Raw genomic sequence first — 54,341 nt, 5'->3', positions numbered from 1 at the left:
GCTCACGCGACCCGCCGGAGCGGGGAACCGGCGCCCCGGCCCATTCGTGACCGGCTGCCTGGACGTGGTGGTCGGCCTGCTGGTCGTCGCCCTGGAGGCGGTGATCTGCGCGGCCGTCATGTACACGCACACGCGTCCGGAGCCGGAGTGGGCCCGGCTGTCCCCCAAGGGGCCCGGGCCCGTCGAGAGCGGACCGCCCCCGATGGACTGGTCCGCCACGCTCACGCTCGCCTCGTTCACCGCGGCGGCCTGCCTGATCGGCGTGGTGCTGCTGCGCCACGGCCTGCCCCTGGCGGGCGTCGTCCAACTGCTCGCCGCGGGCGTGCTGTGCGTCCTGACGCTCATGGCGTGGCACAGCGACTACCGGCTCGCGCACCCCGCGGCCCCGGCCTCTTCGCCGGACCGGTCCGGCCACCAGCGGACCGGCGGGCGCACCCCGGGGCCCCCGGCCGCCGCGGGGCGGCCGCAGGCGACGACGACCATCGCCCCCGGCGCCCCGTGGTCACCGCGCACCGCGGCGGGCCGCGCCTGATCGTCCGGCGACGGGTTCACATGCTGCGCGGCCTTCCGGCCCAGCCGCTCGATCGGGTCCACCGACTGCGCGCAGCCCACGGTGGCGGTCAGGAGCGCACCGGCGGTCAGCAGTCCGGCCAGCAGCCGGTGCGCCCTTCTCATACGTAGTCCTCCAGGCGGGCCACGGCGTAACCCTTGTCCGTGATGACCTTCATGACGTTCCGGATCATGTCGGGCATGCTGCCCTTCCAGTCCTTCTTGCCCCGGAAGTGCGTGAGGATGATGTCGCCGGGGTGCAGGTCCTGGTCCTCCTCCCGCCACTCCATGTGGTCGGGGAACGCCTCCGCCGCCCACAGGGGCACGGCCGTGATCCCACAGGACTTGGCGATCCGCAGGGTGTCGCCGTTGTAGTTGCCGTACGGCGGCCGGAAGAGCCGGGGGCGCTCGCCGTACTGCTGCTCCATGATGTCCTGCTGGTCGCAGATCTCCCGCTTCTGCTCGTCGTGGGAGAGGCCGGGCATGTAGCGGTGGTTCAACGTGTGGTTGCCGAGGACGACACCGCGGACCTGAGCCTCCTTGAAGTACGCGTAGTTGTCGCGCACCACGTAGTCGCTGAGGAAGGCGCTGTACGGGATGTTCAGCTCCGACATCATCTTCAGCAGCTCAGGGTCCTTGTCGTCCCCGTCGTCCATCGTCAGGAAGACGATCTTCTTGTCGGTGGGGACCGTCGTGAAGACCGGCGGCAGCGAGGCGTCACCGCCCTCGACCTCGAAGCCCTCGCGGGTGGTGAGGTGCGGCTTGACGGCGGGAGGCGCCGGCGGGGTCAGCGGGGTGCTCGCCAGGCCCCACTTCTTGGCGGCCACGGCCCGCGCGGCCTGGGCGCGGCGCGCCTTCTCGGCCTGCGCCGCGACGGAACCCGCCGCCCCGGCCGCCGGGGGGCCGCCCGGCTGTCCGGCCCGCGCCGCGGCGGCGCGTCCGGGGTCGGCCGGCGCACTGCCGCCGGCCTCGGCGGCACAGCCCGAGCCTGCGGCGGCGACCAGCAGTGCGGCGAGGACCGCGTACCCCGGCCGGCGCCGCAGGTGTCCGCGCCCGCGCCCCGCCCGCTCCTGTCCGCACGACTCCGTACCCGGTCTGCGCCTCTTCATGTCGAATTCTTCCTTTTGTCGTACTGGCTGCATGGCGCCGCATCCTGCCAGCCCGCGACGGGGCATCCGGGCCGACACCACGCCCGCCCCGCACGGTCCCCCGGCTGGCGCGCAGCCGACTGGCCCACAATGGGGCGGGTGAACGCTCTCGCCCCGACCGGCCCGTCCGACGACACCCCCGGCCCGTCCGACGCCCCCGACCCCCTCGCCGACTTCCGGGCCCTGCGCACCCCCGAAGGCGCCGAGCTGCTGGCCGGGCTGCGCTCGTACGACCCCGCCACCGAACTGGCCACCGCCACCCGGCTGCGCCGCACCCACCCGGCCGCCCTCGTCTCGGCGGCCCTGGGCCAGGCCCGGCTGCGGCAGCGGGCGGTGGCGAAGTTCGGCACCGAGGACGCGCACCGGATGTTCTTCACCCCGAACGGGGTCGAGCAGGCGACCCGCACCTCGGTGGCCGGCTACCGCGCACGGCGGTTCGCGGACGCCGGGGTGCGCAGCGTCGCCGACCTCTGCTGCGGGATCGGCGGCGACGCGATCGCCCTGGCCCGGGCCGGGATCTCCGTCCTCGCCGTGGACCGCGACCCGCTGACCGCCGAGGTGGCCCGGGCCAACGCCGCCGCACTCGGCCTGGACGCGCTGATCGAGGTGCGGTGCGCCGACGTCACGGAGATCGACACCGCGCCCTACGACGCGGTCTTCGTCGACCCGGCCCGCCGCGGCGGACGCGGCCGCATCTTCGACCCGGAGGCCTACTCCCCGCCCCTGTCCTGGGCGACCGCCGCGGCGCTCAAGGCGCCCCGGGCCGCGCTGAAGATCGCCCCGGGGGTGCCGCACGAGGCGATCGGCCCGCAGGCGGAGGCCGAGTGGATCTCGGACGGCGGCGACGTGAAGGAGGCGGTGCTCTGGTTCGGTGAGGGCTTCGATGCGGGGTCCTACCGCGCGACGCTGCTCCCGTCGGGCGCCACGCTGTCCGCCCCGGCCGTGCTGCCCGCGCCGCCGGTCGGCCCGGTGGGGCGCTATCTGTACGAGCCGGACGGCGCGGTGATCCGGGCGCATCTGGTGGCCGGGATCGTGGAGCGGTGCCACGGCCGGCTGTTCGACGAGATGATCGCGTACGTCACGAGCGACGAGCTGTACGACTCCCCGTACACCGCGGGCTACGAGATCACCGATCAGCTGCCCTTCAACACGAAGCGGCTGAAAGCGCTGCTGCGGGAAAGGAGGGTCGGCGTCCTCACGGTCAAGAAGCGTGGTTCGGGGGTCGAACCGGAGGAGCTGCGGCGGAAGATGAAGCTCCAGGGCCCGAACGCGGCCACGGTCTTCCTGACCCGGGTCGCCAACGTACCGACGATGCTGATCGGCCGTCCCGTGACGGGCCCCGAGGCCGCCGCGCTGCGCTGACCGCGGGCCGGCCCGCCTCAGCGGTGGGTGCCGCCCTCCACGGAGACCAGGGGCTCGGGGACGGGTGTGCCGAGCAGGGTCCGCAGGACCCAACGCCGGTGCCAGAACGCCTTGGTGATGCCGATGAGGCCGATGAGCCAGGCGATGAACCCGAGGCCCATCACCAGGGCCATCAGGCCGTAGGTGTCATCGCCCCGGACGGCGCCGGCCGGTACCGCGAAGCAGGCGTAGAGCCCGCATGCGCAGAGCGCGAAGGAGCCGAGGAGCCACGTCAGGCTCACCCCCGGCAGCCGGTACGCGGCGTCGCTCGCGGGATCACGGTCCAAGGCGCCCCACTGCGCGAGGAGTCGGCGCAGCTGCCGGTCCCGGCGCAGGCCGATGACGACGAGGACGACGGCCGGCACCAGGCAACAGGCGCCCAGGCCCAGCATGATGACGCCGAGGAAGGCGCTGAAGACGTCGTACGACTCCTCGAAGGCGACGAAGGCGGTGCCGATCAGCGCCCAGCCGAGCGCGCCGACCGCTCCCCACGTCCACAACAGTCCGAGCCGGCCGGGACCGAGGTGCATCTTCACCAGGGCGCCCAGGATGTGGGCCCGGTCGGCGAGCAGCGCTCCCCGGTCGGGCCAGGTGCGTATCTCCACGGGCGGAGGGGGCGGCGGCAGCGCGGGGCGAGCGGACATGGGCCAGACCCTACCGAGCGCCGGTGCCGCCCCACGTCGGGGTGATCGCACGTCAGGCGTTGCGCAGGGCCTCGATGTCGAGGCGCTTCATGCCGAGCATCGCCTTCATGGCGCGGGCCGCCTTCTCCGGGTCGGGGTCGGTCAGGGCCTCGCCGAGACCGGGCGGGACGATCTGCCAGGAGACGCCGAACCTGTCCTTGAGCCAGCCGCACTGGCTCTCCTGGCCGCCGTCCGCGGTGAGCGCGTCCCACAGCCGGTCCGCCTCCTCCTGCGACTCGCACTCCACGGAGAGGGAGACGGCCTCGCTGAAGGGGAACTCGGGGCCGCCGTCGAACGCGACGTACTCGGCGCCGTCCAGCTGGAAGCGGACCGTCATCACCGCTCCCTCCTCGCCGGGCGACGCGGCCGTCCAGCGGGTCACGTCCAGGACGCGCGAGTCGCCGCCGATGACCTTGATGTAATGGTCCGCTGCCTCCTCGGCCTGGTTCTTGTCGAACCACAGGAACGTGGTGACCTTCTGCATGGTCTTCTCCTCACGCGGTGGTGCCGGTTGCCGTGCAAGGTAGACCGGTGGCGGGCCCGGAACTCATCGGCCGGCCCGGTCCAGGAGCAGGGCCCGCTCCCGCTCGTTGCGGGTCAGCTCCGCCGCCCGTACGAACTCGGCGCGTGCCTCGTCCGTACGCCCCATCCGCTCCAGCAGATCGCCGCGGACGCTCGGCAGCAAGTGGTACGCCTTGAGCGCGGGGTCGGCGGCCAGCGCGTCGACCAGGGCGAGCGCGGCGGCCGGGCCCTCGGCCATGGAGACGGCGACGGCGCGGTTGAGCTCGACGACGGGGGACGGGGTCAGGGCGGCGAGCCGGTCGTACAGCGCGGCGATGGCGGCCCAGTCGGTGTCGTCGTAGCGCGCCGCCCGGGCGTGGCAGGCGGCGATGGCCGCCTGGAGGGCGTACGGGCCCAGGGCCCGCCCCGCCGCCGCGGCCGTTTCGCTCGCCCGGAGCAGGGCCGCGTAGCCGCGGCGGATCAGCAGCCGGTCCCAGCGGGCCCGGTTCTGGACGGCGAGCAGCACCGGGGCACCGTCCGGCCCGGTCCTGGCGGCGGTGCGGGAGGCCTGGAGCTCCAGCAGGGCGGCCAGCCCGTGCACCTCGGCCTCGCCCGGCATCAGCCCGGCGAGCACCCGGGCCAGCCGCAGCGCGTCCTCGCAGAGGCCGGGGCGCAGCCAGTCGTCGCCGGCGGTCGCGGCGTATCCCTCGTTGAAGACCAGGTAGATGACTTCGAGCACCGATCCGAGCCGGGCGGCGCGCTCGGGGCCGTACGGCACCTCGAAGGGGACTCCGGCCCGGCCGAGCGCCCGTTTGGCCCGCACGATCCGCTGGGCCACGGCCGCTTCGGTGGTGAGGAAGGCGCGGGCGATCTCCTCGGTGGTGAGGCCGCCGAGAAGGCGCAGGGTGAGGGCGATCCGGGCGTCGGTGGAGAGCACCGGGTGGCACGAGGTGAAGATCAGCCGCAGCAGGTCGTCGTCGATCCGGTCCGGGTCCGCGGCACCCGGGTCCGGTTCGCCGGAGACGGTGTCCAGGTCCCGGCCCATCTCGGCCAGCTTGCGGGCGTACGTCTCGCGGCGGCGTACGAGGTCGATGGCGCGGTGCTTGGCCGTGGCCATGAGCCAGGCTCCCGGGTTGTCCGGGACGCCCGACTCCGGCCACTGCTCCAGCGCGGCGACCAGAGCGTCCTGGGCGAGCTCCTCGGCGATGCCCACGTCCCGGACGATCCGGGCGACACCGGCGATGATCCGCGCGGACTCGATCCTGAATACCGCCTCAACCGCGCTTGCTGCCGTCACGGCCACCCATCAGAGCAGCCGTCCGGGACCCGGGCAAGCGCGGCAGGCGGGTCAGCCGGTCGCTTCGTCGATGGCCCGGACCTCGGAGGTGACGCTCCAGCTCTCCGGGTGGCACTGCAGGAACCGCCTGGTCCACTCCAGCGCCTCCTCCTTGTCCTTGCACTGGAGGATGGCGTACCCGCCGACGACCTCCTTGGTCTCGGTGAAGGGCCCGTCGGTGTAGCTGAGCTTCCCACCGGCCCAGTGGACCCGGGTGGCTTGAGCGGTCGGAGTGAGGCCGGCCGTCTCCAGCATCACGCCCGCCTTGTTGATCTCCTCGAACAGGGCGCCCATGCGCTTCTCGAAGTCGGGGTCGGGCTCGAACCCGGCGGCGGCCTGCTCGTCGATGCGGATGAGTGACATGAAGCGCGGCATGGTGACTCCTCGGTCGGGAGGGCGGGGACCTCTTCCCCGCCTCTCACCCCTGCGTCGAACGGGAGACAGCCGGATCGACACTCCCTCCGGAATTCTTCTGAGAAGTTTCCGGATCGGCCACCGAGAAGTTCCGGATCGGCCACAGGGAAGGACGTGAAGGCGACAACGGGCGGCCGCCTTCAGTCGGCAGCGACTGCCTCGGAACAGCCGGCTTCGGCCGCCGCCTGTCAGGGTGCGTCCGCACGCGACGCGATCATCACCGGTCCGCCGGCCCGAGGGACTCGAACCGCCAGCGGTGCACCGGCCGGGTGACGGCCGCCGCGTCCGGCTCGGGCAGCTCCGGCAGGTCGTCGCCGTAGGAGCCCTCCCACCAGGTGATGACCAGGACGCGGTCCTGCGGGGCGCGCAGCAGTTCGCTGCGCAGCGGGGGGCGCGCCAGCTCGCCGGCGCGGGCGCGGGCCCACTCCAGCAGTTCCGCGCCCCGGCCCTCGGTGGCCCGGGCCTCCCACATCAGCGCGACGGTGGTGCCGTTCCCGCTCATGAGTACAGGTTGTCCTTGCTGACCTCGTGCACATGGTCGTGCGGGTGGCCGTGCCCGGCGCCCGGTACGTGGGTCTCGGTGACCGGCAGCGAGGAGTCGGCCGAGAGCTCCAGGTCGGAGGCGGGCCGGTTGCGGGCCACCATTTCCGCGCCCAGCGCGGCGACCATGGCCCCGTTGTCGGTGCACAGTCCGGGGCGGGGCACGCGCAGCCGGATGCCGGCCCGTTCGCACCGCTCCTGGGCGAGGGCGCGCAGCCGCGAGTTGGCCGCGACGCCGCCGCCGATCATCAGGTGGTCGACGCCCTCGTCCTTGCAGGCCCGGACGGCCTTTCGGGTGAGCACGTCCACCACGGCCTCCTGGAAGGACGCCGCCACGTCCCGTACCGGCACCTCCTCGCCCGCGGCGCGCTTCGCCTCGATCCAGCGGGCGACGGAGGTCTTCAGGCCGGAGAAGGAGAAGTCGTACGCGGGGTCGCGCGAGCCGCTCAGCCCGCGCGGGAACGCGATGGCCTTCGGGTCGCCCTCCTTCGCGAGCCGGTCGATGACCGGGCCGCCGGGGAAGCCGAGCTGCAGCACCCGGGCGATCTTGTCGAAGGCCTCCCCGGCGGCGTCGTCGATGGTCGCGCCGAGCGGCCGCACGTCGTTGGTGATGTCGGGGGCGAGCAGCAGCGAGGAGTGACCGCCGCTGACCAGCAGCGCCATCGTGGGCTCGGGCAGCGGGCCGTGCTCCAGCTGGTCGACGCAGATGTGCGAGGCGAGGTGGTTCACCCCGTACAGCGGCTTGTTCAGCGCGTACGCGTACGCCTTGGCCGCCGAGACGCCGACGAGCAGGGCGCCGGCGAGTCCGGGCCCGGCGGTGACGGAGATGCCGTCGAGGTCGCGGCCGGTGACCCCGGCCTCCTTCAGGGCGCGCTCGATGGTGGGGACCATCGCCTCCAGATGCGCGCGGGAGGCGATCTCCGGGACGACGCCTCCGAAGCGGGCGTGCGTGTCGACGCTGGACGCGACGGCGTCGGCGAGCAGCGTCGTCCCGCGGACGATGCCGACGCCGGTCTCGTCGCAGGAGGTCTCGATGCCGAGTACGAGCGGTTCGTCAGCCATCAGTCAGTCTCGTTTTCTTGAACGTGCTCTTGTACGTGTTCGTGTACGTGGAGGCGCATGACGAGTGCGTCGATGTTGCCCGGCTGGTAGTAGCCGCGGCGGAAGCCGATCGGTTCGAAGCCGAAGCGTTCGTACAGCTTCTGCGCCCGGGTGTTGTCGACCCGGACCTCCAGCAGCACCTCGGCGCACTCGAAGGCCGTGGCGTGCTTCAGCAGGTCGGTCAGGAGCTCGGAGCCGAGCCCGCCGCCCCAGTGGCCGCGGGTGACGCCGATCGTCTGTACGTCGGCGAGGTCACCGGCGGCCGCGAGGCCCGCGTATCCGACGATCCGGCCGGAGACGGGGTCCTCGGCGACCACGTAGCGGCGGGTGGCCCGCGGTCCGCGGGCGTGCGCGAGCTCGGACCAGAACATGCCGGCCGACCAGGCGTCGTCCGGGAACAGCTCGTGCTCCAGGTCGAGCACCGGATCGATGTCCCACCAGCGCATCTCGCGCAGCACTGCGGTCGTGGCGGTCACTTGGGGGTGACCACCTTGTAGTTCTTCGGTACCTGCGCGTCGGGCCTGCGCAGGTAGAGCGGCTGCGGCGGCAGCAGCGCGTCCCCCGCGGCGAGGCGTTCGGCGGCGAGGGCCGCCATGGCGCCGGCGGCGACGTGCTCGGGGCCGCGCGCGTCCGGGAACGCGTCGGGGTAGAGCACCGCGCCCGCCCCGGCGACGGGGAGGCCCGCGAGCTGCTCCGCGATGTCGGCGGGCCGGTCGACGGCGGGTTCACCGGTCCGGGTGAGGGAGTCCTCGTACCGCGCCCAGTAGACCTCCTTGCGCCGGGCGTCCGTCGCGACGGCGAACGGGCCCGCCACCCCGGCCTGCCCCGCGGCGTACGCGAGGGCGTCCAGGGTGCAGATCCCGTGCACGGGCACGGACAGTGCCGAGCCGAAGGTCGCGGCCGTCACCAGGCCGACCCGCAGTCCGGTGTACGGGCCGGGGCCGACGCCCACGACCACCTGCGTCACGGCGTCGAGTTTCACACCGGCCTCGGCGAGGACCCGGTCGACGGCGGGCAGCAGCAGCTCCCCGTGCCTGCGGGCGTCGACCTGACCGGACTCGGCGACGACGCGGGTCCCGTCGTGCAGGGCGACGGTGACGGCGGGGGTGGCGGTATCCATAGCGAGCAAGAGCACGCAAACAGCCTACGGCTCCGCCGTGGGCGGTACGGCGCCCCGTACGGCGTCCCGGTGCGGGGGTGCTCCGGTGCTACCGTCACCGGGTATACGCGGAGTACGTGTAAACGCTTGTACGACATACGACGGTCTACGGCATACGACGGCGAAAGAGGCGCACGGTGGCTAGGGGCAGCTCGGGAATCGTGGCCGCGCTCACCGCGGCGGCCGTCGCCGCGGTCGGCTTCCTGGCCTACCAGGCATCGGCGAACGTCCCCGACAACCTGAGCGCCAAGCCCAAGGCGTCGAGCAGCGCGCCGGTCACGGGCGGCAAGGCCAAGCCGAAGCCGACGAAGGACCCCCTCGCGGTTCCCGCCGCCTCCGGCTCGGGCATGCGCGTGGTGTACGCGCTGGGCGACCGCCGGGTGTGGCTGGTGGACGCGAAGAACAAGGCGACCCGGACCTTCAAGGTGATGCCGAGCGCGGTGCAGGCCAGGCCCGGCGTCTACCGGGTGACCTCGCGCTCCGGCCGCGTCACGGGCTCCGACGGGGTGCCGATCGAGCACGTGGTCCGGTTCGCGACGAACAACGACGTCGCCATCGGCTTCAGCGCCGCGCAGGACGGCTCGATGGAGAGCCCGGACCCGACGCTGAAGGCGGGTGGCGTACGGATGTCCCGTGCGGACGGCAACGCGGTGTGGACGTTCGCGACGGTGGGCGTGAAGGTCAACGTCGTCTCGTAGGCCTTGCCGGGCCCGTCCGTGAGGCCGGGCCCGTCCGTGGGGCTCAGCAGCGCTTCGGGTTCGCTCCCTTGCCCTCGCGCGGCGCGGGCGCCGTGCCGTGCGGGCGTGGGCCGGGCGGGGTGGAGACCGCGGTGGCCGCCGCTCCGGCGGCGAGCAGGTCTCTCATCGACACCGCTCGCGGCGGTGGCTGCGCTTCTCGCTCCGATGTCGGCATGAACGCCTCCTGGGGCTCTGATGGAAGGCACGGTTAGGCAGACCTAACCTGCTCTCGCCCTCCATGTCACCACGCCCGCACCACCCCGCGCAACAATTTGCCGACACCATGTCGGAAACGGGCCCGGCGGCGGCCGGTCCTCAGCGTCCGGCCGTGTCCCACGGGGCCCAGGACTCCGTCCGCAGCCCCGCCCACCGTGCGCCGAAGCCCACCAGCGTCACCGCGCGCCGCTCGTCGTCCGTGTCGCCGACCGCGCGGTCGATGAGCACCTGGAGCCGGTCGTCGGAGAGCTCCTCGACCTTGCCGTCGCCCCACTCGACGACGACCACCGAGTCCGGCAGCGACACGTCGAGGTCCAGGTCCTCCATCTCGTCGAGCCCGCCACCCAGGCGGTACGCGTCGACGTGGACCAGCGCCGGGCCGTCGCCGAGCGGCGGGTGGACGCGGGCGATCACGAAGGTGGGGGACGTGACGGCGCCGCGGACGCCCAGTCCCTCGCCGAGCCCCCGGGTCAGGGTCGTCTTGCCCGCGCCGAGCTCGCCGGTGAGCATCACCAGGTCGCCGGGGCGCAGCACGCCGGAGATCCGGCGGCCCAGGGCCTGCATCTGTTCGGGGGATTCGACGGCGAGCGTCACGGTGACGGTGTCGTGCGGGACGCCTGCGGCGGTCTCGGCCGCCGGGCTGCTGTGCGGTGCTTCCATGCCCGCCAACGTTAGAGGATTTCCGGTACGCCCCCGGCCCTCACCCGCGCGCTGCGCAGGACTCCGGTACGGACCGGGCACTCACCCGCGCGTTGTGCGGGACCCCGGTACACACCCGGCCCTCACCCGCGTGCCTCGGACGACTCCGGTACGGCGCCGGCCCGTACCAGCAGGTCCGCCAGCCGGTCCGTCACCGTCTCCGGGTGTTCCAGCATCACCAGGTGTCCGGCGTCCGGGACGATGACCAGCTCCGCGTCGGGCAGCCGGTCCGCGATCGCCTCGCTGTGCGAGCTGGGCGTCACCAGGTCCTTGTCGCCCGCCAGGATCAGCACCGGGAGGTCCCGGAACAGCGGCAGCGCCTTGCTCTTGTCGTGTGCGACGAAGGCGGGGTAGAACTCCGCGACGACGTCGATCGGCGTGGACTCGATGAGCCGCTCGGCGAACCGCTCGACCGCCGGGTCCACGTCCCGCGAGCTGAACGAGTACCGCTTGATCAGCCCGGCGAACAGATCCGCCGTCGCCCGCCTCCCGCGCTCCACCAGCTCCGCCTGCGAGCCCAGCGCCTTCAGCACGCCGGGCAGCACCCGCCGCACCGCGTTCACGCCCGCCACCGGCAGCCCGAAGCTGACCTCGCCGAGCTTCCCGCTCGACGTGCCGACGAAGGCGACGGCGGCGACCCGGTCGCGCATGAGCGCCGGGTACTGGTCGGCGAACTCCATGATCGTCATGCCGCCCATGGAGTGCCCGACCAGCACGAGGGGCCCTTCGGGGGCGGCCGCGTCGATCACGGCCTTGAGGTCGCGGCCGAGCTGGTCGAAGCGGAGGTGCACGCCCTGCGCCTGCGCCCGGCCGCGCTCGGAGCGGCCGTGGCTGCGCTGGTCCCAGTGGACGGTCCGCACGAGGCCGCGCAGGGCCGCCCGCTGGAAGTGCCAGGAGTCCTGGCTGAGGCAGTAGCCGTGGCTGAACACGACCGTCACCGGGGCGGGCGCCTTGTGGCCGAAGAGACGGCGCCGACGCGGGCCGGCGGCGGAGCCGGGGGGCGTACCGCCCGTGCCCTTGCCGCTGCCCGGGCCGACCTCGTCGATCTCGTAGTACAGCTCGGTGCCGTCGTCGGCCGTCGCCCGGCCCGGCAGCCCGCGCAGCGAGCCGTACGGCCCGGTGGCGTCCAGCGCCAGCCTGGCCCGCTTGCGCATGCCGCGGCCGACCGTCAGCCGCTCGACCGCGACCCCGGCCGCCGCGCCTGCGGCGATCACACCTATGGCGGCCCCGGCGATCCCCGCCCGGCGCCAGCCGGCCGCCGAAGCGGCCGTCGCCACCGCGTCCCCCGCGCTGATCTCGCTCACCGTGCCGCGCTCCTCGTCGGTCGTGTCGTGTCCGTCGGGCCGGTCAGGCCCGCCCGAGGTCCTGCGTTCTCGTCCGGCCGGCTCGGGACCTTCTCAGATCGTGCCTGGTCAGAGGCGCTGATCCGGTCAGGACCCGGCCGATGGGCCCTCCGGCGTTTCGTCGTCCCGGTAGACGCGCGGCACCCGGCCGCCGATCCGGGTGACGATCTCGTACGCGATCGTGTCCGCCGCCCGCGCCCAGTCCTCGGCGCTCGGCTCGCCCCGGTCCCCCGGGCCGAACAGCACGGCGTCGCTGCCCACCGCCGGCTCGTCCCCGTCGAGGTCGACGACGAACTGGTCCATGGCGACCCGGCCCGCGACCGTCCGCCGGACCCCGCCGACCAGCACCGGACCGCGGCCCGACGCATGGCGCGGAATGCCGTCCGCGTACCCGAGCGGCACCAGGCCGAGCGTGGTCTCCGCGGACGTCGTGTAGTGGTGCCCGTAACTGATGCCATGGCTGGCCGGGACCCGCTTGACCAGGGCGATCGACGCGGCCAGCGTCATCACGGGACGCAGCCCGAAGTCGGCCGGGGTGCCCAGCTCGGGGCTGGGCGAGATGCCGTACATGGCGATCCCCGTCCGCACCAGGTCGAAGTGCGACTCGGGGACCGTCAGCGTCGCCGGGGAGTTCGCGATGTGCCGCACCTCGGGGTCGACGCCGGCCTTCTCCGCGTACGCCACCATGTCGCGGAAGGTGTCGAGCTGCGCGGTGATCGAGGGGTGCCCGGGCTCGTCCGCGCAGGCGAAGTGGGACCAGAGGCCGGTGACGCGGACGGTGCCGGCCTGCTCCGCAGTGCGGGCGGCGCCGACCAGTTCGGCCCAGTCGGCGGGCTGGCAGCCGTTGCGGCCGAGGCCGGTGTCGGCCTTGAGCTGGATACGGGCGGGCCGGCCCGCCTCCGCCGCCGCGGCGGTGACCTCGTCCAGCGCCCACATGCCGCTCACGGACACGTCGATGTCGGCCTCGATCGCCTCGCGCCAGGGCCCGCCCGGCGTCCAGAGCCAGCACATCACCCGGCCGTCGATTCCGGCCGCGCGCAGGGCGAGCGCCTCGTGCGGCGTGGCGGTGCCCAGCCAGGTGGCGCCGGCTTCGAGCGCGGCGCGGGCGCAGGGCTCCGCCCCGTGCCCGTAGGCGTCGGACTTGACCACGGCCATGAGTTGCGCCCCGGACGCCCGGGCCCGCAGAACGCGCACGTTGGCGCGGAGTGCGGCGAGGTCGATCTCGGCACGGGCTCTCAAGGACGCTGTCTCGTTCATCGCGCCCAGTGTCTCACTGGCGCACGGCGAGGCCCCCGGGCGTCGGCCGCGGCAGGGCCCGGCACGCCGGTGAACGCGCACGTCAGCGGCGGTGCAGTTGGTGTTCCACATGGTCGACGAGGACCGGCACATGGCTGTGCGGGACGTCCTTGACCGCCGTGACGAGCGTCACCGGGCCGCCCTCGCGGACCAGCGCCGTCAGCTCGTCCACGGCCGCCGTGTGCACGGGGTCGGCGAGCTCGGCGCGGTAGCGGTCCACGAAGGCGTCGTACCGGTTCTCGGAACGGTCCTCGTGGTACCAGGAACGCAGTTCGTCCGACGGGGTGAGGTCCTTGAGCCACTTGTCGATCGCGGCCCGGTCCTTGGAGACGCCGCGCGGCCACAGCCGGTCGACCAGGACGCGGGTGCCGTCGCCGTCCTCCTCGGGGTCGTACACCCTGCGTACGCGCAGTTCACTGTCGCCGGTCACTGGCATTCCCCTCTCGCCGCTCCCAGCATCACTCAGGCCCGTACGTCCCGCCATGCCGCCGCGACGGCCTCGGCGACGTCCTGCGCGGCGACCGGGGAACCGTCGGAGGCGTGCCGGGCGGCGAGGCCGTGGAGGTGGGCGCCGACGGACGCGGCGTCGCGCGGGGCGAGGCCCGCGGCGAGCAGCGAACCGGTCAGCCCGGAGAGCACGTCGCCGCTGCCCGCCGTGGCCAGCCAGGAGGTGCCGGTCGGGTTGACCCGCACGGGCGTGTGCGGGGCGTCGGTGGCGATCAGGGTGGTCGAGCCCTTGAGCAGGACCGTGGCGCGGAACCGGGAGGCGAGCTCCCGTACGGCGGCGAGCCGCCCCGCCTCCACCTCCTCGCGCGGTACGCCGAGCAGCGCCGCGGCCTCCCCGGCGTGCGGGGTGAGGACGGTGGGCGCGGTGCGCGCCCGTACGACGTCGGCGTCCAGCAGCCGCAGCCCGACCGCGTCGACGAGCACCGGTACGTCCGCGGCCAGCACGTCGGAGACCGCCCCGACGGCGTCCGTGCCGTCGCCGAGCCCCGGACCGACCACCCAGGCCTGCACACGCCCGGCCTTCGACGGCGGGCCCGCGTGGACCAGGGTCTCCGGATGCTTCGCGATGACGGCGTCGCCGCCCGGCCCGACGTAGCGCACGGCCCCTGCCCCGCCGCGCAGCGCCCCGGAGACGGCGAGCACCGCGGCCCCCGGGTAGCGCGCCGAGCCGGCGACGATGCCGACGACGCCGCGCCGGTACTTGTCGCTCTCCGCGGCGGGCACGGGCAGCAGCGCGGCGACGTCCGCGTACTGGAGCGCCTCCAGATCGGGCACGTCGGGGAGTTCGGCGCCGAGCCCGATGTCGACGAGGTGCAGGGCGCCGGCCCGTTCGGCGGCCGGGTCGACGAGCAGCCCCGGTTTGTACGCGCCGAAGGTGACGGTGGCGTCGGCGCGCACGGCGGCCCCCCGCACCTCGCCGGTGTCGGCCTCGACCCCGCTCGGCAGATCGACGGCGACGACGGGCACCCCGTGGGCCGCGTAGTGCTCCACCACGGCGGCGGCGTCCGGCCGCAGTCCGCCGCGCCCGCCGATGCCGGTGATGCCGTCCACGACGAGGTCGATGTGGCCGCCCCAGTCGCGGTGCGGGCTGACCTCACCGGCGTCCATCACCCGGCCGCCGGCCGCCAGCAGGGCCGCCGTCCCGCCCTCGTGGGCCCGGCCGGGTGAGACCCGCACGGCCACGACGCCCGCGCCGCGCCGCGCCAGCCTGGCCCCCGCGTACAGCGCGTCGCCGCCGTTGTCGCCGCTGCCGACGAGGAGGACGACGCGGGAGCCGTAAACACGGCCGCCGCGCCGCAGCAGATCGGCGCAGGCGGCGGCGAGTCCGGCGGCGGCGCGCTGCATCAGGGCGCCCTCGGGGAGCCGTGCCATCAGGGCCTGTTCGGCGGCCCGTACGGTCGAGACGCTGTAAGCGGTACGCATGGCTCCAACGTACGCAAGGATCCGGCCTTCTACCCCTCCGCGATCACCACGGCGGAGGCGACGCCCGCGTCATGGCTGAGCGACACGTGCCAGTGCCGCACGCCCAGTTCCGCCGCGCGCGCGGCAACGGTGCCCCGGACCCGCAGCCGGGGCTGACCGCTCTCCTCCACGTACACCTCGGCGTCCGTCCACAGCAGCCCGGCGGGCGCGCCGAGCGCCTTGGCGAGGGCCTCCTTGGCGGCGAACCGGGCGGCCAGCGAGGCGATTCCGCGCCGCTCGCCGCCGGGAAGCAGCAACTCGCTCTCGATGAACAGGCGTTGGGCCAGTTGCGGCGTACGTTCCAGCGCCGCGTCGAACCGCTCGATCTCCGCCACATCGATCCCGACCCCGATGATCACGTACACACCCTCACTGTTCATTCCGTCTGTTCACTCCACGGTGACGGACTTCGCCAGGTTGCGCGGCTGGTCCACCTCGTTGCCGCGGGCCGTCGCCAGCTCGCAGGCGAAGACCTGCAACGGCACGGTGGCGACCAGCGGCTGAAGCAGCGTAGGCGTTGCGGGGATCCGGATGAGGTGGTCGGCGTACGGGACGACCTCCTCGTCGCCCTCCTCCGCGATGACGACGGTGAGGGCGCCGCGGGCCCGGATCTCCTGGATGTTCGACACGATCTTGCCGTGCAGCACGGAGCGCCCGGCCGGTGACGGCACCACGACGACGACCGGCAGCCCTTCCTCGATCAACGCGATCGGCCCGTGCTTGAGCTCCCCGGCGGCGAACCCTTCCGCGTGCATGTACGCGAGTTCCTTCAGCTTCAACGCGCCTTCCAGGGCGACCGGATAGCCGACGTGCCGCCCGAGGAAGAGCACCGTGTCGTGCGAGGCCAGCGACCGGGCCAGCTCGCGCACCGGCTCCATGGTCGCGAGAACCCGGTCGACGGAACCGGAGATCGCGGAGAGCTGACGGATGACGGTCCGGATCTCGTCGCCCCACTTGGTGCCCCGGACCTGGCCGAGGTAGAGCGCGACCAGGTAGCAGGCGACGAGCTGGGTCAGGAACGCCTTGGTGGAGGCGACGGCGACCTCGGGGCCGGCGTGCGTGTAGAGCACGGCGTCGGACTCGCGCGGGATGGTGGAGCCGTTGGTGTTGCAGATGGCGAGGACCTTCGCGCCCTGCTCACGGGCGTGCCGGAGCGCCATCAGGGTGTCCATCGTCTCGCCGGACTGCGAGATGGCGATGACGAGGGTGTGCGGGTCCAGGATCGGGTCGCGGTAGCGGAACTCGCTGGCGAGCTCGGTCTCGCACGGGATCCGGGTCCAGTGCTCGATGGCGTACTTGGCGATCATCCCGGCGTGGAACGCGGTCCCGCAGGCGACGATCACCACCTTGTCGACCTCGCGGAGCTCGCCCCGCGTGATCCGCACCTCGTCGAGGTGGAGCGTGCCCTCCCGGTCGATCCGGCCGAGGAGGGTGTCGGTGACCGCCTTGGGCTGCTCGGCGATCTCCTTGAGCATGAAGGAGGCGTACCCGCCCTTCTCGGCGGCGGAGGCGTCCCAGTCCACGTGGTACGCGCGCACCTCGGCGGGCTCCCCGTCGAACCCGGTGACCTGGACGCCCTCCCGCCGCAGCTCGACCACCTGGTCCTGGCCGAGCTCGATCGCGGAGCGGGTGTGGGCGATGAACGCGGCGACGTCGGAGGCCAGGAAGGCCTCGCCGTCCCCCACCCCGACGACGAGCGGCGAGTTCCGCCGGGCCCCGACCACCACGTCGGGCGCGTCCGCGAAGACGGCGACGAGCGTGAAGGCCCCTTCGAGGCGTCGGCACACCTGCCGCATCGCCTCCGCCGGGTCCGCGCTCTGCGAGAACGCCTCGGCGAGGAGGTGGGCGACGACCTCGGTGTCGGTCTCGGAGACCAGATCGTGGCCGCGCTTGCCGAGCTCGGCGCGGAGTGCGGCGAAGTTCTCGATGATCCCGTTGTGGACGACGGCGACGCGCCCGGCGTTGTCGAGGTGCGGGTGGGCGTTGGTGTCGGTGGGTCCGCCGTGGGTGGCCCACCGGGTGTGCCCGATCCCGGCGCCGCCGGCCGGGAGCGGCCGCTCGACCAGCACCTTCTCCAGGTTGACGAGCTTCCCGGCCTTCTTGGCGGCGGCCAGTCCCCCGTCGGCGAGGATCGCGAGCCCGGCGGAGTCGTACCCCCGGTACTCCAGCCGCTTGAGGCCCGCGACGACGACGTCCTGCGCCGACTGCCCACCGACGTAACCCACGATTCCGCACATAGTGGTCCTTTCCTGGTCACCAGCCCCTGTTCTTCGCATAGTCGCAGAAACAAGCTCGTCCGGCGGTTCTCATCCGGCGATTGAGGACACGGCGCCGCCGCACCTACCGTGCGCGCACGACCTCTGCCACCGCACCCCCCGCGGCCTCCGGGGCCTTCCGCTCCCCCCGCACCAGCAGGAGCACCGCCGCCCCCGCGACGACCCCCACCACTCCGGCCACCACGGCCGCCGTGTTCAGCCCCGACGCGAACGCCGCCCGCAGCGCGTGCTCCGGCACCCCCGCCGCCCGAAGGCCCGACGCACCGCCGCCCGCGAGCGCATGGGACTGCTCCTCGCCCAGCGTCTCGCCGATCCGCGAGGTCAGCACCGTCCCGAGCACGGCCACCCCGAAGGCGTACCCGAGCTGCCGGAAGGTGTTGACCGCGCCGCCCGCCATGCCCGCCCGCTCCGGCTCCACCGCAGCCAGCGCGGCGCCCGCGAGGGCCGGGGACACCAGGCCGGTGCCGATGCCCGCGACGATCAGCCCGGGCAGCAGTGCCGGCCATGAGGAACCCGCGCCGAGGACCGCCTGCCCGAGCGTGCCGACGCCGATCAGGGCGAGTCCGACGCCGATGGTCAGCCTCGGCTGCACCCCGTGCAGCAGCTTCCCGCCGACGGCCGCCACCACGAACGCCGTCGCGGCCAGCGGCAGGAGCGCCAGCCCGCCCTGGACGGGACTGAGCCCGAGCACGGTCTGCAGCCAGATCGAGGTGTACGGCAGGACGGCGAAGGCCGCCAGGTTGTACGCCAGCGCCCCGGCCATCACGCCGGTGAACGCGGACTTCCGGAACAACGACAGCTCCAGCATTGGGTGTTCGGCACGCCGCTCGACGAGTACGAAGCAGAGCAGGGCGAGCGCGGCGATCCCGAACGTGGCGAGCGTGCGCCCCGAGGTCCAGCCCACGCTCCCCGCCCGTACGACGGCGTACGTCGCCGCCGCCGCGAACACCGCGAAGCTCACGGTCCCCGCCCAGTCGATGCGCCGGCCCCGCGCCCCGTGCGACTCGGGCACGGTCCGGGCCGTCAGCCAGATGGCGGCGACGCTGACCGGAAGGTTCACGAAGAAGATCCACCGCCATCCCGGCCCCTCGGTCAGCAGCCCGCCGACCACGGGCCCGATCGCGGCGGCGCCCCCGCTCACCGCACCCCACAGCCCGAGCGCGACGGACCGGTCCCTGCCCCGGTAGACGGAGGCGAGCAACGGCAGCGTGGTCGCGAACATCGCGGCCGCGCCCACCCCTTGGACCCCGCGGGCGGCCACCAGCAGCGCGGGCGAGGAGGCGAGCCCGCAGCCCAGCGAGGCGACGGCGAAGAGCACGACGCCCGCGACATGGACCCGGCGCCGCCCGAGCAGATCGGCGGCGGCCCCGATGCCGAGCAGCAGCGCGGCGAGCGCGAGCGCGTATCCGTCGATGACCCATTGCAGGTCGGAGAGCGACGCGTCCAGCACCCGCGCCATGTCGGGCAGCGCCACGATGACGATCGTGACGTCCAGCAGCAGCATGAACGTCCCCAGACAGACCGCGGTGAGCGGCCCCCACTTGCGCATGTGTTCTCTCCCTCGTACGGCTCCACGGCTTCGGCGTGGTCGGTGACCACTCCCGTACGATCGGAGAGACGCGACCGAAACCACCGGCTGGAGACCTGAAACCGCCGGAATCCGACATGGGAGAGGCCTTCCGCCGTGGAATCCAACGCACTGGGCGACGCCCTCGATCTGCAGATCCTGCATGCGCTGGAGCTGGACGCCCGCGCCCCGTTCAGCCGGATCGCCACCGTGCTCGGTGTCTCCGACCAGACCGTGGCGCGCCGCTTCCGCCGGCTGCGGTCCGAGGCGGACCTCCGGATCGTCGGGGTCCGCTGCGCCGCCGCGGAGGACTCGCTCGACCACTGGCTGCTGCGCGTGCGCTGCGCACCCGAGGGCGCGACGGCCATCGCCGAAGCCCTGGCCAAGCGCCCGGACACGGCGTGGATCGGCCTCACTTCGGGCGGTACGGAGGTGACGTGCACGGCGAACGTCCGCTCCCGGGACGACGCCGACGACCTGCTGCTCGGCAAGCTGCCGCGTACCCCGCACATCGTCGACATCCGTGCGCACCAGTTGCTGCACCGCTTCTACGGCGGCCCGTCCGGCTGGCTCCACAAGAGCGGGGCGCTCTCCCCCGGACAGGCAGCCGCCCTCACCCCCGCCCCTCCCCCGGGCCACGCCGGCCCGGCCGTCATCACCGCCGAGGACGAACCCCTGGTCGCCGCGCTGGAGGCGGACGGCCGGGCCACGTACCCCGAACTCCAGAAGGCGACGGGACGCTCCGAGTCGGCGGTCAGGCGCCGCATGGCGCAGCTCGTGGCCTCGGGCGCGCTGTACGTGGACGTCGAGTTCGACTCCGACCCCTTCGGCTTCCGCCACCCGACCATGCTGTGCATCACCGCCGCACCCCGCGCCCTGAACGCGGTGGGCGAGGCGCTCGCGACCCACCCGGAGGTCGCCTACGCGGCGGCGACCACGGGCCCGTCCAACCTGGTGGCGGTGGTGATCACCCGCGATTCGGGCCATCTGTACCGCTATCTGAGCGAGCGCCTGGGGGCGCTGGACGGCGTCGAGCACGTGGAATCGATGCCGTTCCTGCGGCGCGTGAAGCAGCTGACGTACCGGCCGTTCCGGGGGTAGCCAAAGGTGCTGAGCAGCACAGCAGGAACGGCTCATACCGTGAACCGTTCCTGCTTCACCCCGGCGGCCCGGAATCTTCACCCCGGCGGCCGGAGTCCGAACCGCTCGCGGCGCTCAGTCCGCCGTCACCGGTCCTGAGCGAGTGCGACGAGTTCGGCGAACAGACCCCCGGCGTGGATCAGGTCGTCGTACGTACCCTCCTCGGTCACCCGCCCGTGTTCCATGACGATGATCCGGTCGGCCAGCCGCGTGTTCTCCAGCTGATGCGTCACGACGATCGTCATGCAGTCGGCGGCCAGCCGCTTGATCTCCAGAAAGATCTGGTGCTCGCCACGGGCGTCCATCTGTGAGGTCGGCTCGTCCAGGATCAGGAGTGGAGTCCGCCGGTACAGCGCACGGCCGCAGGCCAGCCGCTGCCACTGCCCGCCGGAGAGTTCCGCTCCGCCGAACAGTTCACGGGCCAGGAGGGTGTCGAGCCGGTTCGGCAGTTCCTCGACGGCCTCGCGCATGCCCACAGCGTCGACGGCCTTCCACACCAGTTCGTCGTCCCACGACTTGGGCTGACCGAGCGTGATGTTCTCGCGGGCCCGCAGCGGCCAGGTGGCGAAGTTCTGCGGTACGAGCGCGGTCCGCTTCCACACGGCTTCGGCGTCGGCCCGCGCCAGGTCGACGCCGTCCCACAGCACGCGGCCCTTGTCGGCGAGGAGGAGGCCGGTGATGAGCTTGGTGAGCGTGGACTTGCCGGAGCCGTTCTCGCCGACCACGGCCAGGATCTCGCCCCGGCGCAGGCTCAGGGAGACGCCGCTCACGGCCGGCTGTTCCTTGCCCGGGTACCGGTAGACCACCTCGTCGAGCCGGATCTCGTCCACCTGCTCCGGAATCGTCAGCTCGCCGCGCTTCGGGGCGCGCGCGTCGGCCATGTCGAGGAATGCGCGCATGTCGGCGAGATAGAGCGAGGTGTGGAACAGCGCGGCGCCCTGGATCACGAGTTGGGAGAGCGCGGCAAGGGTGGTCTGCACGGCGAGGACGGCGGTCGCCGCGACCGGCAGCGGGACGGCGCCCGTGGTGGCGAGCCGGGCGAGGAGGGCCCAGGTGCCCAGCAGGAAGACACCGCTCACGGCACTGGTGGACACGTCGATGCGCAGCTGTCGTGGTGCGGCGGTCAGGGTGCGCCGGTCGATGCGCTCGGACAGCGCCCGGTACCAGTAGAGGATGTAGCCGGTCATGCCGTTGGCGCGGACCTCGTCGCCGTACCGGGCGGAAGTGGCCCACCAGCGCGTCATGCCGCGCACGTTGCGGTCGCCGACGTTCTGGTAGTGGGTCTCGTAGTCCACCCGGGCCCGCAGGATCGCCCCGAGCCCGGCCGGGAGCACGGCGAGCAGCAGGGCGGGGAGCATCGCCCAGTGCAGGACGGTGATGACGCCGCCCGCGGCGACCATCCGGACACCGGCGGCCATGAACCGCTGCGCGTCGTTGACCAGGGTCGTGGTGCGGGTGACTCCCACCTCGGCGGCCTCCTGCCGGTCGGCGAAGCCGTCCTCCCCGTACGCCGCCACCTCGACCCGGCACACGGCGGCGACCAGCGCCACGTCCGCCTCGGTCATCAGCAGCGGCGTGACGCGACGTTCGGCGTAGGACGCGAGCGCCGTGCCGAGCCGGCCCGCGCCGGCGGCGACGGTGACCACGACGAGCGCGGGCAGGGCGCCGTGCAGACGTCCGGAGACGGGACCTGCGGCGAACAGGTACGTCATCGCCCGCGCGGTGAACGCGAGCGTGAGGGCGGCCGCGGTGCCGGTGAGGAGCTGGCAGAGCAGAAGAATCAGCACGGCGGTCCGGTCCACCGCCCAGGCGAGTCGGACCGTGTGTTTCAGGACGGCGGGCAGGCGACCGCACATGGTGCGGAAACCGGCTTCGGCCAGCGGGTTCTTGCCGTGCTTGCCCTGGAAGTCGAGGACGGCCGGGGGTGGTGGTGGCGGTGTGTCCGAGTGCGCGGTCAAGGCGTCAGTCACAGTCACCTGCGTCCCTCCTGGGACTCGGTGCCGCACCTGGATGGCTCGGCGGTGCACGGCATAACGACGCCCACGGAGAATCGAACGCGCTCGATTCCGGCCGCGTGCGACCTCAGCAACGGCAAGGGGTCGCGGGCTCTTCCCGTGCGCCGGGGCGGGCTCGGCACGGCGCACTGTGGCCGAATCGCCGACGCTTGAAACCCCTGTGACGGGTGGGTTTCCGGAGTGGACCGGCAGGGCCCGTCACGCGACGAGCGCCCGCGCCCCGGACGGCCGCGACGGTGAAATCGGAAGCGAAATGGGTGCTCCCAGCAGCTGGACAGGCCCCGGATACCACCCACATCGCTTCCAACTCGCCGATGTCCGGTGGGCCCGAGGGCGGGGCGGGGCGGGGGCCATCGGACCCGCGCGGGGAGCCACCCGTGTCACAGGGCGCCGCGCTGTCTCGTCCTCAGGGGTGTAACCACCTACGAGCACGGAGGAGCACACCATGAACGCGCGACTGAACTACTTCGCCGACCCCACCGCCGGCAAGGCCCTCAAGCACCTCATGGCCGCCGGCCAGGCGCTCAAGGAGTCGTCGCTTGCGGCCTCCACGCAGGAGCTGGTGGCACTGCGTGTGAGCCAGATCAACGGCTGCGCCGCCTGCATCGACATGCACACCAAGGAGGCGACCGCCGCCGGCGAGACCTCGGTGCGGCTGCACCTGGTGGCGGCCTGGCGCGAGGCCACGGTCTTCACCGAGGCCGAGCGTGCCGCGCTGGAACTGGCGGAGGAGGGGACGAGGATCGCGGACGCGGCCGGCGGGGTCGGCGACGAGGTGTGGGCGCGGGCCGCGAAGCACTACGACGAGGAGCAGCTCACCGCCTTGGCCTTGCTGGTCTCCTTCATGAACGCGGCGAACCGGCTGAACATCATCGCGCAGCAGCCCGCCGGCGACTACGAGGCCGGACAGTTCCACTGAGGAGCCGGGGCCGTCGACGTACCGCACAATCGCCGGAACGAGCCCCGCTCCGGCAACGCCCCCGGGGCAGACCTCAAGGAGATGCGCCGTGAACAAGGTCGGAGAGTTCGAGGAGCTGCGGCCCCTGCTGTTCTCGATCGCCTACCGGATCCTGGGCAGCGTGAGCGAGGCCGAGGACGCGGTGCAGGAGACATGGCTGCGCTTCGACGGCTCGGCGACCACTCCTGCGTCGGTCAAGGCGTTTCTGTCCACGACGGTGACGCGGATCTCGATCGACGTGCTGCGCTCCGCGCGGGTGCGGCGGGAGGAGTACGTGGGCCCGTGGTTCCCCGAGCCGCTGCTGAGCGACCCGTATCAGGACCCGGCACGCTCGGCGGAGCTGGCCGACTCGGTCTCGATGGCCGCGTTGCTGCTGCTGGAGCGCCTCAGCCCGCTGGAGCGGTCGGTGTTCGTGCTGCGGGAGGTGTTCGGCTTCGGGTTCGACGAGATCGCCTCGGCGGTGGGGCGCTCGGAGGCGGCGTGCCGGCAGCTGCTCGTACGGGCGCGGCGGCACATGGAGGCCGGACGGCCACGGTTCGACGCGGACCGTCAGGAGCGTGAGGAGCTGGCGCGGCGGTTCTTCGACGCCCTCCGCGAGGGAGACGTCGCCGGCCTGCGGGATCTGCTGGCCGCCGACGTCCAGATGGTCGGGGACGGCGGCGGCAAGGCCCCGCAGCTGGCCAGGGCCGTCGTCGGTGCCGAGAACGTGGCCCGGCTGCTGGCCTCCGTCTTCCCGCTGCTGGCCCGGATCGACGTGACGTTCGAGCCGCACGAGGTGAACGCCCAGCCCGGCGCCGTATTCCGCGACAGGGACGGCAAGGTCCTCCACACCCTGGCCCTCGACGTGCTCGACGGACAGATCCAGACGATCCGCTCGGTGATCAACCCCGACAAGCTCGGCCACCTCGGCCCGGTCGCCGACGCCTGGACCGTCAACGACGAGGTGAGGCAGGCCCGCCGGGAGATGAAGTGAGCCCGGCCCCGCCGGTGCCGGACTTCGCCGCCCTGCCGGGGATCGACGTCGGTATCCGGCCTGATCCAGCACGCCCTAGCCGTCCAACCGCTCCTCCAGACGGACGGTCACGGTGTCCCCTTCCTCCTTGCCGATGGCCTTGCGCACCTCCGCCTTCACCGGCAGCTTGTGCCTGCCGTCCCCCAGGGCCATGAAGGAACTCCGGAAGGGATGACCGTCGATACTGCCCCGGACCTTCACCAGACCGCGGGTGCCGAAGAACTCGGCCGAATCAGGCCACACGACGTAGGTCCAGCCGCCCCGGTCGGGGCTCTTCTGCAGGATCGCGGTGAACTGCTTGTCCATGACGCATACCGCCTGTTCAGGACTCGGTTGGCTTCTCCTGGCCGGTGACGTGAACCCGGGCCTCGGCCGCCTGTGCGAGGGGAGCGGTCCGGCTCGTCTCCTGCCTCCGCCTCTTTGGCGTTCACCAGGTAGGACGGCGCCCGGTGGAGAAACTCATCGCCGGCCACGGAGATCGGCTCCCTTCGTCCCGTAGCGACGGAATCCACCTCGCGTTGCATGATCATGCGAGATGATGCATAATCTTCCTATGTCTAAGGTCCTCACCTCCCTGCCCACCGGCGAGCGCGTCGGCATCGCCTTCTCGGGCGGCCTCGACACCTCGGTCGCGGTCGCGTGGATGCGCGACAAGGGCGCCGTCCCGTGCACCTACACCGCCGACATCGGCCAGTACGACGAGCCCGACATCGCCTCCGTGCCCGGCCGCGCCAAGGCCTACGGCGCCGAGCTCGCGCGTCTGGTCGACTGCCGTGCGGCGCTCGTCGAGGAGGGGCTGGCCGCGCTCACCTGCGGCGCGTTCCACATCCGGTCGGGCGGGCGGGCGTACTTCAACACCACGCCGCTCGGCCGCGCCGTCACCGGCACGCTCCTGGTGCGGGCGATGCTTGAGGACAACGTACAGATCTGGGGCGACGGCTCCACGTACAAGGGCAACGACATCGAGCGGTTCTACCGCTACGGCCTCCTCGCCAACCCGCACCTGCGGATCTACAAGCCCTGGCTCGACGCGGACTTCGTGACCGAGCTCGGCGGCCGCAAGGAGATGTCGGAGTGGCTGGTCGCCCATGACCTGCCCTACCGCGACAGCACGGAGAAGGCGTACTCCACCGACGCCAACATCTGGGGCGCCACCCACGAGGCGAAGACCCTGGAGCACCTGAACACCGGTGTGGAGACCGTCGACCCGATCATGGGCGTCAAGTTCTGGGACCCGTCGGTCGAGATCGAGACCGAGGACGTCACGATCGGCTTCGACCAGGGCCGGCCGGTCACCATCAACGGCGAGAAGTTCGACTCCGCCGTCGACCTGGTGATGAAGGCGAACACCATCGGTGGCCGTCACGGCATGGGCATGTCGGACCAGATCGAGAACCGGATCATCGAGGCCAAGAGCCGCGGCATCTACGAGGCCCCCGGCATGGCGCTGCTGCACGCCGCGTACGAGCGCCTGGTCAACGCGATCCACAACGAGGACACCCTCGCGCAGTACCACAACGAGGGCCGGCGTCTCGGCCGTCTGATGTACGAGGGGCGCTGGCTGGACCCGCAGGCGCTCATGGTCCGCGAGTCGATCCAGCGCTGGGTCGGCACCGCCGTCACCGGCGAGGTGACCCTGCGGCTGCGGCGCGGCGAGGACTACTCGATCCTCGACACCACGGGCCCGGCGTTCAGCTACCACCCGGACAAGCTGTCCATGGAGCGCACCGAGGACTCCGCGTTCGGCCCGGTCGACCGGATCGGCCAGCTCACCATGCGCAACCTCGACATCGCCGACTCCCGCGCCAAGCTGGAGCAGTACGCGGGCCTCGGCCTGATCGGCACCGCCAACCCGGCCATCGGCGCGGCCCAGGCCGCGGCGACCGGCCTGATCGGCTCCCTGCCCGAGGGCGGCGCCCAGGCCATCGCCTCCCGCGGCGAGGTCTCCGAGGCGGACGAGATGCTGGACCGTGCGGCGATGGAGTCCGGCACGGACTAGTACTCCGCAGCACGCAGCGTTCCGGGAACGCGATGAGGAGGCCGGTCCGGTGCACAGCGCGCCGAGCCGGCCTCCTCATCGCGTTCAGCCCCCGGAAAGGACCCGCGCACCATCCGAGGCCGGTGGCTGCGACGCCTCACCGGACGGGACCTCGACCTTTTCGGCCCCTTCGCGACGGATCCGCTCCACTCCCCAGGCGCCGAGCGGCCCGAGCGCCTGATTGAGCGTGTGCCCGTGCTCGGTCAGGGAGTACTCCACCTTCGGTGGCACCTCCGCATAGACCTTCCGGTGCACGAGACCGTCCACCTCCATCTCCCGCAGGTGCTGCGTCAGCATCTTCTCGCTCACACCCGGCAGTCCACGACGGAGCTCGGCGAAGCGGCGTACGCCGTGGGCATCGAGTTCCCAGAGGATCAGGCCCTTCCACTTGCCGCTCACCACGTCGAGCCCGGCGTCGATGCCGCAGATGTAGGGCCCGGATCTCGGCGACCTGGCCATCACTGATCACCCTTACTAGAAGGTAAGTACCGCAGAAAATAGTGGGTACTTCCGAGCGTAGCGACACTCTCCGAGCATGGAGGGGTGAACGAACGACAGAACGACACCACCAGGCAGGGCAACTCCGTCACCGTGATCGGGCTCGGCCCGATGGGCCGGGCGATCACCCGCGCCCTCCTCGCCGCGGGCCACCCGGTCACCGTCTGGAACCGCACCGCCGCCCGGGCCGACGGCGTCGTCGCCGACGGAGCGACACGCGCGGCGACACCCGGTGAAGCCGTCGAGGCGAGTGACCTCGTGCTCCTCAGCCTCACCGACTACCCGGCGATGTACGACATCCTCGGCAGCTCCACCGCCTCGCTCACCGACCGGACCCTGGTCAACCTCAGCTCCGACACTCCCGACCGCACCCGCGAGGCGGCGGCCTGGGCGACGGATCACGGCGCCGCGTTCCTCTCCGGAGGTGTCATGGTCCCCGCGCCGATGGTCGGCACGGAGGCGGCCCACGTCTACTACAGCGGCGGCGAAAAGGTGCTGGAGCGCCACCTGGCCGCGTTGACACTGCTCGGCACGCCGAAGTACCTGGGCGAGGATCCGGGGCTCGCCCAGATGATGTACCAAGCCCAGCTCACGGTCTTCCTCACCACTTTGTCCGCACTGATGCACGCCACCGCGATGCTGGGCACCGCAGGACTGACGGCCGCGGAGGCGCTGCCGGAGTTGCTCTCCTCCGCCGACTCGATCGGCGCCATCCTGCGAGCGGGCGAAGCGAACCCCGGCACCGCGCTGGACGCCGGCGAGCACCCCGGCGACCTCAGCACGATCACCATGATGGGCGCGACGGCCGACCACATCGTCGAGACCAGCACCTCACTCGGCCTCGACCTCGCGCTCCCGCTGGCCGTGCAGGCCCACTACCGGGGGGCAATCGAGAACGGACACGGCAGCGACAACTGGACCCGCATCATCGACGGCATCCGCCGGCCGCGCTGACCTCATCGGGCCCGTCAGGCCGGCCCGGCGCCCTGCGCGCCGGGCCGGCCTCTTCGTCGCGCGCCACCGGAGGCCCGCCACCGGCTCAGCGCACGTCGACGTAGTCGCCGGAGGACGAGGCGCTTCGCGTAAGGAAAGGTGATTCCGCCGGTCCGGGCCTCGGTGGCCGGTCGGCGGGGCGGCAGAGTACCCACGGCCCCGACCCGCACCGCAGGCCGGGTGATCATTCGACTGACCGCGATACGGGCCGGATTCAGACCCCGGCCTGAAGGCGCAGGCCCGTCAGCGTCAGCTCCAGCACGGCGAGGAACTGCTCCCTGTCGTCATGCCCGTCGAACTCGTCGGCGATGTCGCGCATGAACGGATACTCCTCGGCGTCGAGCTCACGCCACATCTTGGCGTAACGGCCGAGGAACTCGTCGCGGCCCACCGAGCCGTCCAGCACCTCCTGGGGCGGCTCCTGCCCCAGGTCGGCGGCGCTGCCGACCACCACACTGAAGACCGCCGACACGGCGTGGAACCGCTGCTGCGGGGTGAGGTCGAGCCGGAGCGTCTGCTCCCCCAGCTGCTCGTAGAGCCGCAACGCGTTGCCCCGCTCGGCGATGTTGCGCATGAAGTGCGCACCCAGCCACGGCCGGTCCACGATCGTGTCGAACAGCGTGACGGCCATCATGCGCAGGTCATCGATCGGGTCGTCGCTCCTGCCCTGCCCTTCGACGGCGGTCAGCACCCCCCCGAGCACATGGTCGATGGCGCGTTCGAGCAGCTCGTCCTTGCCCGAGACGTACCAGTAGATGCTGCCGACGCCGGTACCGAGCCGGGCCGCGAGGGCGCGCAGGGTCAGCGCCTGCTCGCCCGCCTCGTCGAGCAGCGCCACGGCCGCGGTGAGAACGGCCTCGATGGAGTGCGAGGCACGTTGACGCCCCCGGGAAGGGCGATCGGCGGGTCGTGGGCGCGGGCCTGTCATGCCACTCATCCAATCACAGCTTGCCTCATCATCGAACCATGTTCTATGGTCGAACCACGTTCCATTGTCGAACGCCGTTCGATGTTCGACAACGTTCCGAGAGGAGGCCCGCCATGACTACGACCACGTCTTCCACCGAGCCCGCCGCATCGCGTACCTACACGTCCCTGCGCGCGGCATGGATTCCCCTGGCCGCGCTCTGCCTGGCCTTCTTCGTCGAGATGGTCGACAACACCCTGCTCTCGATCGCGCTGCCCACGATCGGCCGCGACCTCGACAGCGGTACGACCTCGCTGCAGTGGGTCACCGGCGCGTACTCACTGACGTTCGGCGGGCTGCTGCTGACGGCGGGATCGATGGCCGACCGGCTCGGGCGCCGACGCGTGCTGCTGGCCGGCCTGGCGGTGTTCGGCCTGCTGAGCCTGGGCGTCGTCGCGGTCAGCACCGCAGGAGAGCTGATCACCCTGCGGGCCGGCCTCGGCATAGCCGCGGCGGCGATGGCCCCCATCACCAACTCGCTGGTCTTCCGGCTCTTCGACGACCAGGCGCTGCGGATGCGCGCAATGACCCTGATGATCATCGTCGGCATGTCCGGCTTCATCCTCGGCCCGCTGCTGGGCGGCACCGCCCTGGCCCACGTGCGGTGGCAGTGGCTCCTGATCGTCAACGCCCCGATCGCCCTGATCGCGGCCATCGGCGTCCGTCTCGGTGTCCCGGCCGACCGGCCGCAGGACCTGACCCGCGACAAGCTCGATCTGCCCGGCGCCGTACTCAGCGTCACCACCATCGGGCTCGCCTGCTACGCGCTGACCAGCGGCGTCGAGCACGGCTGGCTCTCCGCGACCACGCTCGGCTCCGTCCTCGGCGCCATCGCCGCGGGCATCGCCTTCGTGCTGCACGAGCGCCGCAGCTCCTCGCCCATGCTGGACCTCCGCCTCTTCTCCAACGGCACCGTCCGCGGCGCCGCCATCGCGCAGATCGGCACGGCCATCGCGATGGCCGCCGTGATGTTCGGGCTGATCCTCCACTTCCAGTACGCCTACGGGTGGAGCCCCGTCCGGGCCGGCCTGGCGAACCTGCCGCTCATCGTGACCATGATCGTCGCGACCCCGCTGTCCGAGTGGCTCGCGAAGCGGTTCGGCCACCGCATCGCCTGCCTGGTCGGCGCCGCCTGCCTGGCCGTCTCGCTGGCCGGCCTGTCCTGGGGCGTCGACCACGGGTACGGCGTCATCGCGGCCTGCATGGTCCTGATGACCGTCGGCCTGCGCACCGTCATGACGATCTGCGCCATCGCGCTCGTCGGCGCGATGCCGGAGAACCGCACCTCGATCGGCACGGCGCTCAACGACACCGCCCAGGAGGTCGGAAGCAGCATCGGCACCGCCGTGGTCGGCACGCTGATCGCCGCGCTGGTCACCACCCAGCTGCCCGCGGGCACCTGGAGCGACAGTCTGGTGGCGTCGTTCTTCCACGGCGAGCGGATCACCTACGCCGTACTGGCGGTCGTCGTCGGCCTGGTCACGGCAGGCGGCGCACTCACCCTCACCAACTCCCACGCAACCGAGGAGCACGCGTAGACGGTGCGGAGGCCGGGCCGGGCTCCGTCCGCCACGTGACCGAGCCCACCCCCCACCCCGTTCGAACTCCCGTCGAACTCCCGCAACAATGAACCCGTGATCACTTCGCCGACACGGAGCACGAACCGACGCGCCGAGCCCGCCGCGACGCCGTACGTCGACCTCTCCCGGGCGGAGTGGAGCGCGCTGCGCGACAAGACGCCGCTGCCGCTGTCCGCCGACGAGGTGGAGCGGCTGCGGGGGCTCGGGGACGTCATCGACCTCGACGAGGTGCGGGACGTCTACCTGCCGCTCTCACGCCTCCTGAATCTGTACGTCCAGGCCACCTCCGGCCTGCGCGGCGCACTGAACACCTTCCTCGGCGACGCGGGCAACGGGCACGGCGAACAGCGCGGGACGCCGTTCGTCATAGGGGTCGCGGGCAGTGTCGCGGTGGGCAAGTCCACCAGCGCCCGTATCCTCCAGGCGCTGCTGGCCCGCTGGCCGGAGCACCCGCGGGTGGAGCTGGTGACCACGGACGGCTTCCTGCTGCCGATGAAGGAGCTCCGCGCACGCGGCCTGATGTCACGCAAGGGCTTCCCGGAGTCGTACGACCGGCGCGCCCTGACCCGTTTCGTCGCCGACATCAAGGCGGGCAAGGACGAGGTCACCGCCCCCGTCTACTCGCACCTGATCTACGACATCGTGCCGGGCGAGCGGCTCACCGTACGGCGGCCGGACATCCTCATCGTCGAGGGGCTGAACGTGCTGCAGCCCGCCCTTCCCGGCAAGGACGGCCGGACCAGGGTCGGGCTCGCGGACTACTTCGACTTCAGTGTGTACGTGGACGCGCGGCCCGAGGACATCGAGACCTGGTACCTCAACCGCTTCCGCAAGCTGCGCGCCACGGCGTTCCAGAACCCGTCCTCGTACTTCCGCAAGTACACGCAGGTCTCCGAGGCGGAGGCGATGGAGTACGCGGCGACGATGTGGCGGACCATCAACAAACCCAATCTGGTGGAGAACGTGGCGCCGACCCGCGGCCGTGCCACGCTGGTGCTCCGCAAGGGCCCCGACCACAAGGTCCAGCGGCTGTCCCTGCGCAAGCTCTGATCCCGGAAAGGGTGCACCGTGCTGCATCTACGCCTGATCGTCCCGTCCGACCGGACGGGCGAGGTGACGGACCTGCTGGAGGGGACCGTCGGCACCGCCCACCTCGCGGTGCTGCCGGGGGTGGCGCGCGACCCGGTCGGTGACGTGGTGCTGTGCGACGTGGCGCGCGAGGCGGGCGACGAGCTGATCGGGGCGCTGCGGGAGCTCGGGGTCGCCGAGTACGGGGCGATCACCGTCGAGAAGATGGACCTGACGCTCTCCGCGCGTGCCGACCAGGCCGAGGAGGAGGCGCCTGGCGAGGGCGCGGACGCGGTGGTGTGGGAGGAACTGACGGACATCACCCACGAGGAGTCGACGTTCAGCATCACCTACGTGGCGTTCCTCGCGGTCGCGACGATGCTCGCCGCCTGCGGTGTGATGCTCGACAACGCGATCCTGATCGTGGGCGCGATGGCGGTGGGCCCGGAGTTCGGCCCGCTCGCCGGAATCTCCACGGCGCTGGTGCAGCGCGCCCCGCGCCTGGTGTGGCGGTCCCTCTGGGCGCTGATCGGCGGTTTCGCCGCGGCCATGGTGCTGACGGCCGGCTTCTCCTGGCTGATGGACGCCTTCGGACTGTTCAACGAGTCGATGATCGAGGCACCCCGGCCGAACACGGCATTCGTCTGGCAGCCGGACTGGATGTCCTTCGTGGTGGCCTTTCTCGCAGGCATCGCCGGGACGCTCTCCCTCACCTCGGCGAAGTCCGGCGCCCTCATCGGGGTCGCGATCTCGGTGACGACGGTGCCGGCCGCGGCCAACGCGGCGGTGGCGTTCAGCTACCGCGACTACGGCCAGATGACCGGATCCATTCAGCAACTGCTGGCGAACCTCGGCGGGATCATCGTGGCGGGAACCCTGACGCTGCTGGTGCAGAAGGCCCTGTGGGTGGCGGCCCTGCGGTGGTACCGGAGGCACCCGAAGCCGGCGGCGGACGCGTAGCGGGACGGGCGCGGGGCGAGGCCCGGCAATGTCGCACCCTCCGAGACTGCCGTACCCCGCACAAGCGGTCACCGCCGTACCGCTGACACGATCTCAGGCATGCCCAACGCCGGAGAAGTGATCTACCGTCCCGCCGCGCGGCGTGCCCTGTGGTGGTGCGCCGCAGTCTGCGCGCCCGGGGCGGGTGTGACCGCGGTGCTCGCCGTGTACCTGGCCGGGCTCATGGCAGCCGTGTCCCTGCTGCTCGCGCTGGTGGCTCTCGCCTGCCTGCTGGTGGCTCTCGTCTGCCTGCACGCGGCCACCGCCCGGGTGAGTGCGGACGCCTACGGTCTGCGCTCCCGGACGCTGCTGCGCCGCAGGAACCTGCCGTGGTCCGGCATCGCCGACCTGCGTACGTACATCCAGTACGGGCGGAACCAGGACATCCATCGCGTCAGCGTGCTGCTGCGCGACGGACACGCGCGGCGGCTGCCGCTGCCGCTGAGCGGGTCCTCGGCCGACCGATCGGAGTTCGACGCGAAGCTGGACGCGCTCCGCGCACTGCACCGCCGGTACGGAGACCCCGCGTCGAGCGGGCACGTCCCTGTCATCTCGTACCGCACCGCCGGGCGCGGAGCGGCCGTGACCTGGCTCCTGTGCGTACTGCTGCTCGCCGGCGCGGTCCTGGCCGCGTGGTACGTGCCGGGCCGCGCGTCGGAGAACCGGGCGTGGAAGGCGGCCGTGCCCTGCGGCGCCGCCACGCCTGCCGCGGAGCGCGGCGAGTGCCTGGACGTCCGGCACGCGGTGATTCTGCGGACGAAGGTCGGCCACAGCGAGGCCGGCAGCCGGCTGTACTTCGCCGACGGCCGGCCGCTGGAACGGCTCGGGGTCTCCCGGGAGGCCGCCGGCGCGTTCCGCCCGGGTGACAGCGTCGAACTGACCGTCTGGCGTCACCAGGTGAGGGAGGTCGCGGGAGACCGGTACGTGTGGCGCGCGCACTTCACCGGCGCCGGAGATGTCGCCGCCGTCGCGGCCGGGTGCGCCCTCGCGGCGGGCTACCCCGGAGCCCGTCTGCTGCTGCGGCGGCGCGGGCGCCGGCTGCCGGACGACGAGGTCCTTCCGTCGGCGCTGCCGTACGCGGCCGCGCTCGTCGGTACGGCCGTGTGGCTGCTGCCGTTCAGCTACCACCACCCCACGGACCCGCTCGGCTCGCCCGGAGCCGTCGTCTGGGCGGTTGGGGGTGCGGCGGCCACCCTGGGGATGATCACCTGGGCCTGGCATGCCACCCGCATCCGTACGCCCGGCAGCACCCCGGCGGGCGGGGCCGGGCCCTCCGGGGAAGCGGGGGACCTCTTCCTCGCTGCCCACTTCCTGGAGCACACCGACTACAACCCGCACGGTTTCGGCACCCACATCGTCCTCGGGGACGGTGGTCCGCCTGCGGTGACTCCCCATCCCGGCCCGGGCAGGTTCGCTGCCCGACGGATCCCTGTGGAACGGCTCACCGTCACGAACGTACGACGTGCCAGGGGCAGCGACGGCGAGAGCGTCCAGCGGAGCTGGCACATCGCCGACCTGGACGACTCGGGCAAGCCGGTCCGCCTCGCGGCCGCGCCGGACGACCTGACCCGCATCCTCGACGTGCTGGGGTGCGGCCGGCTGCCACAGAACGCCGGAAGGGCCCGACCGTGAGGCCGGGCCCTTCCGGGAATCGAGCGCAGGTCAGCCCAGCGCGGACTTCACGACGTCGGCCAGCCGGCCGGCCACCGCGCGTGCCTGCTCGATGTCGGCCGCCTCGACCATGACCCGTACCAGCGGTTCCGTACCCGACTGGCGCAGCAGCACCCGGCCGGTGGCGCCCAGCTCGCGTTCGGCCTCGGCGACGGCCGTGGCCAGCTCCGGGGAGGTGGACACCCGGGACTTGTCGACGTCCGGGACGTTGACGAGGACCTGCGGCAGGCGCTCCATCACCCCGGCGAGGTCGGCGAGCGAGCGGCCGGTGGCGGCGACGCGGGCCGCCAGCATCAGGCCGGTCAGCGTGCCGTCGCCGGTCGTGGCGTGGTCCAGGACGATGACGTGACCGGACTGCTCGCCGCCCAGGGCGTAGCCCTCGGCCTTCATCGACTCCAGGACGTAGCGGTCACCCACGGCCGTCTGGATCAGCTGGATGCCCTCGCGCTCCATGGCGATCTTGAAGCCGAGGTTCGACATCACGGTGCCGACCACGGTGTCCTTGCGCAGCTGACCGGCCTCGCGCATGGCGAGGGCCAGCACGGCCAGGATCTGGTCGCCGTCGATCTCCTCGCCCGCGGCGTCGACCGCGAGGCAGCGGTCGGCGTCACCGTCGTGCGCGATGCCGAGGTCGGCCCCGTGCTCGACGACTGCGGTGCGCAGGAGCGACAGGTGCGTGGAGCCGCAGCCGTCGTTGATGTTCAGGCCGTCCGGCTCGGCACCGATCGTGATGACCTCGGCCCCGGCCCGTGCGAACGCCTCGGGCGAGACGTGGGCGGCGGCGCCGTGCGCCTCGTCCAGGACGACCTTCAGGCCGTCGAGGCGGTTGGGGAGCACCCCGATGAGGTGGGCGACGTACCGGTCGAAGCCCTCGGCGTAGTCGCTGATGCGGCCCACTCCGGCACCGGTGGGACGGGCCCACGGCTCGCCGGTGCGGTGCTGCTCGTAGACCGTCTCGATGCGGTCCTCCAGCTCGTCGGCGAGCTTGTGACCGCCGCGGGCGAAGAACTTGACACCGTTGTCCGGCATGGCGTTGTGGCTGGCGGAGAGCATCACGCCGATATCCGCGCCCAGGGCGCCGGTGAGATAGGCCACGGCCGGGGTCGGCAGCACGCCGACGCGCAGGACGTCGACGCCCGCGCTGGCCAGCCCGGCCACGACGGCGGCTTCCAGGAACTCTCCGGAGGCGCGCGGGTCGCGGCCGACCACGGCCGTCGGCCGATGGCCCTCGAAGGTGCCCGCCTCGGCCAGTACGTGTGCCGCCGCGACCGAGAGACCGAGCGCGAGCTCGGCCGTCAGGTCCGCATTGGCGACACCGCGCACGCCGTCCGTGCCGAAGAGTCGTCCCACTGGTGTCCTCCGAAGGTGCTCCGAAACGCAAAAATTCAGACTAAGCAAGCAACAAGCCTATGAACGCCTTATGCCGTTATATGCCCGTGGCTGTCAATAAACGAACGCCCCGGCGCACGAGGTGTGCCGCCGGGGCGAACGTGTAACGCGGTTGAGCAGGCGGTTTAGCGCTTGCTGTACTGCGGGGCCTTACGGGCCTTCTTGAGACCGGCCTTCTTGCGCTCGACCGCACGGTCGTCGCGGGAGAGGAAGCCGTTCTTCTTCAGGATGGCGCGGTTGTTGTCCACGTCCGCCTCGTTCAGCGAGCGGGCCACACCGAGGCGCAGGGCGCCGGCCTGACCGGAGACACCGCCACCCGAGATGCGGGCCACGACGTCGTAGCGACCGTCGAGCTCGAGAACCTTGAAGGGCTCGTTGACTTCCTGCTGGTGCACCTTGTTGGGGAAGTAGTCCTCAAGGGTGCGACCGTTGATCTTCCACTTGCCGGTGCCCGGGATGATCCGGACGCGGGCGATGGCGTTCTTGCGACGGCCAAGGCCGGCCGCGGGCTGCGGGTCGCCGAAGCGGCCCGCGAGCGACTCGGAGGTGTACTCACCCTCGACGGGGACCTCGGACTCGAAGGTGGTCACCTCGGCGAAGGTCTCCTCGCCCTCGGTGCCCTCGATGGGGGTCTCAACAGTGGTCTCGGCCACGATGCTCCTCAGATCTTTCTTTACGTCTTTGGGGGGAGGCCGGAACTACTGCGCGACCTGGGTGATCTCGAACGGGACCGGCTGCTGCGCAGCGTGCGGGTGCTGGTCGCCCGCGTAGACCTTCAGCTTCGAGATCATCTGACGGCCCAGGGTGTTCTTGGGGATCATGCCCTTGATGGCCTTCTCGACGGCCTTCTCGGGGTTCTTCGCGAGCAGCTCGTCGTAACGAACGGAGCGAAGACCGCCCGGGAAGCCGGAGTGGCGGTACGCCATCTTCTGGGTCTTCTTGTTGCCGGACAGGTGAACCTTGTCGGCGTTGATGATGATGACGAAGTCGCCCATGTCCATGTGGGGGGCGTAGATCGCCTTGTGCTTGCCTCGGAGGAGGTTCGCAGCCGTGGTGGCCAGACGGCCGAGAACGATGTCCTCGGCGTCAATGATGTGCCACTGGCGAGTGACATCGCCGGGCTTGGGGCTGTACGTACGCACTTCGTAGCCTTCGCTTCTTCAGTGGATGGGGTCCAGACACATGGCACCTCTGAAGCGATCATGCAGCTGGGGCTCACAATGCCGGGGACGCTGCCCGTATGCGAGCCACTGGTAACTGCTCCAGAGAACCTACGTAAGGGCCCTTCGCGTGAGAACGACGAAGCCAATACGTATAACAATCCCCGACAGTACCCGCCCCGCCCCGGACGGGTCAAAACGGGGCCCTCGGCCGGGTGGGCGCGCGTGTTTCCGGGGCGCGGAGGTCCGTCCTCAATCTCCCCCATAGCCCTAAGGGTATGGGGGACCCCCTCGACGGGCTTGATCTGTGCGGGTGCCCCGCGGGGTGCGCCTTGACCCCCGGGTGGGGTCCGGTGCCCCTCCGGGGCGTCTCCTCAAACGACGAACGTTTCCAGTCCCACGCAGCGGACCCCGGTATTTGTTCGTCGTCCTGCGGGGACTCCCCTGCACGGCCCCGGACCGGCCGTCCCGCGTCTGCGACAGCAGTCCCACCGGCGTACAGACGCACGGCGGCCGGGTGGGGGCGTGCAGGGGAGTCCCCGCAGAAAATGGCGTACGACCCGGGTCGTTTGCGTACCGGGGTGCACACGCCATTTTTGAGGAGTCTCCCCGGAGGGACCCCACCCCTACCCACCGCACAGAGGCGCACCGCACCCCGCAGGGGCCCGTCACCGTGCGCGCTGGACCCGCCGCTCGTCCCACACCGGCTCCGTCGTCTCCCGTACGACCCCGTCCGAGCCGAACACCAGGTACCGGTCGAAGGACTTCGCGAACCACCGGTCGTGCGTGACCGCCATCACGGTGCCGTCGTAGACCTCCAGCCCGTCCTGAAGGGCCTCCGCCGACTCCAGGTCCAGGTTGTCGGTCGGCTCGTCCAGGAGCAGGGCCGTCGTGCCGGCCAGCTCCAGGAGCAGGATCTGGAAGCGGGCCTGCTGGCCGCCGGACAGCTTCTCGAACGGCTGGTCCCCCTGCCGCTCCAGCTCGTACCGCCGCAGTACGGACATGGCGCCGCCCCGGTCCTTGGCCTGCTCCGTCCACAGGATCTCGACGAGCGTCTTGCCCAGCAGCTCCGGATGGGCGTGGGTCTGCGCGAAGTGTCCTGGCACCACCCTCGCCCCGAGCTTCCACTCCCCCGTGTGCGCCACCGGCTCGCCCGCCAACAGCCGCAGGAAGTGCGACTTGCCGGACCCGTTGGAGCCGAGGACGGCGACCCGCTCCCCGTAGTAGATCTCCAGGTCGAACGGCTTCATCAGGCCGGTCAGCTCCAGGTTCGTGCAGGTCACCGCCCGCACCCCGGTCCGGCCGCCGCGCAGCCGCATCTTGATGTCCTGCTCGCGCGGCGGCTCCGGCGGCGGGCCGGCCTCCTCGAACTTCTTGAAGCGGGTCTGCATCGCGTGGTAGCGGTTCGCCATGTCGGGGCTGTTCGCCGCCTGCTGCCGCATCCGCAGGACGAGCGCCTTCAGCCGGGCGTGTTCCTCCTCCCAGCGGCGCAGCAGTTCCTCGAAGCGCGCGAAGCGCTCCTTGCGGGCCTGGTGGTACGTGGCGAAGCCGCCACCGTGCACCCAGACGTCGCTGCCGGCCGGGCTGGGCTCCACGCTGACGATCTTCTCGGCGGCGCGGGAGAGCAGCTCCCGGTCGTGGGAGACGAAGAGGACCGTCTTACGGGTCTCCTTCAGCTTCTCCTCCAGCCAGCGCTTGCCGGGTACGTCCAGATAGTTGTCCGGTTCGTCGAGCAGCAGCACCTCGTCGGGCCCGCGCAGCAGCGCCTCCAGCACCAGCCGCTTCTGCTCACCGCCGGACAGGGTGCGTACCTCGCGCCACTGCGCCTTCTCGTACGGGACGCCGAGCGCGGCCATGGTGCACATGTCCCAGACCGTCTCGGCCTCGTACCCGCGCGCCTCCGCCCAGTCGCTCAGTGCCTGCGCGTACGTCATCTGCGCGGCCTCGTCGTCGGTGGTGAGGATCAGCTCCTCGGCCCGGTCGACCGCCTGCGCTGCCTCCCGGATCCGGGGCTGGGCGACGGACACCAGCAGGTCCCGCACCGTGCGCTCGTCGCGCACCGAGCCGACGAACTGCTGCATCACGCCGAGCCCGCCGCTCACCGAGACCGAGCCGCCGTGCGGCTGGAGCTCCCCGGCGAGCAGCCGCAGCAGCGTGGTCTTCCCGGCGCCGTTCGCCCCGACGAGGGCGACGACGGCACCGTCCGCGACACGGAACGAGGCATCGCCGAGCAGTACCCGCCCGTCCGGTAGGTAGTACTCGAGATGGCCTGCTTCAAGATGTCCCATGCACAGCATTGTCACGGGCAGCGAAGCCCTGGCCCAACCGGATTACCTTCCGTCTAGGATTCGCGGCATGAGCTTTGGGCAAGGGGGGCCCTCCTGGGGGCCTGGGGGAACGGGTACACCGGACTGGGCGGCACTGGCCGAGGCATCGGCGGCACGCGCCAGGCGCAAGAGGTGGCTGATGATCGGCGGGGGCGCGCTGGCCACCGCCGCGGTCGCCGCGATCGTGGCGACGGCGGTCATCTCGACCAACAAGGACGGTTCCGGCGGTTCGTCCGGCAAGAACGCGAGCGAACTGCCGTCGGCGACCGATCTGCCCAGCCAGTCGACGCAGCCGGAACCGTCGTTCTCGTCCGTGGCCCCGGCGCCCCCGCCGGATCCGAAGGACTACATATCCGACGTGCGGAAGGACCGGGCGCCCGTCACCGTGGACGCCTTCTTCCCCGGCAAGAAGCTGACGATGGGCGACCGCGTCTACGCCAAGGGCGCGACGCACCGCACCACGAAGTGCGCCACGACCACCCAGGGCGCACTCGGCACGATCCTGACGAACAACGGCTGCGACCAGGTCGTCCGGGCCACGTACAGCCGCAGCGGCGTGGCCGTGACCATCGGCCTCGCGGTCTTCGAGACCGAGGCCCAGGCCAAGAAGGCCGCCCAGCAGGCCAGCGGGGGCCTGGCGTCGCTGAGCGGGGCGGGGGTGCCCACGTTCTGCCGCGGCGGCGCCGTCTGCCGTCGCACGGCCAACTCCTACGGCCGGTACGCCTACTTCACGGTGGGCGGCTTCACCAGCGGCAAGAACGTCACCAAGGGCGACAAGAACGTGTTCGCCGTCGGCGACGACCTGACGAACTTCACGTTCCGTCAGATCCGCCACCGTGGTGAGGTCCAGGCCTCGGCCGCCGCCACCGCCCCCTGACCGCCCGTCCTTCGGTTCAGTCACCCTCCCGGATGCGGAGAACCGCTGCTGTGCGTCTCGTCTTCCTGGTCTCCTTCCTGCGCATCCTGCGCCACCGCGACGCCATCGGTGTCGACCTGGCTCCCGACGAGGCGGTGGTCCTGGACCCGCCGGACGCCCCGCTGCGCGCCGCCCTCACCGCGGCGACGGCCGGCGACCACGGCCCGGCGCGGGAGCTCCTCGCGTCGACCCGGGCGCACGCCCAGTGGGAGCGCAGGGACGCGTACGTGAGCCGGCTGGCCCGGACCGCGCTGCACCACGACGGCTGGCTGGACGCCTGGCTGGCGGAGTCCCCCGAGGATCCCGACGCGCTCCTCGTCGTCGCCGACTTCCACCTCCACCAGGCGTGGAAGGTGCGGACGAGCGCCCGCGCCAAGGACGTCGAACGGGACCAGTTCCAGGCCTTCTTCGCGCTTCTGGAGGACGCCGTGCCGGTGATCGGCGCCGCGGCCGAGCTCAACCCCGCGGACCCGGTTCCCTGGCGCATCGCGCTCACCCACGCCCGCGGCATGCAGGCTCCGCGCGAGGTCTTCGACGCGTATCTCGCCGAGGCCGAGGCCCGCGACCCGCACCACTTCGGCTGTCATGCGCAGGCACTCCAGTACCTGTGCGCCAAGTGGTACGGCTCGCACGAGGAGATGTTCCGGTACGCGGAGCGGGTGGCCGCATCCGCCCCGCCCGGCTCCCGGCTGCACGCGCTGCCGCTCCAGGCAGCGCTGGAGTACCGGCTGTCCGAGGCTGCCGAGCCCGAGGGCCCCGACCCGTACGGGCCCAAGGTCGACGCGGCCCTCACCCGCGCCCTGGCCCTCTCCGACACCTACGACGGGGCGGGCGACCGCGAGGCAGCCGGATTCCGCAACGAACTGGCCCTGCTGCTGATCATGTCGGACCGTCCGGCCGAGGCACTCGACGTGTTCCGGGCCATCGGTGTCCACGCCACCGAGTACCCGTGGAACCGGCTCGGCGACGCCCGTGCCGAATTCCTCGAAGCCCGGTCCGACGTACGGCTGGACCTCGCCTCACAGATCCCCTTCTTCGGCCGCCCGCCCGCACCGCCCGCCGACGCCCCCGACTGGGCGGCCCTCACCCCGCGCGCGGTCGCGATCGTCCCCGCGCCTCCGGCCACCGTCGCCCAGGCGGCGCTGATCTGCGGCTTCTCCCTGCGTACGGCTCCGGCGGGCGAGGGCTACAGCTATGTCGAGGTGGTCCCCGAGGCCACCCGGGGACGACGGGCGGCGCTGCTCCCCGAGGAACCGCTGACCGCGGCGGCGGAGACCTTCACGACGGGTGAGACCTGGCCCGCCCTGGTGCTGCACCGCACCCCCGAGCGCTGCACCGTCACCGCCCTCCACCAGGGCCGGCAGATCGCGACGCACATCTGGGACGCCGAGTCCCCCGCCCCCGACCACGCCGATGTGCAGGACACCGCCGCGGAGCTCGCCCATCTGTACCGGGTGGCGGACCCGCGCCCGCTGGCCCACATCCTGCGCGCCACCGGCGACCCGGTCCGCCACCAGGCCGATCTGGTGACCGCGCTCGGTCTGCCGCCCGTCCCGCCCGGCTTCGGCGGCGACACCGAGATCCTCGGCGAGATCCCGGGCGCCCGGGTCCAGGTCCGCCGCTCGATCCTGGCGGGCATGCGCGACACGATGACGACGAGCACGGGCAGCCACCCGTCCGCGCCCGATGCCGCCCCGCGGACGACCCGCTGGTGGCTGACGCGTACCGCCGCGCTGGCGCTCGTGGGTACGGGCGCGGTCCTCGCGTGGTGGAGCCCGCGGATCGGCTGGTTCCGCGCCTCGCTGCTGAGCGGCGCGGCGCTGTACCTGGCGGGCTCCCTCACCTCCGCGCTGCGCCGGCGCAGACGTACGGCACCATGACCGGCCGTCAGCAGCAGCCGGCCCCCGGAAGCGTCCGCACGTTCCGCGCCTCCACCGCCCTCGCGGCGAGCAATTCATCGGCCGGGTAGGCGACTTCCTCCAGCGTCAGCCCGTGCGGCCGCACCACGTGGACCCCGGGATCGCGCACCCGGGCGGCGAGGACTTCGGCAGGCCACGGATACGGGCGGCGGCCGTCCCCCACGAACAGAATCGCGCCGACCAGCGCCCGCACCATGTTGTGGCAGAAGGCGTCGGCCTGCACGGTCCCGGTGATGATCCCGGACGCCTCGTCACGTACCCAACTCAGCTTCTGCAGCGTCCTGATGGTCGTCGCACCTTCGCGCTTCTTGCAGTACGCGGCGAAGTCGTGCTCCCCCGTCATGCGCGCGGCCGCCGCGTTCATCGCGTCGAGGTCCAACTCCCGGTCATGCCACAGCACATGACCCCGCACCAGCGGATCGACACCGCCGGGCCCGTCCGACACCCGGTACGCGTACCGGCGCCACAGGGCCGAGAATCGGGCGTTGAACCCGGCCGGCGCCTCCTCGATCCGGCGGATCCGCACATCGGGCGCCATCCGGCCGGCCATCCGCCGCAGCAGCATCGGAGCGTGCTCGGCCCACACCCCGTCCGGCAGGTCCACGTGCGCGACCTGACCCCGGGCGTGCACACCGGCATCGGTACGCCCGGCCACGGTCAGGTCGTAGGTGCGCGAGGAGCGGGTCACGGTCCGCAGCGCATCCTCGATCTCCCCCTGAACGGTCCGTCGGCCGGTCTGCTTCGCCCAGCCCGAGAAGTCCTTGCCGTCGTAGGCCAGGTCCAGCCGCACCCGTACGAAGCCGGGCTCCACCACGTCACTCACACCAGCGATCCTCTCAAGATCCGTACACAGCGAAACGGGCCCGCACCGCCCCGAAGGGTGATGCGGGCCCGTCCCGAGGTCTCAGAACGCTCAGGCGTCCTTGGACTCCTCGTCGGCCTCGGCCGGCTTGGCGTCCTCGACGGACTCGACCGGGGTCTCGTCCTTCTTGAGGGCGTCTTCCTTGACCGCACGCTTCGTGGCGGCCTCGGCCTCACCGGTGGCAGCCTGCGCCACGGTCAGGGCCTCGACCAGCTCGATGACGGCCATCGGGGCGTTGTCGCCACGACGGTTGCCGATCTTGGTGATGCGGGTGTAACCACCGGGGCGGTTCTCGTACCGCGGGGCGATCTCGGTGAAGAGCGTGTGCACGATGCCCTTGTCCGTGATCGACTGCAGCACCAGGCGACGGTTGTGGATGTCGCCCTTCTTCGCCTTGGTGATGAAACGCTCGGCGACCGGACGCAGGCGGCGGGCCTTGGCCTCGGTCGTGGTGATGCGGCCGTGCTCGAACAGCGACTTCGCGAGGTTGTTGAGAAGAAGCTTCTCGTGCGCAGCGCTGCCGCCCAGACGGGCACCCTTGGCGGGCTGAGGCATGGTTTTCTCCTTGTGTGCTGCACCGGCCGTATCAGGTACCGGTGTCAGTTCCCGTGAGGCGGTCGCCACACGGAAGTCCAGATGCCGGAATTCACTTCCAGCCCGTCCGAGCCAAGATCAAGCCCGTCCGGCGATTGAGGACAAAGCCTCACCCCGGCACGGGGGCACCGTCAAAGACGGCACCCCCAGCCGGAGGCGACTCAGTACTGCTCGGTCTCCACGAAACCGGCGTCCGCGTCGTCGTCCGCACCGAACGCGTCGGCGGCGGCGGTCGGGTCGAAGCCGGGAGGCGAGTCCTTCAGCGCCAGGCCCATACCGGCCAGCTTCGCCTTGACCTCGTCGATCGACTTCGCACCGAAGTTGCGGATGTCGAGCAGGTCCGCCTCGGAGCGGGCCACGAGCTCGCCCACCGAGTGGATGCCCTCGCGCTTGAGGCAGTTGTACGAGCGGACCGTGAGCTCCAGCTCCTCGATCGGCAGCGCCAGATCGGCGGCGAGAGCGGCGTCCGTGGGCGAGGGGCCCATGTCGATGCCCTCGGCGTCGATGTTGAGCTCGCGCGCCAGACCGAACAGCTCGACCAGGGTCTTACCGGCCGACGCCATGGCGTCACGGGGACGCATGGCCTGCTTGGTCTCGACGTCGACGATCAGCTTGTCGAAGTCGGTGCGCTGCTCGACACGGGTCGCCTCGACCTTGTACGTGACCTTGAGCACCGGCGAGTAGATGGAGTCGACCGGGATCCGGCCGATCTCCTGGCCCACCTGCTTGTTCTGGACGGCGGAGACGTAGCCGCGACCGCGCTCGACGGTCAGCTCCATCTCCAGCTTGCCCTTGCCGTTCAGCGTGGCCAGGACGAGGTCCGGGTTGTGGACCTCGACACCGGCCGGCGGGGCGATGTCAGCAGCGGTGACCAGGCCGGGGCCCTGCTTGCGCAGGTACATCACGACCGGCTCGTCGTGCTCCGAGGAGACGACCAGCTGCTTGATGTTGAGGATGAGGTCGGTCACGTCCTCCTTGACGCCCGGCACGGTGGTGAACTCGTGCAGGACACCGTCGATACGGATGCTGGTGACAGCGGCACCCGGGATCGAGGAGAGGAGCGTGCGACGCAGGGAGTTGCCGAGCGTGTAGCCGAAGCCCGGCTCCAGCGGCTCGATGACGAACCGCGAGCGGAACTCGTCAACGACCTCTTCGGTCAGCGACGGACGCTGAGCGATAAGCATGTGTGAATCCTTCAGTCGTGGGCGCCCACTATTTGACACCCGACAGATGAAACAAGGATACGGGCGGCACACCCCCGTAGGGGGCATACCGCCCGTACCCACGCTACTGACGCACGGCCGTCACCGGCCGTAGCGCATCAGACGCGGCGACGCTTCGGCGGACGGCAGCCGTTGTGCGGCGTCGGGGTGACGTCCTGGATCGAACCGACCTCCAGGCCCGTGGCCTGCAGGGAGCGGATCGCGGTCTCGCGGCCGGAGCCCGGACCCTTGACGAAGACGTCAACCTTGCGCATGCCGTGCTCCTGCGCGCGGCGGGCGGCCGACTCGGCGGCCATCTGCGCGGCGAAGGGGGTGGACTTGCGCGAGCCCTTGAAGCCGACGTGGCCGGCGGAGGCCCAGGAGATCACGTTGCCCGAGGGGTCCGTGATCGAGACGATGGTGTTGTTGAACGTGCTCTTGATGTGGGCGTGCCCGTGAGCGACGTTCTTCTTTTCCTTGCGACGCACCTTCTTGGCTGCGCCCTGACGACCCTTGGGGGGCATGTCTTGACTCCAGATGGAGAGGGGAGGTGATCGGTCCTACAGCGAAGACCGCTGGATACTGCGTTTGTCCGGAGACCCGGACGCTCGCAGTGCGTCCGCTGAGGACTACTTCTTGCCCGGCTTCTTCTTACCGGCGATCGCGCGACGCGGGCCCTTGCGGGTACGAGCGTTCGTGCTGGTGCGCTGGCCGTGGACCGGCAGACCACGACGGTGGCGGATGCCCTGGTAGCAGCCGATCTCGATCTTGCGGCGGATGTCGCCCTGGATCTCGCGGCGAAGGTCACCCTCGGTGCGGAGGTTGGCGTCCACGTACTCGCGGATCTTGACCAGGTCCTCTTCGGCCAGGTCACGAACGCGGGTGTTGGGGTTCACGCCGGTGGTGGCGAGGATCTCCTTGGACCGGGTGCGCCCGATACCGAAGACGTAGGTGAGGGCAACCTCCACGCGCTTTTCGCGCGGGATGTCAACACCTGAAACGCGTGCCATTCAATGGCTCCAGTTGTTATTTCGGGGGTCTTCCGCAGCGCCACTCCCGACCGCCGACCTCTTGGTGTGAGGTGGTACGCCCGGGTCCCCGGCCCCCGCCGGAGGTGTCGTCAGCCGTGGCTTGGACGGGCACTGCGTATGTACGTTTACGTGCGTCGCGCGAAGTACTGCGAGATGCGAGGGGGTCGTGCGTCAGCCCTGGCGCTGCTTGTGGCGCAGGTTGTCGCAGATGACCATGACCCGACCGTGACGGCGGATCACCTTGCACTTGTCGCAGATCTTCTTGACGCTCGGCTTGACCTTCATGGGATGTCAGGTTCTCCGGGTCAGTGCCACCACCCCGCCGAAGCGAGATGCGGGCAAGATCTACTTGTAGCGGTAGACGATCCGGCCACGCGTCAGGTCGTACGGGGAGAGCTCCACCACGACCCGGTCGTCCGGGAGGATACGGATGTAGTGCATCCGCATCTTGCCGGAGATGTGCGCGAGGACCTTGTGACCGTTCTGGAGTTCCACCTTGAACATGGCGTTCGGGAGGGACTCGATCACGGTGCCCTCAATTTCGATGGCACCTTGCTTCTTGGCCACGCTTCGCCTTTCGAATCGGCTACCTTGATCGACTTCCGTCACTCGTATGCGGACACACGGATGCACGAGAGCCGACGAGTCAGTCTACGTCAGCGGACTCCAAAAGACGAATCCGTCAAGTTTGCCCACCGCGGGAGATCCTTAGACCTCGCGGTGGCTGTCAATCACGCAAGAGGCCCGGCACCGCCGGCACCCCTCGTCAGCCCAGCGGGTCGGGCGCCGCCTCCACGCCGTACTGCGCCAGCTTCTCGCGGCCGCAGTCCGGAGCGGTCAGGACCAGCGGGCCCTGCTCCGTGAGGGCGATGGAGTGCTCCCAGTGGGAGGACCAGGTGCCGTCGGTGGTGATGACGGTCCACTCGTCCTCCAGCACCTCGGTACGGGCCGTGCCGAGGGAGACCATCGGCTCGATGGCCAGGCAGAGGCCCGGGACCAGCTTGATGCCCTTGCCGCGCTTGCGGGCGACGTAGTTCAGCAGGTGCGGGTCCATGTGCATCTCGGTGCCGATGCCGTGCCCGCCGTAGTCCTCGATGATCCCGTACTTGCCCGTCGCCGGACGGGGCTGGCGGCGGATGTAGGACTCGATCGCCTTCGAGATGTCGACCAGGCGGTTGTTCACCTTCATCGCCGCGATACCGGCCCACATCGACTCCTCGGTCACCCGGGAGAGCTCGACGAGCTCCGGAGCGTGACCGGTGCCGACGAAGGCCGTGTAGGCCGCGTCGCCGTGCCAGCCGTCGATGATCGCGCCGGCGTCGATGGAGATGATGTCGCCGTCCTTGAGGACGGTCTTGTCGTCCGGGATGCCGTGGACGACGACCTCGTTCACCGAGGTGCAGATCGTCGCGGGGAACCCGCCGTACCCGAGGAAGTTCGACTTCGCACCGTGGTCGGCGATCACCTTGCGGGCGACCTGGTCCAGGTCCTGCGTGGTGGCACCGGGCACCGCCGCCTCGCGGGTGGCGGCGTGAATGGCAGCGACCACCAGCCCCGCCTCACGCATCTTCGCGATCTGCTCGGGGGTCTTGATCTGCACCATTGCGCGGCGCCTTTCTGGATACGGGGACGGGTGCGGCGTACTCAACGATACGGCCGCAAACAGTCGGCCGCGGCGCCCAAGGACGCCGCGGCCGACTGCACTGCATGTACTACGGGTGCTCTCTCAGCCCTCGTCGGACTTCAGAGCCTCCATGGCCCGCTCGGTCACCTCGGTGACCTTGCCGAGCGCGGAGATGGTGACCACCAGGTTCTGCGCCCTGTAGTAGTCGATGATCGGCTCGGTCTGCGTGTGGTAGACCTCCAGCCGGGTGCGGACCGTCTCTTCGCTGTCGTCGTCGCGCTGGTACAGCTCGCCGCCACAGGTGTCGCAGACACCCTCGGTCTTCGGCGGGTTGTACGTCACGTGGAACACGTGCGCGCTCTCGTTGCGGCAGACCCGGCGGCCCGCGATGCGCTTCACGACCTCGTCCTCGGGGACTTCGAGGTCGAGTACCGCGTCCAGCTTTACGCCCTCGTCCTTGAGCATCACATCGAGCGCCTCGGCCTGACCCACGTTGCGCGGGAAGCCGTCGAGCAGGAAGCCGTTGACCGCGTCCGGCTGGGACATGCGGTCCTTGGCCATCCCGATCGTGACCTCGTCCGGCACCAGCTGCCCCGCGTCCATGTAGGCGCGGGCCTGCTTGCCAAGGTCAGTGCCCTGGCTGATGTTGGCGCGGAAGAGGTCGCCCGTGGAGATGTGCGGAATCGACAGGTTCTTGGCAAGGTACGCAGCCTGCGTTCCCTTGCCGGCACCCGGCGGGCCGACGAGGACGATTCGCATCAGCGGAGGAACCCTTCGTAATTGCGCTGCTGGAGCTGACTCTCGATCTGCTTCACGGTTTCCAGACCCACACCCACGATGATGAGGATGCTCGTCCCGCCGAACGGGAAGTTCTGGTTGGCCCCGCCGAAGCCTGCCAACGCCATCGTCGGCACAAGAGCGATCAGACCCAGATACAGCGAGCCCGGCCAAGTGATCCTGTTGAGCACGTAGCTCAGATACTCGGCAGTAGGTCGACCTGCCCGGATACCCGGGATGAAGCCACCATACTTCTTCATGTTGTCGGCGACTTCCTCGGGGTTGAACGAGATCGCCACGTAGAAGAAGGCGAAGAACACGATCAACAGGAAGTACGTCGCGATGTAGTACGGGTGGTCGCCCTTGACGAAGTGGTCCTGGATCCAGGTCGCCCAGCCCGCGGTGGAGTTGGAGAACTGGACGATCAGGGCCGGGATGTAGAGCAGCGAAGAAGCGAAGATGACGGGAATCACACCCGCCTGGTTCACCTTCAGCGGGATGTAGGTGGACGTACCACCGTACGACCGGCGCCCGATCATGCGCTTCGCGTACTGCACCGGGATCCGGCGCTGGGCCTGCTCGACGAAGACGACGAGCCCCACCATCACGAAGCCGATCAGGATGACGGTGGCGAACTCGATCCAGCCGTCCGCGAGCTTGCCGCTCGTCTTGATGGCCCAGATGGCGCCGGGGAAGCTGGCGGCGATCGAGATGAACATCAGGATCGACATGCCGTTGCCGATGCCGCGGTCGGTGATGAGCTCACCGAGCCACATGACGGCGGCCGTGCCGGCGGTCATCGTGATGACCATGACGACCGTCGTGAACATCGACTGGTTCGGGACGATCTGGTCGGCGACCGGGCAGCCGCTGAAGAGCGCACCGCTGCGTGCGGTGGCCACCAGGCCGGTGCCCTGCAGGATGGCGAGTGCGACCGTCAGATAACGCGTGTACTGCGTGATCTTTGCCTGGCCGGACTGCCCCTCCTTCTTGAGCGCCTCGAGTCGGGGAATCACCACGGTCAGCAGCTGAAGAATGATGCTGGCCGTGATGTACGGCATGATGCCGAGCGCGAAGATCGTGATCTGCAGCAGTGCACCACCGCTGAACATGTTCACCAGGCCGAAGAGGCTGTTGTTGCCCTTACTTGCCTGATCAACACAGGTCTGGACGTTCTCGTAGCTCACACCCGGTACCGGGATGTGCGCCCCGAGCCGGTAGAGCACGATGATGCCGAGCGTGAAGAACAGCTTCTTGCGCAGGTCGGGCGTCTTGAACGCCCGGGCGAACGCGGTGAGCACGGTGCCTCCTGCGACCCCCGCGCAATGCGTAGAGGTGACGGTCTTGAGGATCGATGAGTACGTAATAGCCAAAGGGCCCAAGGCGCTTGCGCCCAGGGCTTACCACAGCAACGGAGGCCACCTTACCGGCGTACATGCCCCCCTAGGAACGACCAACCGGGGATGCCCCATATGAGAGGCATCCCCGGTCGGATGTTCAGGCCACCGATTGGTCCGAGTTGTCTCAGACGAGCTCGGTGACGGTGCCGCCGGCAGCGGCAATCTTCTCCTTGGCGGAGCCGGAGACGGCGTCAACCGAAACCTGCAGTGCCACGGAGATCTCGCCCTGTCCGAGGACCTTGACGAGGTGGTTGTTGCGCACAGCGCCCTTGGCGACCAGGTCGGCCACCGTGACCTCTCCACCCTCGGGGTAGAGCGTCGCGAGCTTGTCCAGGTTCACGACCTGGTACTCGGTGCGGAACGGGTTCTTGAAGCCCTTGAGCTTCGGGAGACGCATGTGGAGGGGCATCTGGCCACCCTCGAAGCGCTCCGGAACCTGGTAACGGGCCTTGGTGCCCTTGGTACCACGACCAGCGGTCTTACCCTTGGATGCCTCACCACGACCCACACGGGTCTTGGCGGTCTTGGCACCCGGGGCAGGCCGGAGGTCATGCGCCTTCAGCGGCTTGTTCTCCGCCATGTCAGTCGACCTCCTCAACCGTCACGAGGTGGCGGACGGTGTGAACCATTCCGCGGAACTCGGGGCGGTCCTCCTTGACAACCACGTCGTGCAGGCGCTTGAGCCCGAGCGAACGAAGGGTGTCGCGGTGGTTCTGCTTGCTGCCGATGTACGACTTCGTCTGCGTGATCTTGAGACGGGCCATTACGCACCCGCTCCCGCACGAGCACGAAGCAGAGCCGCGGGGGCGACGTCCTCGAGGGGCAGACCACGGCGAGCCGCGATCTCCTCGGGACGCTGCAGGCCCTGGAGGGCCGCCACGGTCGCGTGCACGATGTTGATCGGGTTCGAAGAACCGAGCGACTTCGACAGGATGTCGTGAACGCCGGCGCACTCCAGAACGGCGCGCACCGGGCCACCGGCGATAACACCGGTACCGGGGGAAGCAGGCTTGAGCAGAACGACGCCCGCAGCCTTCTCGCCCTGGATCGGGTGAGGGATGGTGCCCTGGATACGCGGAACCTTGAAGAAGTTCTTCTTGGCTTCTTCCACGCCCTTGGCAATGGCCGCGGGAACTTCCTTGGCCTTGCCGTAACCGACACCGACGGTGCCGTCACCATCGCCCACCACGACCAGCGCGGTGAAGCTGAAGCGACGACCACCCTTCACAACCTTGGCGACACGGTTGATCGCGACGACGCGCTCGACGTACGCGGTCTTCTCGGCGGCAGCTGCGCCGCCGTCACGGCCCTTCCGGTCCCGCCGCTCGCCGCCACCGGCACCGCTTCCGCGGCGCTGGGGTCCAGCCATTGGATTTACCTCTCTCTGTTACGTCCGCTGTGCGTAGGAACCGGGGCTTAGAACTTCAGCCCGGCTTCACGGGCGGCGTCAGCCAGAGCGGCAATCCGCCCGGCGTACTGGTTACCACCGCGGTCAAACACGACGGCCTCGACGCCTGCGGCCTTGGCACGCTCGGCGACCAGGGCGCCGACCTGCTTGGCCTGGCTGCTCTTGTCGCCCTCGCCACCACGGATGGAGACGTCCAGGGTCGACGCCGACGCGAGCGTGTGGCCCGCGATGTCGTCGATGACCTGAGCCACCATGTGGCGGTTGGAACGCGTCACAACCAAGCGCGGACGCTCCGGCGAACCGGAGATGTGCTTGCGGACGCGGATGTGGCGACGCTTGAGGGCTGCACGCTTGTACGCGTCGCCCTTGGCGATCTTTACGCCGTATGCCATCGCTACTTACCAGCCTTTCCGACCTTGCGGCGGATGACCTCGCCGGCGTACTTGACGCCCTTGGCCTTGTACGGGTCAGGCTTCCGCAGCTTGCGGATCTTGGCCGCGGTCTCGCCGACCTTCTGCTTGTCGATGCCCTCGACGGTGAACTTCGTGGGGGACTCCACCTTGAAGGTGATGCCCTCCGGGGCCTCGATCAGGATCGGGTGGCTGTAGCCCAGGGCGAACTCCAGGTTGGAGCCCTTCGCCTGGACGCGGTAACCGACACCACTGATCTCGAGCGCCTTGATGTATCCCGTGGTCACGCCGGTGATCATGTTCGCCACCAGCGTGCGGGACAGGCCGTGAAGGGCCTTGTTCTGACGCTCGTCGTTCGGGCGGGCGACGTTCAGGACGCCGTCCTCACCCTTGGTGACCTCGATCGGCGACGCAACGGTGTGCGAGAGGGTGCCCTTGGGGCCCTTCACCGCGACCGTACGGCCATCGATGGTGACGTCCACACCGGCGGGAACCTGGATGGGGAGCTTGCCGATTCGCGACATGAGCTATTCCTCCGTTCCCGACTACCAGACGTAGGCGAGGACTTCCCCACCTACGCCCTTCTTGCTGGCCTGCTGGCCGGTCAGGAGACCGTGGGACGTGGAGATGATCGCCACGCCCAGGCCGCCGAGAACCTTCGGCAGATTGGTGGACTTTGCGTATACACGCAGACCCGGCTTCGAAATACGCTTGATGCCGGCGATCGAGCGCTCGCGGTTCGGGCCGAACTTCAGCTCGAGGACGAGGTTCTTGCCAACCTCGGCGTCCTCGACCTTCCAGCCCGTGATGAAGCCCTCCTGCTGGAGGATCTCCGCGATGTGCGACTTGATCTTGCTGTGCGGCATCGTGACGTCGTCGTGATACGCCGAGTTCGCGTTACGCAGACGCGTGAGCATGTCTGCGATGGGATCAGTCATGGTCATGAGTTGGCCTTCGGCCTCTCTCGCCGGGGTTTCCTGTATGCGCCATCCCTCTCCCTACTCAGAGGCAGGACGGGTGCGGTGCGGGGACCTACGGCGTAGTAAGTCGGTCTTGGGCGGCAGGCGCCCAACCCCACAAGCCTACGGCATGCGAGGCCGGGCTCCTGCCGACCAGATGCTTACCGAGAGTCTCCGGTGATTCCCAACGCCCAAAGGGCGAAGGAGAATTACCAGGAGCTCTTGGTCACGCCCGGCAGCTCGCCACGGTGAGCCATCTCACGAAGGCACACGCGGCACAGGCCGAACTTGCGGTAGACGGAGTGGGGCCGGCCGCAGCGCTGGCAGCGGGTGTACCCGCGAACGCCGAACTTCGGCTTACGGGCGGCCTTAGCGATCAGAGCCTTCTTCGCCACGGTCAGTTCTCCTTGAACGGGAAGCCGAGGTGACGAAGGAGGGCACGACCCTCGTCGTCATTGGTCGCCGTGGTGACCACGGTGATGTCCATGCCCCGGACCCGGTCGATCTTGTCCTGGTCGATCTCGTGGAACATGACCTGCTCCGTGAGACCGAAGGTGTAGTTGCCACGGCCGTCGAACTGCTTCGGCGACAGGCCACGGAAGTCACGGATACGCGGAAGCGCGAGCGACAGCGTACGGTCCAGGAACTCCCACATGCGGTCACCACGGAGGGTGACGTGGCAGCCGATCGGCTGCCCCTCGCGCAGCTTGAACTGCGCGATCGACTTGCGGGCCTTGGTGACGGCCGGCTTCTGACCGGTGATCGTGGTGAGGTCGCGCACGGCGCCATCGATCAGCTTGGAGTCGCGGGCGGCGTCGCCCACACCCATGTTGACCACGATCTTGACCAGACCGGGAATCTGCATGACGTTCTCGTAGGAGAACTCCTCACGCAGCTTGCCGGCGATTTCCTCGCGGTAGCGCGTCTTGAGACGCGGCGCAGTGGTGGTAGTCATCAGATGTCCTCACCGGTGCGCTTGGCAACGCGGATCTTGTTGCCCTCGTCGTCAAAGCGGTAGCCGACGCGAGTAACGACCTTGTTGCCGTCCTTCTCAACAACCAGCTGCACGTTGCTGACGTGGACGGGTGCCTCGGTCGTCACAATGCCACCGGTCTGCGAGCCGCGAGCGGTCTGACCGGCCTTGGTGTGCTTCTTGACCCGGTTGACACCCTCGACGAGGACGCGGTCCTGAGCAGGGTAGGCAACGATGACCTTGCCCTGCTTGCCCTTGTCCTTACCGGTGATGACCTGAACCAGGTCGCCCTTCTTGATCTTCATGCTTACAGCACCTCCGGCGCGAGCGAGATGATCTTCATGAACTTCTTCTCGCGCAGCTCACGGCCCACCGGGCCGAAGATACGGGTGCCGCGGGGGTCGCCGTCGTTCTTGAGAATGACAGCGGCGTTCTCGTCGAAGCGGATGTACGAGCCATCCTGACGACGACGCTCCTTGACGGTGCGAACGATGACGGCCTTGACGACGTCACCCTTCTTCACGTTGCCACCGGGGATCGCGTCCTTGACGGTGGCGACGATGACGTCACCGATGCCCGCGTAGCGGCGACCCGAGCCACCGAGAACACGGATGGTGAGAATTTCCTTCGCACCCGTGTTGTCGGCGACACGCAGTCGCGACTCCTGCTGGATCACGTCTATCTCCTGATCGTCTGCCGGTTCCCGGCGGGGGCCGCTCCGTTACCGGAACGGACCCCCGCCGAGCCTGGCGGAACCTGCCTGAAGGGGAAACCCCTCAGGAATTACTTGGCCTTCTCGAGGATCTCGACGATGCGCCACCGCTTCGTGGCGGACAGCGGCCGGGTCTCCATGAGGAGGACACGGTCGCCGACGCCGGCGGCGTTCTGCTCGTCGTGAGCCTTGAGCTTGTTCGTACGGCGGATGACCTTGCCGTACAGCGCGTGCTTGACGCGGTCCTCGACAGCGACGACGACGGTCTTGTCCATCTTGTCGCTGACGACCAGACCCTCACGGGTCTTGCGGAAACCGCGGTCGGTGTTCGTCTCAGTCACAGTCTTCTCGCTCATCAGACGCTCTCCACCGTCTCGATGCCGAGCTCGCGCTCGCGCATCAGGGTGTAGATCCGGGCGATGTCCTTACGGACGGACTTGAGCCGGCCGTGGTTCTCGAGCTGTCCGGTCGCCGCCTGGAAGCGGAGGTTGAACAGCTCTTCCTTGGCCTCGCGGAGCTTGTTGAGGAGCTCCTCGTTGCCCAGCTCGCGCAGCTCGGACGTCTTGGTACCGGCCGACATCACGACTCACCTGCCTCGCGCCGAACAATCCGGCACTTCATCGGAAGCTTGTGAGCAGCGCGGGTGAGCGCCTCACGAGCAATCTTCTCGTTCGGGTAGGACAGCTCGAACATCACCCGACCCGGCTTGACGTTCGCGATCCACCACTCGGGAGAACCCTTACCGGAACCCATGCGGGTCTCGGCAGGCTTCTTCGTCAGGGGACGGTCCGGGTAGATGTTGATC

At 70.6% G+C, this 54,341-nt stretch carries 63 protein-coding genes (2 of these 63 only partly in view); 14 read left to right on the top strand and 49 right to left on the bottom strand.

Going from position 1 to position 54,341, the window contains the following annotated elements:
• Window positions 1-532 carry the 3' portion of a DUF6234 family protein gene (locus tag OG446_RS23295; protein ID WP_328895848.1) on the top strand. Its footprint begins 2 nt before the window's first position, so the window shows 532 of its 534 coding nt (coding positions 3-534); its start codon straddles the left edge of the window (only 1 of its three bases is visible, at window position 1); the stop codon is at window positions 530-532.
• 139 nt (window positions 533-671) lie between these two features.
• Here the strand turns inward: OG446_RS23295 and OG446_RS23285 are convergent, their stop codons facing one another.
• On the bottom strand, window positions 672-1,691 hold the full coding sequence (locus tag OG446_RS23285) for a polysaccharide deacetylase family protein (RefSeq protein ID WP_389260951.1): 1,020 nt from the start codon (window positions 1,689-1,691) through the stop codon (window positions 672-674).
• Between the two features lie 96 nt (window positions 1,692-1,787).
• Between OG446_RS23285 and OG446_RS23280 the strand changes: the two genes are divergently transcribed.
• Complete coding sequence (locus OG446_RS23280) at window positions 1,788-3,059, top strand: class I SAM-dependent methyltransferase (RefSeq protein WP_328895846.1); 1,272 nt, start codon at window positions 1,788-1,790, stop codon at window positions 3,057-3,059.
• 17 nt (window positions 3,060-3,076) lie between these two features.
• On the opposite strand, the gene OG446_RS23275 is transcribed toward OG446_RS23280, so the two are convergent.
• The 8 genes from OG446_RS23275 to tsaB all read right to left on the bottom strand — a co-directional run bounded on the left by OG446_RS23275 (window position 3,077) and on the right by tsaB (window position 8,793).
• A complete protein-coding gene (locus OG446_RS23275; RefSeq protein ID WP_328895845.1) occupies window positions 3,077-3,742 on the bottom strand; it encodes a hypothetical protein in 666 nt (221 codons plus the stop codon).
• Window positions 3,743-3,794: 52 nt separating this feature from the next.
• Complete coding sequence (locus OG446_RS23270; RefSeq protein ID WP_328895844.1) at window positions 3,795-4,265, bottom strand: VOC family protein; 471 nt, start codon at window positions 4,263-4,265, stop codon at window positions 3,795-3,797.
• A gap of 63 nt (window positions 4,266-4,328) precedes the next feature.
• A complete protein-coding gene (locus tag OG446_RS23265; RefSeq protein ID WP_328895843.1) occupies window positions 4,329-5,579 on the bottom strand; it encodes an RNA polymerase sigma factor in 1,251 nt (416 codons plus the stop codon).
• Window positions 5,580-5,630: 51 nt separating this feature from the next.
• Window positions 5,631-5,993: a YciI family protein gene (locus tag OG446_RS23260; RefSeq protein ID WP_328895842.1), complete on the bottom strand. Its 363-nt coding sequence runs from the start codon at window positions 5,991-5,993 to the stop codon at window positions 5,631-5,633.
• Window positions 5,994-6,249: 256 nt separating this feature from the next.
• A complete protein-coding gene (locus tag OG446_RS23255; RefSeq protein ID WP_328895841.1) occupies window positions 6,250-6,534 on the bottom strand; it encodes a hypothetical protein in 285 nt (94 codons plus the stop codon).
• Window positions 6,531-7,634, bottom strand: coding sequence for a tRNA (adenosine(37)-N6)-threonylcarbamoyltransferase complex transferase subunit TsaD (tsaD, locus tag OG446_RS23250; protein ID WP_328895840.1), 1,104 nt, complete (start codon window positions 7,632-7,634; stop codon window positions 6,531-6,533). Before tsaD ends, OG446_RS23255 begins: the two co-directional genes overlap by 4 nt.
• Window positions 7,634-8,149 (bottom strand): ribosomal protein S18-alanine N-acetyltransferase, encoded by a 516-nt coding sequence (rimI, locus tag OG446_RS23245; protein WP_328895839.1) that lies wholly within the window; start codon window positions 8,147-8,149, stop codon window positions 7,634-7,636. Before rimI ends, tsaD begins: the two co-directional genes overlap by 1 nt.
• Window positions 8,146-8,793 (bottom strand): tRNA (adenosine(37)-N6)-threonylcarbamoyltransferase complex dimerization subunit type 1 TsaB, encoded by a 648-nt coding sequence (tsaB, locus tag OG446_RS23240; RefSeq protein WP_328898389.1) that lies wholly within the window; start codon window positions 8,791-8,793, stop codon window positions 8,146-8,148. The genes rimI and tsaB overlap by 4 nt, the downstream gene beginning before the upstream one ends.
• 200 nt (window positions 8,794-8,993) lie before the next feature.
• Between tsaB and OG446_RS23235 the strand changes: the two genes are divergently transcribed.
• Window positions 8,994-9,530, top strand: a complete 537-nt coding sequence (locus OG446_RS23235; RefSeq protein ID WP_328898388.1) for a hypothetical protein — start codon at window positions 8,994-8,996, stop codon at window positions 9,528-9,530.
• A gap of 43 nt (window positions 9,531-9,573) precedes the next feature.
• Here OG446_RS23235 and OG446_RS23230 read toward each other — a convergent pair whose 3' ends face one another.
• The 9 genes from OG446_RS23230 to OG446_RS23190 form a co-directional block, all read right to left on the bottom strand.
• Window positions 9,574-9,744 (bottom strand): hypothetical protein, encoded by a 171-nt coding sequence (locus OG446_RS23230; protein ID WP_328895838.1) that lies wholly within the window; start codon window positions 9,742-9,744, stop codon window positions 9,574-9,576.
• A gap of 140 nt (window positions 9,745-9,884) precedes the next feature.
• Window positions 9,885-10,445 (bottom strand): tRNA (adenosine(37)-N6)-threonylcarbamoyltransferase complex ATPase subunit type 1 TsaE, encoded by a 561-nt coding sequence (gene tsaE / locus OG446_RS23225; RefSeq protein ID WP_328895837.1) that lies wholly within the window; start codon window positions 10,443-10,445, stop codon window positions 9,885-9,887.
• Between the two features lie 122 nt (window positions 10,446-10,567).
• Window positions 10,568-11,788 carry an alpha/beta fold hydrolase gene (locus OG446_RS23220; protein ID WP_328895836.1) on the bottom strand — a complete coding sequence of 407 codons (1,221 nt, stop codon included), beginning with the start codon at window positions 11,786-11,788 and terminating at the stop codon, window positions 10,568-10,570.
• A 126-nt stretch (window positions 11,789-11,914) separates the two neighbouring features.
• Window positions 11,915-13,084 (bottom strand): alanine racemase, encoded by a 1,170-nt coding sequence (alr, locus tag OG446_RS23215; RefSeq protein ID WP_328895835.1) that lies wholly within the window; start codon window positions 13,082-13,084, stop codon window positions 11,915-11,917.
• A gap of 82 nt (window positions 13,085-13,166) precedes the next feature.
• Window positions 13,167-13,553 (bottom strand): DUF488 domain-containing protein, encoded by a 387-nt coding sequence (locus OG446_RS23210; RefSeq protein WP_328895834.1) that lies wholly within the window; start codon window positions 13,551-13,553, stop codon window positions 13,167-13,169.
• A 32-nt stretch (window positions 13,554-13,585) separates the two neighbouring features.
• The gene (locus OG446_RS23205) at window positions 13,586-15,052 is read right to left on the bottom strand and encodes an NAD(P)H-hydrate dehydratase (protein WP_328895833.1); all 1,467 of its coding nucleotides are present in this window, start codon (window positions 15,050-15,052) and stop codon (window positions 13,586-13,588) included.
• Window positions 15,053-15,081: 29 nt separating this feature from the next.
• Complete coding sequence (locus tag OG446_RS23200; RefSeq protein WP_328895832.1) at window positions 15,082-15,471, bottom strand: holo-ACP synthase; 390 nt, start codon at window positions 15,469-15,471, stop codon at window positions 15,082-15,084.
• A gap of 9 nt (window positions 15,472-15,480) precedes the next feature.
• Window positions 15,481-17,328 (bottom strand): glutamine--fructose-6-phosphate transaminase (isomerizing), encoded by a 1,848-nt coding sequence (glmS, locus tag OG446_RS23195; RefSeq protein ID WP_328895831.1) that lies wholly within the window; start codon window positions 17,326-17,328, stop codon window positions 15,481-15,483.
• A 103-nt stretch (window positions 17,329-17,431) separates the two neighbouring features.
• Window positions 17,432-18,916, bottom strand: a complete 1,485-nt coding sequence (locus tag OG446_RS23190) for an MFS transporter (RefSeq protein ID WP_328895830.1) — start codon at window positions 18,914-18,916, stop codon at window positions 17,432-17,434.
• A 135-nt stretch (window positions 18,917-19,051) separates the two neighbouring features.
• Between OG446_RS23190 and OG446_RS23185 the strand changes: the two genes are divergently transcribed.
• Entirely contained in the window at window positions 19,052-20,035 is a 984-nt protein-coding gene (locus OG446_RS23185; RefSeq protein WP_328895829.1) for an Lrp/AsnC family transcriptional regulator, read from the top strand.
• Window positions 20,036-20,160: 125 nt separating this feature from the next.
• Here the strand turns inward: OG446_RS23185 and OG446_RS23180 are convergent, their stop codons facing one another.
• The gene (locus OG446_RS23180) at window positions 20,161-22,044 is read right to left on the bottom strand and encodes an ATP-binding cassette domain-containing protein (RefSeq protein ID WP_389260988.1); all 1,884 of its coding nucleotides are present in this window, start codon (window positions 22,042-22,044) and stop codon (window positions 20,161-20,163) included.
• A 490-nt stretch (window positions 22,045-22,534) separates the two neighbouring features.
• Between OG446_RS23180 and OG446_RS23175 the strand changes: the two genes are divergently transcribed.
• Window positions 22,535-23,008 carry a carboxymuconolactone decarboxylase family protein gene (locus tag OG446_RS23175; RefSeq protein ID WP_328895827.1) on the top strand — a complete coding sequence of 158 codons (474 nt, stop codon included), beginning with the start codon at window positions 22,535-22,537 and terminating at the stop codon, window positions 23,006-23,008.
• 88 nt (window positions 23,009-23,096) lie between these two features.
• Window positions 23,097-24,020, top strand: coding sequence for an RNA polymerase sigma-70 factor (locus tag OG446_RS23170; protein ID WP_328895826.1), 924 nt, complete (start codon window positions 23,097-23,099; stop codon window positions 24,018-24,020).
• A 75-nt stretch (window positions 24,021-24,095) separates the two neighbouring features.
• On the opposite strand, the gene OG446_RS23165 is transcribed toward OG446_RS23170, so the two are convergent.
• Window positions 24,096-24,365, bottom strand: coding sequence for a DUF1905 domain-containing protein (locus OG446_RS23165; protein WP_328895825.1), 270 nt, complete (start codon window positions 24,363-24,365; stop codon window positions 24,096-24,098).
• A 247-nt stretch (window positions 24,366-24,612) separates the two neighbouring features.
• On the opposite strand from OG446_RS23165, the gene argG reads away from it, so the two are divergent.
• Window positions 24,613-26,058 carry an argininosuccinate synthase gene (gene argG / locus OG446_RS23160; protein ID WP_326658558.1) on the top strand — a complete coding sequence of 482 codons (1,446 nt, stop codon included), beginning with the start codon at window positions 24,613-24,615 and terminating at the stop codon, window positions 26,056-26,058.
• Between the two features lie 84 nt (window positions 26,059-26,142).
• On the opposite strand, the gene OG446_RS23155 is transcribed toward argG, so the two are convergent.
• Window positions 26,143-26,556 carry a winged helix-turn-helix transcriptional regulator gene (locus OG446_RS23155; protein WP_328895824.1) on the bottom strand — a complete coding sequence of 138 codons (414 nt, stop codon included), beginning with the start codon at window positions 26,554-26,556 and terminating at the stop codon, window positions 26,143-26,145.
• 84 nt (window positions 26,557-26,640) lie between these two features.
• On the opposite strand from OG446_RS23155, the gene OG446_RS23150 reads away from it, so the two are divergent.
• Window positions 26,641-27,549, top strand: a complete 909-nt coding sequence (locus tag OG446_RS23150; RefSeq protein ID WP_328895823.1) for an NAD(P)-dependent oxidoreductase — start codon at window positions 26,641-26,643, stop codon at window positions 27,547-27,549.
• A 253-nt stretch (window positions 27,550-27,802) separates the two neighbouring features.
• Here the strand turns inward: OG446_RS23150 and OG446_RS23145 are convergent, their stop codons facing one another.
• Entirely contained in the window at window positions 27,803-28,450 is a 648-nt protein-coding gene (locus OG446_RS23145) for a TetR/AcrR family transcriptional regulator (protein ID WP_328898387.1), read from the bottom strand.
• A gap of 179 nt (window positions 28,451-28,629) precedes the next feature.
• Here OG446_RS23145 and OG446_RS23140 point away from each other — a divergent pair, with 179 nt between their 5' ends.
• The 4 genes from OG446_RS23140 (at window position 28,630) to OG446_RS23125 (ending at window position 33,834) form a co-directional block, all read left to right on the top strand.
• Entirely contained in the window at window positions 28,630-30,093 is a 1,464-nt protein-coding gene (locus tag OG446_RS23140; RefSeq protein WP_328895822.1) for an MFS transporter, read from the top strand.
• 96 nt (window positions 30,094-30,189) lie between these two features.
• A complete protein-coding gene (coaA, locus tag OG446_RS23135) occupies window positions 30,190-31,185 on the top strand; it encodes a type I pantothenate kinase (protein WP_328895821.1) in 996 nt (331 codons plus the stop codon).
• 18 nt (window positions 31,186-31,203) lie between these two features.
• Entirely contained in the window at window positions 31,204-32,163 is a 960-nt protein-coding gene (locus OG446_RS23130; RefSeq protein WP_328895820.1) for a DUF389 domain-containing protein, read from the top strand.
• Between the two features lie 99 nt (window positions 32,164-32,262).
• Window positions 32,263-33,834, top strand: a complete 1,572-nt coding sequence (locus OG446_RS23125; protein ID WP_328895819.1) for a PH domain-containing protein — start codon at window positions 32,263-32,265, stop codon at window positions 33,832-33,834.
• A 30-nt stretch (window positions 33,835-33,864) separates the two neighbouring features.
• Here OG446_RS23125 and glmM read toward each other — a convergent pair whose 3' ends face one another.
• The 4 genes from glmM to OG446_RS23105 form a co-directional block, all read right to left on the bottom strand.
• Window positions 33,865-35,223: a phosphoglucosamine mutase gene (gene glmM, locus OG446_RS23120; protein WP_328895818.1), complete on the bottom strand. Its 1,359-nt coding sequence runs from the start codon at window positions 35,221-35,223 to the stop codon at window positions 33,865-33,867.
• A 164-nt stretch (window positions 35,224-35,387) separates the two neighbouring features.
• Entirely contained in the window at window positions 35,388-35,915 is a 528-nt protein-coding gene (gene rpsI / locus OG446_RS23115; RefSeq protein WP_328895817.1) for a 30S ribosomal protein S9, read from the bottom strand.
• A gap of 45 nt (window positions 35,916-35,960) precedes the next feature.
• Window positions 35,961-36,404, bottom strand: coding sequence for a 50S ribosomal protein L13 (rplM, locus tag OG446_RS23110; protein WP_136328420.1), 444 nt, complete (start codon window positions 36,402-36,404; stop codon window positions 35,961-35,963).
• A 686-nt stretch (window positions 36,405-37,090) separates the two neighbouring features.
• Window positions 37,091-38,710, bottom strand: coding sequence for an ABC-F family ATP-binding cassette domain-containing protein (locus OG446_RS23105; protein WP_328895816.1), 1,620 nt, complete (start codon window positions 38,708-38,710; stop codon window positions 37,091-37,093).
• A gap of 67 nt (window positions 38,711-38,777) precedes the next feature.
• Between OG446_RS23105 and OG446_RS23100 the strand changes: the two genes are divergently transcribed.
• Window positions 38,778-39,626 (top strand): hypothetical protein, encoded by an 849-nt coding sequence (locus tag OG446_RS23100; RefSeq protein WP_328895815.1) that lies wholly within the window; start codon window positions 38,778-38,780, stop codon window positions 39,624-39,626.
• A 50-nt stretch (window positions 39,627-39,676) separates the two neighbouring features.
• Entirely contained in the window at window positions 39,677-41,545 is a 1,869-nt protein-coding gene (locus tag OG446_RS23095) for a DUF4034 domain-containing protein (RefSeq protein WP_328895814.1), read from the top strand.
• Window positions 41,546-41,552: 7 nt separating this feature from the next.
• Here the strand turns inward: OG446_RS23095 and truA are convergent, their stop codons facing one another.
• The 23 genes from truA to rplP form a co-directional block, all read right to left on the bottom strand.
• The gene (gene truA / locus OG446_RS23090) at window positions 41,553-42,407 is read right to left on the bottom strand and encodes a tRNA pseudouridine(38-40) synthase TruA (protein WP_328895813.1); all 855 of its coding nucleotides are present in this window, start codon (window positions 42,405-42,407) and stop codon (window positions 41,553-41,555) included.
• A gap of 90 nt (window positions 42,408-42,497) precedes the next feature.
• Complete coding sequence (rplQ, locus tag OG446_RS23085; RefSeq protein WP_136328425.1) at window positions 42,498-43,001, bottom strand: 50S ribosomal protein L17; 504 nt, start codon at window positions 42,999-43,001, stop codon at window positions 42,498-42,500.
• Between the two features lie 200 nt (window positions 43,002-43,201).
• Window positions 43,202-44,224 carry a DNA-directed RNA polymerase subunit alpha gene (locus tag OG446_RS23080; RefSeq protein WP_003966937.1) on the bottom strand — a complete coding sequence of 341 codons (1,023 nt, stop codon included), beginning with the start codon at window positions 44,222-44,224 and terminating at the stop codon, window positions 43,202-43,204.
• A gap of 137 nt (window positions 44,225-44,361) precedes the next feature.
• Complete coding sequence (rpsK, locus tag OG446_RS23075) at window positions 44,362-44,766, bottom strand: 30S ribosomal protein S11 (protein ID WP_003956432.1); 405 nt, start codon at window positions 44,764-44,766, stop codon at window positions 44,362-44,364.
• A gap of 105 nt (window positions 44,767-44,871) precedes the next feature.
• Window positions 44,872-45,252, bottom strand: a complete 381-nt coding sequence (gene rpsM, locus OG446_RS23070) for a 30S ribosomal protein S13 (protein ID WP_014047799.1) — start codon at window positions 45,250-45,252, stop codon at window positions 44,872-44,874.
• Between the two features lie 192 nt (window positions 45,253-45,444).
• Window positions 45,445-45,558 (bottom strand): 50S ribosomal protein L36, encoded by a 114-nt coding sequence (gene rpmJ / locus OG446_RS23065; RefSeq protein WP_003956441.1) that lies wholly within the window; start codon window positions 45,556-45,558, stop codon window positions 45,445-45,447.
• Between the two features lie 60 nt (window positions 45,559-45,618).
• Window positions 45,619-45,840, bottom strand: a complete 222-nt coding sequence (gene infA, locus OG446_RS23060; protein ID WP_003956442.1) for a translation initiation factor IF-1 — start codon at window positions 45,838-45,840, stop codon at window positions 45,619-45,621.
• A 199-nt stretch (window positions 45,841-46,039) separates the two neighbouring features.
• Entirely contained in the window at window positions 46,040-46,876 is an 837-nt protein-coding gene (gene map, locus OG446_RS23055) for a type I methionyl aminopeptidase (RefSeq protein WP_328895812.1), read from the bottom strand.
• A 123-nt stretch (window positions 46,877-46,999) separates the two neighbouring features.
• Complete coding sequence (locus OG446_RS23050) at window positions 47,000-47,656, bottom strand: adenylate kinase (protein WP_328895811.1); 657 nt, start codon at window positions 47,654-47,656, stop codon at window positions 47,000-47,002.
• Window positions 47,656-48,975, bottom strand: coding sequence for a preprotein translocase subunit SecY (gene secY, locus OG446_RS23045; RefSeq protein WP_148020236.1), 1,320 nt, complete (start codon window positions 48,973-48,975; stop codon window positions 47,656-47,658). Before secY ends, OG446_RS23050 begins: the two co-directional genes overlap by 1 nt.
• 223 nt (window positions 48,976-49,198) lie before the next feature.
• On the bottom strand, window positions 49,199-49,654 hold the full coding sequence (gene rplO, locus OG446_RS23040; protein ID WP_018550610.1) for a 50S ribosomal protein L15: 456 nt from the start codon (window positions 49,652-49,654) through the stop codon (window positions 49,199-49,201).
• Window position 49,655: 1 nt separating this feature from the next.
• Window positions 49,656-49,838, bottom strand: coding sequence for a 50S ribosomal protein L30 (gene rpmD / locus OG446_RS23035; protein WP_018550611.1), 183 nt, complete (start codon window positions 49,836-49,838; stop codon window positions 49,656-49,658).
• Entirely contained in the window at window positions 49,838-50,443 is a 606-nt protein-coding gene (gene rpsE, locus OG446_RS23030) for a 30S ribosomal protein S5 (protein WP_018101216.1), read from the bottom strand. The genes rpmD and rpsE overlap by 1 nt, the downstream gene beginning before the upstream one ends.
• 47 nt (window positions 50,444-50,490) lie before the next feature.
• Entirely contained in the window at window positions 50,491-50,874 is a 384-nt protein-coding gene (gene rplR / locus OG446_RS23025) for a 50S ribosomal protein L18 (protein ID WP_018550612.1), read from the bottom strand.
• A gap of 2 nt (window positions 50,875-50,876) precedes the next feature.
• Window positions 50,877-51,416, bottom strand: coding sequence for a 50S ribosomal protein L6 (rplF, locus tag OG446_RS23020; RefSeq protein ID WP_148020235.1), 540 nt, complete (start codon window positions 51,414-51,416; stop codon window positions 50,877-50,879).
• A gap of 21 nt (window positions 51,417-51,437) precedes the next feature.
• Window positions 51,438-51,836, bottom strand: a complete 399-nt coding sequence (gene rpsH / locus OG446_RS23015; RefSeq protein ID WP_018519291.1) for a 30S ribosomal protein S8 — start codon at window positions 51,834-51,836, stop codon at window positions 51,438-51,440.
• Between the two features lie 224 nt (window positions 51,837-52,060).
• Window positions 52,061-52,246 (bottom strand): type Z 30S ribosomal protein S14, encoded by a 186-nt coding sequence (locus tag OG446_RS23010; protein WP_003948630.1) that lies wholly within the window; start codon window positions 52,244-52,246, stop codon window positions 52,061-52,063.
• A 2-nt stretch (window positions 52,247-52,248) separates the two neighbouring features.
• Complete coding sequence (gene rplE, locus OG446_RS23005) at window positions 52,249-52,806, bottom strand: 50S ribosomal protein L5 (protein ID WP_018550615.1); 558 nt, start codon at window positions 52,804-52,806, stop codon at window positions 52,249-52,251.
• Complete coding sequence (gene rplX, locus OG446_RS23000) at window positions 52,806-53,129, bottom strand: 50S ribosomal protein L24 (RefSeq protein ID WP_018550616.1); 324 nt, start codon at window positions 53,127-53,129, stop codon at window positions 52,806-52,808. The genes rplE and rplX overlap by 1 nt, the downstream gene beginning before the upstream one ends.
• Window positions 53,130-53,131: 2 nt before the next feature.
• Window positions 53,132-53,500: a 50S ribosomal protein L14 gene (gene rplN, locus OG446_RS22995; protein ID WP_003966950.1), complete on the bottom strand. Its 369-nt coding sequence runs from the start codon at window positions 53,498-53,500 to the stop codon at window positions 53,132-53,134.
• A gap of 107 nt (window positions 53,501-53,607) precedes the next feature.
• Window positions 53,608-53,892 (bottom strand): 30S ribosomal protein S17, encoded by a 285-nt coding sequence (rpsQ, locus tag OG446_RS22990; protein ID WP_073786784.1) that lies wholly within the window; start codon window positions 53,890-53,892, stop codon window positions 53,608-53,610.
• Window positions 53,892-54,116: a 50S ribosomal protein L29 gene (gene rpmC / locus OG446_RS22985; RefSeq protein ID WP_024494976.1), complete on the bottom strand. Its 225-nt coding sequence runs from the start codon at window positions 54,114-54,116 to the stop codon at window positions 53,892-53,894. Before rpmC ends, rpsQ begins: the two co-directional genes overlap by 1 nt.
• Window positions 54,116-54,341 carry the 3' portion of a 50S ribosomal protein L16 gene (rplP, locus tag OG446_RS22980; protein WP_003966953.1) on the bottom strand. 194 nt of this gene lie beyond the right edge of the window, so only the last 226 of its 420 coding nucleotides appear in the window; its start codon lies beyond the right edge, outside the window; its stop codon occupies window positions 54,116-54,118. Before rplP ends, rpmC begins: the two co-directional genes overlap by 1 nt.

This window comes from Streptomyces sp. NBC_00236, from assembly GCF_036195045.1.
Lineage (GTDB): Bacteria > Actinomycetota > Actinomycetes > Streptomycetales > Streptomycetaceae > Streptomyces.
Note: the sequence above shows the minus strand (reverse complement) of the source record. Positions and strands in the feature narration are given on the sequence as shown.

What these genes read in the sequence shown, in the direction of transcription:
- OG446_RS23285 (WP_389260951.1), bottom strand. Translation starts at nt 1,691, where the DNA reads ATGCAGCCAGTACGACAAAAGGAAGAATTCGACATGAAGAGGCGCAGA.
- OG446_RS23280 (WP_328895846.1), top strand. Translation starts at nt 1,788, where the DNA reads ATGGGGCGGGTGAACGCTCTCGCCCCGACCGGCCCGTCCGACGACACC.
- OG446_RS23275 (WP_328895845.1), bottom strand. Translation starts at nt 3,742, where the DNA reads ATGTCCGCTCGCCCCGCGCTGCCGCCGCCCCCTCCGCCCGTGGAGATA.
- OG446_RS23270 (WP_328895844.1), bottom strand. Translation starts at nt 4,265, where the DNA reads ATGCAGAAGGTCACCACGTTCCTGTGGTTCGACAAGAACCAGGCCGAG.
- OG446_RS23260 (WP_328895842.1), bottom strand. Translation starts at nt 5,993, where the DNA reads ATGCCGCGCTTCATGTCACTCATCCGCATCGACGAGCAGGCCGCCGCC.
- OG446_RS23255 (WP_328895841.1), bottom strand. Translation starts at nt 6,534, where the DNA reads ATGAGCGGGAACGGCACCACCGTCGCGCTGATGTGGGAGGCCCGGGCC.
- tsaD (WP_328895840.1), bottom strand. Translation starts at nt 7,634, where the DNA reads ATGGCTGACGAACCGCTCGTACTCGGCATCGAGACCTCCTGCGACGAG.
- tsaB (WP_328898389.1), bottom strand. Translation starts at nt 8,793, where the DNA reads ATGGATACCGCCACCCCCGCCGTCACCGTCGCCCTGCACGACGGGACC.
- OG446_RS23230 (WP_328895838.1), bottom strand. Translation starts at nt 9,744, where the DNA reads ATGCCGACATCGGAGCGAGAAGCGCAGCCACCGCCGCGAGCGGTGTCG.
- tsaE (WP_328895837.1), bottom strand. Translation starts at nt 10,445, where the DNA reads ATGGAAGCACCGCACAGCAGCCCGGCGGCCGAGACCGCCGCAGGCGTC.
- alr (WP_328895835.1), bottom strand. Translation starts at nt 13,084, where the DNA reads ATGAACGAGACAGCGTCCTTGAGAGCCCGTGCCGAGATCGACCTCGCC.
- OG446_RS23205 (WP_328895833.1), bottom strand. Translation starts at nt 15,052, where the DNA reads ATGCGTACCGCTTACAGCGTCTCGACCGTACGGGCCGCCGAACAGGCC.
- OG446_RS23200 (WP_328895832.1), bottom strand. Translation starts at nt 15,471, where the DNA reads ATGAACAGTGAGGGTGTGTACGTGATCATCGGGGTCGGGATCGATGTG.
- glmS (WP_328895831.1), bottom strand. Translation starts at nt 17,328, where the DNA reads ATGTGCGGAATCGTGGGTTACGTCGGTGGGCAGTCGGCGCAGGACGTC.
- OG446_RS23190 (WP_328895830.1), bottom strand. Translation starts at nt 18,916, where the DNA reads ATGCGCAAGTGGGGGCCGCTCACCGCGGTCTGTCTGGGGACGTTCATG.
- OG446_RS23175 (WP_328895827.1), top strand. Translation starts at nt 22,535, where the DNA reads ATGAACGCGCGACTGAACTACTTCGCCGACCCCACCGCCGGCAAGGCC.
- OG446_RS23165 (WP_328895825.1), bottom strand. Translation starts at nt 24,365, where the DNA reads ATGGACAAGCAGTTCACCGCGATCCTGCAGAAGAGCCCCGACCGGGGC.
- argG (WP_326658558.1), top strand. Translation starts at nt 24,613, where the DNA reads ATGTCTAAGGTCCTCACCTCCCTGCCCACCGGCGAGCGCGTCGGCATC.
- OG446_RS23155 (WP_328895824.1), bottom strand. Translation starts at nt 26,556, where the DNA reads ATGGCCAGGTCGCCGAGATCCGGGCCCTACATCTGCGGCATCGACGCC.
- OG446_RS23140 (WP_328895822.1), top strand. Translation starts at nt 28,630, where the DNA reads ATGACTACGACCACGTCTTCCACCGAGCCCGCCGCATCGCGTACCTAC.
- OG446_RS23125 (WP_328895819.1), top strand. Translation starts at nt 32,263, where the DNA reads ATGCCCAACGCCGGAGAAGTGATCTACCGTCCCGCCGCGCGGCGTGCC.
- OG446_RS23105 (WP_328895816.1), bottom strand. Translation starts at nt 38,710, where the DNA reads ATGGGACATCTTGAAGCAGGCCATCTCGAGTACTACCTACCGGACGGG.
- OG446_RS23100 (WP_328895815.1), top strand. Translation starts at nt 38,778, where the DNA reads ATGAGCTTTGGGCAAGGGGGGCCCTCCTGGGGGCCTGGGGGAACGGGT.
- rplQ (WP_136328425.1), bottom strand. Translation starts at nt 43,001, where the DNA reads ATGCCTCAGCCCGCCAAGGGTGCCCGTCTGGGCGGCAGCGCTGCGCAC.
- OG446_RS23080 (WP_003966937.1), bottom strand. Translation starts at nt 44,224, where the DNA reads ATGCTTATCGCTCAGCGTCCGTCGCTGACCGAAGAGGTCGTTGACGAG.
- rpsK (WP_003956432.1), bottom strand. Translation starts at nt 44,766, where the DNA reads ATGCCCCCCAAGGGTCGTCAGGGCGCAGCCAAGAAGGTGCGTCGCAAG.
- rpsM (WP_014047799.1), bottom strand. Translation starts at nt 45,252, where the DNA reads ATGGCACGCGTTTCAGGTGTTGACATCCCGCGCGAAAAGCGCGTGGAG.
- rpmJ (WP_003956441.1), bottom strand. Translation starts at nt 45,558, where the DNA reads ATGAAGGTCAAGCCGAGCGTCAAGAAGATCTGCGACAAGTGCAAGGTG.
- map (WP_328895812.1), bottom strand. Translation starts at nt 46,876, where the DNA reads ATGGTGCAGATCAAGACCCCCGAGCAGATCGCGAAGATGCGTGAGGCG.
- OG446_RS23050 (WP_328895811.1), bottom strand. Translation starts at nt 47,656, where the DNA reads ATGCGAATCGTCCTCGTCGGCCCGCCGGGTGCCGGCAAGGGAACGCAG.
- rplO (WP_018550610.1), bottom strand. Translation starts at nt 49,654, where the DNA reads ATGGCGGAGAACAAGCCGCTGAAGGCGCATGACCTCCGGCCTGCCCCG.
- rpmD (WP_018550611.1), bottom strand. Translation starts at nt 49,838, where the DNA reads ATGGCCCGTCTCAAGATCACGCAGACGAAGTCGTACATCGGCAGCAAG.
- rpsE (WP_018101216.1), bottom strand. Translation starts at nt 50,443, where the DNA reads ATGGCTGGACCCCAGCGCCGCGGAAGCGGTGCCGGTGGCGGCGAGCGG.
- rplR (WP_018550612.1), bottom strand. Translation starts at nt 50,874, where the DNA reads ATGGCATACGGCGTAAAGATCGCCAAGGGCGACGCGTACAAGCGTGCA.
- rplF (WP_148020235.1), bottom strand. Translation starts at nt 51,416, where the DNA reads ATGTCGCGAATCGGCAAGCTCCCCATCCAGGTTCCCGCCGGTGTGGAC.
- rpsH (WP_018519291.1), bottom strand. Translation starts at nt 51,836, where the DNA reads ATGACCATGACTGATCCCATCGCAGACATGCTCACGCGTCTGCGTAAC.
- rplE (WP_018550615.1), bottom strand. Translation starts at nt 52,806, where the DNA reads ATGACTACCACCACTGCGCCGCGTCTCAAGACGCGCTACCGCGAGGAA.
- rplX (WP_018550616.1), bottom strand. Translation starts at nt 53,129, where the DNA reads ATGAAGATCAAGAAGGGCGACCTGGTTCAGGTCATCACCGGTAAGGAC.
- rpsQ (WP_073786784.1), bottom strand. Translation starts at nt 53,892, where the DNA reads ATGAGCGAGAAGACTGTGACTGAGACGAACACCGACCGCGGTTTCCGC.
- rpmC (WP_024494976.1), bottom strand. Translation starts at nt 54,116, where the DNA reads ATGTCGGCCGGTACCAAGACGTCCGAGCTGCGCGAGCTGGGCAACGAG.